45 protein-coding genes, 1 tRNA gene and 3 rRNA genes (1 of these 49 cut by a window edge) are annotated in these 57,671 nt (G+C 53.2%); 19 read left to right on the plus strand and 30 right to left on the minus strand.

Annotated elements, in window-relative coordinates:
• From pstA to ravA, 21 genes are all read right to left on the minus strand, one after another.
• Positions 1-214, minus strand: the 5' portion of a protein-coding gene (gene pstA / locus LH22_RS02275; RefSeq protein WP_038643964.1) for a phosphate ABC transporter permease PstA. 674 nt of this gene lie to the left of the window's left edge; the window shows 214 of its 888 coding nt (coding positions 1-214); it begins with the start codon at positions 212-214; the stop codon falls past the left edge of the window.
• A complete protein-coding gene (pstC, locus tag LH22_RS02280; protein WP_038643966.1) occupies positions 211-1,173 on the minus strand; it encodes a phosphate ABC transporter permease PstC in 963 nt (320 codons plus the stop codon). Before pstC ends, pstA begins: the two co-directional genes overlap by 4 nt.
• A 90-nt stretch (positions 1,174-1,263) precedes the next feature.
• Complete coding sequence (gene pstS / locus LH22_RS02285; protein ID WP_038643967.1) at positions 1,264-2,307, minus strand: phosphate ABC transporter substrate-binding protein PstS; 1,044 nt, start codon at positions 2,305-2,307, stop codon at positions 1,264-1,266.
• Between the two features lie 177 nt (positions 2,308-2,484).
• Complete coding sequence (gene glmS / locus LH22_RS02290; protein WP_038643969.1) at positions 2,485-4,314, minus strand: glutamine--fructose-6-phosphate transaminase (isomerizing); 1,830 nt, start codon at positions 4,312-4,314, stop codon at positions 2,485-2,487.
• 242 nt (positions 4,315-4,556) lie between these two features.
• On the minus strand, positions 4,557-5,927 hold the full coding sequence (glmU, locus tag LH22_RS02295; RefSeq protein ID WP_038643970.1) for a bifunctional UDP-N-acetylglucosamine diphosphorylase/glucosamine-1-phosphate N-acetyltransferase GlmU: 1,371 nt from the start codon (positions 5,925-5,927) through the stop codon (positions 4,557-4,559).
• A 267-nt stretch (positions 5,928-6,194) separates the two neighbouring features.
• Complete coding sequence (locus LH22_RS02300; RefSeq protein WP_034830038.1) at positions 6,195-6,614, minus strand: F0F1 ATP synthase subunit epsilon; 420 nt, start codon at positions 6,612-6,614, stop codon at positions 6,195-6,197.
• 24 nt (positions 6,615-6,638) lie between these two features.
• Entirely contained in the window at positions 6,639-8,036 is a 1,398-nt protein-coding gene (atpD, locus tag LH22_RS02305) for a F0F1 ATP synthase subunit beta (RefSeq protein ID WP_034830039.1), read from the minus strand.
• Positions 8,037-8,099: 63 nt separating this feature from the next.
• Positions 8,100-8,966 carry a F0F1 ATP synthase subunit gamma gene (gene atpG / locus LH22_RS02310; RefSeq protein WP_038643972.1) on the minus strand — a complete coding sequence of 289 codons (867 nt, stop codon included), beginning with the start codon at positions 8,964-8,966 and terminating at the stop codon, positions 8,100-8,102.
• A gap of 52 nt (positions 8,967-9,018) precedes the next feature.
• Positions 9,019-10,560, minus strand: coding sequence for a F0F1 ATP synthase subunit alpha (atpA, locus tag LH22_RS02315; protein WP_038643973.1), 1,542 nt, complete (start codon positions 10,558-10,560; stop codon positions 9,019-9,021).
• A 14-nt stretch (positions 10,561-10,574) separates the two neighbouring features.
• Positions 10,575-11,108: a F0F1 ATP synthase subunit delta gene (gene atpH, locus LH22_RS02320; protein ID WP_034830043.1), complete on the minus strand. Its 534-nt coding sequence runs from the start codon at positions 11,106-11,108 to the stop codon at positions 10,575-10,577.
• Between the two features lie 14 nt (positions 11,109-11,122).
• The gene (gene atpF / locus LH22_RS02325; RefSeq protein WP_034830044.1) at positions 11,123-11,593 is read right to left on the minus strand and encodes a F0F1 ATP synthase subunit B; all 471 of its coding nucleotides are present in this window, start codon (positions 11,591-11,593) and stop codon (positions 11,123-11,125) included.
• Between the two features lie 107 nt (positions 11,594-11,700).
• Positions 11,701-11,940: a F0F1 ATP synthase subunit C gene (gene atpE, locus LH22_RS02330; RefSeq protein ID WP_003849523.1), complete on the minus strand. Its 240-nt coding sequence runs from the start codon at positions 11,938-11,940 to the stop codon at positions 11,701-11,703.
• Positions 11,941-11,990: 50 nt separating this feature from the next.
• The gene (atpB, locus tag LH22_RS02335; RefSeq protein ID WP_038643975.1) at positions 11,991-12,809 is read right to left on the minus strand and encodes a F0F1 ATP synthase subunit A; all 819 of its coding nucleotides are present in this window, start codon (positions 12,807-12,809) and stop codon (positions 11,991-11,993) included.
• An 8-nt stretch (positions 12,810-12,817) separates the two neighbouring features.
• Entirely contained in the window at positions 12,818-13,198 is a 381-nt protein-coding gene (atpI, locus tag LH22_RS02340) for a F0F1 ATP synthase subunit I (protein WP_034830047.1), read from the minus strand.
• Between the two features lie 713 nt (positions 13,199-13,911).
• A complete protein-coding gene (gene rsmG / locus LH22_RS02345) occupies positions 13,912-14,529 on the minus strand; it encodes a 16S rRNA (guanine(527)-N(7))-methyltransferase RsmG (RefSeq protein ID WP_038643976.1) in 618 nt (205 codons plus the stop codon).
• Between the two features lie 47 nt (positions 14,530-14,576).
• Positions 14,577-16,466, minus strand: a complete 1,890-nt coding sequence (gene mnmG / locus LH22_RS02350) for a tRNA uridine-5-carboxymethylaminomethyl(34) synthesis enzyme MnmG (protein WP_038643977.1) — start codon at positions 16,464-16,466, stop codon at positions 14,577-14,579.
• Between the two features lie 441 nt (positions 16,467-16,907).
• Positions 16,908-17,348, minus strand: coding sequence for an FMN-binding protein MioC (gene mioC / locus LH22_RS02355; protein WP_038643978.1), 441 nt, complete (start codon positions 17,346-17,348; stop codon positions 16,908-16,910).
• A gap of 155 nt (positions 17,349-17,503) precedes the next feature.
• Positions 17,504-17,965, minus strand: a complete 462-nt coding sequence (asnC, locus tag LH22_RS02360; RefSeq protein ID WP_034830053.1) for a transcriptional regulator AsnC — start codon at positions 17,963-17,965, stop codon at positions 17,504-17,506.
• A gap of 108 nt (positions 17,966-18,073) precedes the next feature.
• The gene (ovoA, locus tag LH22_RS02365; protein WP_038643980.1) at positions 18,074-20,200 is read right to left on the minus strand and encodes a 5-histidylcysteine sulfoxide synthase; all 2,127 of its coding nucleotides are present in this window, start codon (positions 20,198-20,200) and stop codon (positions 18,074-18,076) included.
• Positions 20,201-20,266: 66 nt separating this feature from the next.
• Positions 20,267-21,727 carry an ATPase RavA stimulator ViaA gene (gene viaA, locus LH22_RS02370; protein ID WP_038643981.1) on the minus strand — a complete coding sequence of 487 codons (1,461 nt, stop codon included), beginning with the start codon at positions 21,725-21,727 and terminating at the stop codon, positions 20,267-20,269.
• Complete coding sequence (gene ravA, locus LH22_RS02375; RefSeq protein ID WP_038643982.1) at positions 21,724-23,220, minus strand: ATPase RavA; 1,497 nt, start codon at positions 23,218-23,220, stop codon at positions 21,724-21,726. The genes viaA and ravA overlap by 4 nt, the downstream gene beginning before the upstream one ends.
• Positions 23,221-23,519: 299 nt before the next feature.
• Here ravA and kup point away from each other — a divergent pair, with 299 nt between their 5' ends.
• Positions 23,520-25,388: a low affinity potassium transporter Kup gene (gene kup, locus LH22_RS02380; protein WP_038643983.1), complete on the plus strand. Its 1,869-nt coding sequence runs from the start codon at positions 23,520-23,522 to the stop codon at positions 25,386-25,388.
• A 12-nt stretch (positions 25,389-25,400) separates the two neighbouring features.
• Here kup and qseC read toward each other — a convergent pair whose 3' ends face one another.
• Both qseC and qseB read right to left on the minus strand, forming a co-directional pair.
• Positions 25,401-26,732 (minus strand): quorum sensing histidine kinase QseC, encoded by a 1,332-nt coding sequence (qseC, locus tag LH22_RS02385; RefSeq protein WP_038643985.1) that lies wholly within the window; start codon positions 26,730-26,732, stop codon positions 25,401-25,403.
• Positions 26,729-27,391, minus strand: a complete 663-nt coding sequence (gene qseB / locus LH22_RS02390) for a quorum sensing response regulator transcription factor QseB (RefSeq protein ID WP_038643986.1) — start codon at positions 27,389-27,391, stop codon at positions 26,729-26,731. The genes qseC and qseB overlap by 4 nt, the downstream gene beginning before the upstream one ends.
• A 171-nt stretch (positions 27,392-27,562) precedes the next feature.
• On the opposite strand from qseB, the gene LH22_RS02395 reads away from it, so the two are divergent.
• The 7 genes from LH22_RS02395 to rbsR all read left to right on the plus strand — a co-directional run bounded on the left by LH22_RS02395 (position 27,563) and on the right by rbsR (position 33,924).
• Entirely contained in the window at positions 27,563-27,958 is a 396-nt protein-coding gene (locus LH22_RS02395) for a YgiW/YdeI family stress tolerance OB fold protein (RefSeq protein ID WP_038643988.1), read from the plus strand.
• 168 nt (positions 27,959-28,126) lie between these two features.
• Positions 28,127-28,546, plus strand: coding sequence for a D-ribose pyranase (gene rbsD / locus LH22_RS02400; RefSeq protein WP_038643989.1), 420 nt, complete (start codon positions 28,127-28,129; stop codon positions 28,544-28,546).
• A 7-nt stretch (positions 28,547-28,553) separates the two neighbouring features.
• Positions 28,554-30,062 carry a ribose ABC transporter ATP-binding protein RbsA gene (gene rbsA / locus LH22_RS02405; RefSeq protein ID WP_038643991.1) on the plus strand — a complete coding sequence of 503 codons (1,509 nt, stop codon included), beginning with the start codon at positions 28,554-28,556 and terminating at the stop codon, positions 30,060-30,062.
• Positions 30,059-31,030 (plus strand): ribose ABC transporter permease, encoded by a 972-nt coding sequence (rbsC, locus tag LH22_RS02410; protein ID WP_034830072.1) that lies wholly within the window; start codon positions 30,059-30,061, stop codon positions 31,028-31,030. Before rbsA ends, rbsC begins: the two co-directional genes overlap by 4 nt.
• A gap of 27 nt (positions 31,031-31,057) precedes the next feature.
• Positions 31,058-31,933, plus strand: a complete 876-nt coding sequence (gene rbsB, locus LH22_RS02415; RefSeq protein WP_034830075.1) for a ribose ABC transporter substrate-binding protein RbsB — start codon at positions 31,058-31,060, stop codon at positions 31,931-31,933.
• A gap of 64 nt (positions 31,934-31,997) precedes the next feature.
• A complete protein-coding gene (gene rbsK / locus LH22_RS02420) occupies positions 31,998-32,927 on the plus strand; it encodes a ribokinase (RefSeq protein WP_038643993.1) in 930 nt (309 codons plus the stop codon).
• 13 nt (positions 32,928-32,940) lie between these two features.
• Positions 32,941-33,924, plus strand: a complete 984-nt coding sequence (gene rbsR / locus LH22_RS02425; protein ID WP_038649771.1) for a ribose operon transcriptional repressor RbsR — start codon at positions 32,941-32,943, stop codon at positions 33,922-33,924.
• Here the strand turns inward: rbsR and mdtD are convergent.
• The gene (mdtD, locus tag LH22_RS02430) at positions 33,921-35,324 is read right to left on the minus strand and encodes a multidrug transporter subunit MdtD (protein ID WP_034830079.1); all 1,404 of its coding nucleotides are present in this window, start codon (positions 35,322-35,324) and stop codon (positions 33,921-33,923) included. The genes rbsR and mdtD overlap by 4 nt on opposite strands.
• Before the next feature lie 554 nt (positions 35,325-35,878).
• On the opposite strand from mdtD, the gene LH22_RS02435 reads away from it, so the two are divergent.
• The 4 genes from LH22_RS02435 (at position 35,879) to rrf (ending at position 41,047) form a co-directional block, all read left to right on the plus strand.
• Positions 35,879-37,419, plus strand: a 16S ribosomal RNA gene (locus LH22_RS02435).
• A gap of 89 nt (positions 37,420-37,508) precedes the next feature.
• Positions 37,509-37,583 (plus strand) — tRNA-Glu (locus LH22_RS02440).
• Positions 37,584-37,797: 214 nt separating this feature from the next.
• Positions 37,798-40,705 (plus strand): 23S ribosomal RNA (locus tag LH22_RS02445).
• A 226-nt stretch (positions 40,706-40,931) separates the two neighbouring features.
• Positions 40,932-41,047 (plus strand): 5S ribosomal RNA (gene rrf, locus LH22_RS02450).
• Together the 16S, 23S and 5S rRNA genes with 1 tRNA gene alongside form the textbook arrangement of a ribosomal RNA operon.
• 141 nt (positions 41,048-41,188) lie before the next feature.
• Here rrf and mobB read toward each other — a convergent pair.
• A complete protein-coding gene (gene mobB, locus LH22_RS02455; protein ID WP_038643994.1) occupies positions 41,189-41,695 on the minus strand; it encodes a molybdopterin-guanine dinucleotide biosynthesis protein MobB in 507 nt (168 codons plus the stop codon).
• Positions 41,695-42,267: a molybdenum cofactor guanylyltransferase MobA gene (mobA, locus tag LH22_RS02460; protein WP_038643996.1), complete on the minus strand. Its 573-nt coding sequence runs from the start codon at positions 42,265-42,267 to the stop codon at positions 41,695-41,697. The genes mobB and mobA overlap by 1 nt, the downstream gene beginning before the upstream one ends.
• A gap of 70 nt (positions 42,268-42,337) precedes the next feature.
• Here mobA and LH22_RS02465 point away from each other — a divergent pair, with 70 nt between their 5' ends.
• The 4 genes from LH22_RS02465 to polA all read left to right on the plus strand — a co-directional run bounded on the left by LH22_RS02465 (position 42,338) and on the right by polA (position 47,458).
• Entirely contained in the window at positions 42,338-42,613 is a 276-nt protein-coding gene (locus LH22_RS02465) for a YihD family protein (protein WP_038643998.1), read from the plus strand.
• Between the two features lie 46 nt (positions 42,614-42,659).
• Entirely contained in the window at positions 42,660-43,646 is a 987-nt protein-coding gene (locus tag LH22_RS02470; RefSeq protein ID WP_038643999.1) for a serine/threonine protein kinase, read from the plus strand.
• 26 nt (positions 43,647-43,672) lie between these two features.
• Positions 43,673-44,302, plus strand: coding sequence for a thiol:disulfide interchange protein DsbA (gene dsbA / locus LH22_RS02475; RefSeq protein WP_038644001.1), 630 nt, complete (start codon positions 43,673-43,675; stop codon positions 44,300-44,302).
• Positions 44,303-44,668: 366 nt separating this feature from the next.
• On the plus strand, positions 44,669-47,458 hold the full coding sequence (gene polA, locus LH22_RS02480; protein WP_038644002.1) for a DNA polymerase I: 2,790 nt from the start codon (positions 44,669-44,671) through the stop codon (positions 47,456-47,458).
• A 408-nt stretch (positions 47,459-47,866) separates the two neighbouring features.
• Here the strand turns inward: polA and yihA are convergent, their stop codons facing one another.
• Positions 47,867-48,505 carry a ribosome biogenesis GTP-binding protein YihA/YsxC gene (gene yihA / locus LH22_RS02485; RefSeq protein WP_038644003.1) on the minus strand — a complete coding sequence of 213 codons (639 nt, stop codon included), beginning with the start codon at positions 48,503-48,505 and terminating at the stop codon, positions 47,867-47,869.
• Positions 48,506-49,055: 550 nt separating this feature from the next.
• Here yihA and yihI point away from each other — a divergent pair.
• Together yihI and hemN are read left to right on the plus strand one after the other, a co-directional pair.
• The gene (gene yihI / locus LH22_RS02490) at positions 49,056-49,577 is read left to right on the plus strand and encodes a Der GTPase-activating protein YihI (RefSeq protein ID WP_038644005.1); all 522 of its coding nucleotides are present in this window, start codon (positions 49,056-49,058) and stop codon (positions 49,575-49,577) included.
• 235 nt (positions 49,578-49,812) lie between these two features.
• Entirely contained in the window at positions 49,813-51,186 is a 1,374-nt protein-coding gene (gene hemN, locus LH22_RS02495; protein ID WP_038644006.1) for an oxygen-independent coproporphyrinogen III oxidase, read from the plus strand.
• Between the two features lie 35 nt (positions 51,187-51,221).
• On the opposite strand, the gene glnG is transcribed toward hemN, so the two are convergent.
• The 3 genes from glnG to glnA all read right to left on the minus strand — a co-directional run bounded on the left by glnG (position 51,222) and on the right by glnA (position 55,284).
• Positions 51,222-52,631 carry a nitrogen regulation protein NR(I) gene (gene glnG, locus LH22_RS02500; RefSeq protein ID WP_034823905.1) on the minus strand — a complete coding sequence of 470 codons (1,410 nt, stop codon included), beginning with the start codon at positions 52,629-52,631 and terminating at the stop codon, positions 51,222-51,224.
• Positions 52,632-52,638: 7 nt separating this feature from the next.
• A complete protein-coding gene (gene glnL / locus LH22_RS02505; RefSeq protein WP_034823903.1) occupies positions 52,639-53,688 on the minus strand; it encodes a nitrogen regulation protein NR(II) in 1,050 nt (349 codons plus the stop codon).
• Positions 53,689-53,874: 186 nt separating this feature from the next.
• The gene (gene glnA, locus LH22_RS02510; RefSeq protein WP_034823901.1) at positions 53,875-55,284 is read right to left on the minus strand and encodes a glutamate--ammonia ligase; all 1,410 of its coding nucleotides are present in this window, start codon (positions 55,282-55,284) and stop codon (positions 53,875-53,877) included.
• A 440-nt stretch (positions 55,285-55,724) separates the two neighbouring features.
• Here glnA and typA point away from each other — a divergent pair, with 440 nt between their 5' ends.
• Positions 55,725-57,545 carry a ribosome-dependent GTPase TypA gene (gene typA / locus LH22_RS02515; protein ID WP_034823899.1) on the plus strand — a complete coding sequence of 607 codons (1,821 nt, stop codon included), beginning with the start codon at positions 55,725-55,727 and terminating at the stop codon, positions 57,543-57,545.
• Positions 57,546-57,671: the final 126 nt, after the last annotated feature.

The following is a 57,671-nucleotide window of genomic DNA, read 5'->3' on the forward strand; positions in this document are numbered from 1 at the left end:
GTGGCGGGGTTGATTCGGTGAACAGTGACCAGCTCAGGCCATCGATGCCTTTGGTGACGGTAGTGAACAGAATCCACACCAGCCAGAACAGGCCAAAGGCCATGGTCAGCATCGACAAGGTCAGCGCGATTTTGTTTTTGGTACTGCGCCACGCCTGCATTTTGCGGCGAGACGCTTCCAGCTCAGCGCGAGCCTGCATTTCAATAGCTGTCATGAACGGGCTCCTTCACTCTTCGCCAGACGCAGGATCATCAGTTTAGAGATCGCCAGCACGATAAAGGTAATCACGAACAGGATCAGACCCAGTTCCATCAGCGCGGCCACGTGCACACCCGACTCGGCTTCAGCGAATTCGTTCGCCAGCGCAGAGGTGATGCTGTTGCCCGGCATAAACAGCGAGGCGCTGTCGAGCTGGTAGGTGTTACCGATGATAAAGGTCACCGCCATGGTTTCACCCAAAGCACGACCCAGACCGAGCATCACGCCACCGATTACACCGTTTTTGGTGAACGGCAGCACGATGCGCCAGATCACTTCCCACGTGGTGCAACCAATGCCGTAAGCGGACTCTTTCATCATTACTGGCGTCTGCTCAAACACATCACGCATCACCGAAGCAATGTACGGGATGATCATGATGGCGAGAATGACACCTGCCGCCAGAATACCGATACCGAACGCCGGGCCAGAGAACAGGGTGCCCACAATCGGAATGTTCGACATCACGTTGCCGACCGGCGTCTGGAAGTATTCGGCGAATAGCGGGGCGAAGATGAACAGGCCCCACATGCCGTAAACGATACTCGGGATCGCAGCCAGCAACTCAATCGCGGTACCCAGCGGGCGACGCAACCAATTTGGCGCCAGTTCCGTCAGGAACAGCGCAATGCCAAAGCTCACCGGCACAGCGATGATTAAGGCAATGATCGAGGTGACGAGGGTGCCGTAAATCGGTACCAGCGCACCAAATTGTTCGTTTGGCGCATCCCAGGTTTTGGTCCATAAGAAGGAAAAACCAAATTTTTGGATGCTTGGCCAGGAGGAGAAAATCAGGGAGACGATAATGCCACCCATCAACAACAACACGATAAGCGCGGAAAGTTTCACCAGCGCGCCGAAAATCATGTCACCTTGTTTACCTGGGGCTTTGAACGTCGGCTTAGTGGCAGCCATAAGTTTCTCGGTTCTCAGAGGAAGTTCAGGGCGGCATACCATGCCGCCCATCGGGTTGGTCAGTCAGGGGAGACTGGCCGGGTCATTCACTTACTTGTAAATCGCTTTGCCGGCGCTGTCTTTGATGTTCGCTTTCCAGGCAGTACGAATCTGGTTAGCGACGCTTTCTGGCAGCGCGGCGTAATCCAGTGAGGTTGCAGTTTTGCTGCCGCCTTTGTAAGCCCAGTCGAAGAACTTCAGCACTTCAGCACCTTTCTCAGCATTCGCCTGGTCTTTGTAGATCAGGATGAAAGTGGTTGAGGTGATCGGCCATGCATCGTTGCCTTTCTGGAAGGTCAGGTCTTGAGCGAAAGACTCGCTCCAGTTTGCGCCTTTGGCTGCGTTAGCAAAGCTGGCTTCGCTTGGTGCAACAGATTTACCGTCAGCATCAACCAGTTTGGTGTAGGTCAGGTTGTTCTGCTTAGCGTACGCATATTCAACGTAGCCAATTGACCCCGGCAGACGCTGTACGAATGCAGCTACGCCGTCGTTACCTTTACCACCCAGACCGGTTGGCCAGTTAACGGTGTTACCTTTACCAATTTTGCTGTTCCAGTCTGCGTTGACTTTAGACAGGTAGCTGGTGAACACGAAAGAAGTACCTGAACCATCAGCACGGCGAACCACGTTGATGTTGGTGTCTGGCAGTTTCACGCCTGGGTTCAGCTTAGTGATCGCCGGGTCGTTCCACTTTTTGATGTTGCCCAGGTAGATATCGCCAACGGTTTTGCCGTCCAGCGTCAGTTCGCCTGATTTCACGCCTGGGATGTTAACGGCCAGCACCACACCACCGATTACGGTAGGGAACTGGAACAGACCATTTTTTTCCAAATCGGCATCAGCCATCGGCGCATCTGACGCACCGAAATCAACGGTTTTAGCGATGATCTGCTTAACGCCGCCTGAAGAACCAATACCCTGATAGTTGATTTTGCTACCGGTGGCTTGCTGGTATTCTGCTGCCCACTTGGCATAAACCGGTGCCGGGAATGTACCGCCAGCGCCAGTCAGGTCGGTGGCTGCAAAAGCAGATACCGCGCTTACTGCGAAGGTGGCGGCGAGGATTCGGGCTACGGATGTACGCATCAGTGTCATGTTCCCTCCAGGGGATTTAAAAAAAATCAGGCTCAATGCCTTTTTAGTAGGAGTCAGTGATTGCTGCTGGAGGGAAAATAGGACAGTTTGATGACAGTGAAATGTACGAAATATGACAGTTATATGACACCGATTAAATTACAAGCGGGCCCCTTGCAGGCCCGCCATTTTTACTGATTATTCAACGGTAACCGATTTTGCCAGGTTACGTGGCTGGTCAACATCTGTCCCTTTAATCAGCGCAACGTGATACGAAAGCAGCTGCAGCGGCACGGTGTAGAAGATCGGTGCAATCACCTCTTCAACGTGTGGCAGTGAGATGATTTTCATGCCCTCGCTGTCGCTGAAACCCGCATCCTGGTCGGCAAACACATACAGCAGACCACCGCGTGCACGCACCTCTTCGATGTTGGATTTCAGCTTCTCCAGCAGCTCGTTATTCGGCGCGACGACGATGACCGGCATATCAGCATTAATCAGCGCCAGCGGGCCGTGTTTCAGCTCTCCGGCGGCGTAGGCTTCAGCATGGATATAGGAGATCTCTTTCAGCTTCAGCGCCCCTTCCATCGCGATCGGATACTGATCGCCACGACCCAGGAACAAAGCATGATGCTTGTCCGAGAAACCTTCGGCCAGGCTTTCAATCACTTTATCCTGCGCCAGCATTTGCTCGATGCGGCTTGGCAGTGCTTGCAGCGCATGCACGATCTCATGCTCTGTTTCCGGCTTCATACCGTGCAGACGGCCCAGTTTCGCCACCAGCATCAGCAACACCGCTAGCTGGGTGGTGAAGGCTTTGGTTGAGGCCACACCAATTTCGGTGCCGGCTTTGGTCATCAGCGCCAGATCGGATTCACGCACCAGCGAAGAGCCGGCAACGTTACAAATGGCCAGCGACCCAAGATAACCCAGTTCTTTTGACAGACGCAGTGCGGCCAGCGTATCGGCGGTTTCACCCGATTGCGACAGGGTGATTAGCAGGCTGTTTTTACGCACAGCGGATTTGCGATAGCGGAATTCGGAGGCGATTTCCACATCGCAAGGAATGTTGGCCAGCGACTCAAACCAGTAGCGCGACACCATCCCGGAGTTATACGAGGTACCGCAGGCGATAATCTGGATGTGCTCAACCTTGCTCAGCAAGGCTTCGGCATTGGCACCCAGTTCGCTGAGATCGATTTGCCCATGATTAAAACGACCGGTAATGGTGTTTTTAATCGCGTTCGGCTGCTCGTAGATCTCTTTCTGCATGTAGTGACGATAGGCACCTTTATCACCGGCATCGTACTGCGCAGTGGATTCGATTTCCGCGCGTTTGGCTGGCTTGCCATCACGATCGATGATGGTGACTTCACGGCGCGTAATCTCAGCGATATCGCCCTCTTCCAGGTACATAAAGCGGCGGGTCACCGGCAGCAGCGCCAGTTGGTCAGAAGCAATGAAGTTTTCACCCACGCCACGGCCAATCACCAGCGGGCTACCGGAACGCGCAGCCACCAGCACGGAGGGATCGCGGCTGTCCATGATCACCATGCCATAAGCACCGCGCAGTTGCGGGATCACGCGCAGTACCACTTCGCGCAATGTGCCGCCCTGCTTCTGCTCCCAGTGCACCAGATGTGCCACCACTTCGGTGTCGGTTTCGGAGGCAAATTGGTAACCGCGTTCGATCATCTGCGCACGCAATGGCTCATGGTTCTCAATGATACCGTTATGCACAATGATAATGTGCTCAGAGACATGCGGATGCGCATTGGCTTCTGATGGCTCACCGTGTGTTGCCCAGCGCGTATGAGCAATACCTGTACCACCAATCAGCGGTTGCTGCTCTGCGGCTTCGGCCAGATTAGCCACTTTGCCAAGACGACGCAGACGCGTCATATGTCCCTGGCGATCGACAACGGCCAGACCCGCAGAGTCATAACCGCGATACTCAAGACGACGCAGACCTTCCAGCAGAATTTCTGCGATGTCACGCTGCGCTACTGCACCAACAATTCCACACATAATAGTTTCCTGACTTCATGGCTTTCGGCCATTGCGTTGTCTTCTGACCTGATTTCCCCGAGCCTTGTAGAGAGTGGGGGATCTACCTTTCATAATTCAAATTTCAGGTGCGTTGGCCAGGCGCATTCACCTCAGTCACTGACTGAAGTCAGTGACTGAGGATTCGCGCTTACCACCTTTCTGAAACTCGAATGATTTCGAGTAGTTTTTCCTACGAGCCGATCTTTGCCGACCCTTAAAATTTATTTTTTCTTAACCGGACGCTGCCAGCCAGACTTCTGGTTCTGTTCTTTACGGTTGTAGACCAAATCGGCTGCGGTGACATCTTTCATTACCGTAGTACCTGCTGCGATGGTCGCGCCAGCCGCGACGGTGACCGGAGCCACCAGCTGGGTATCGGAGCCGACAAACACGTTGTCGCCGATAATGGTCTTCGATTTATTCGCGCCATCGTAGTTACAGGTAATGGTGCCGGCACCGATGTTCACGCCCGCGCCAATTTCCGCGTCACCGAGATAAGAGAGATGGCCAGCTTTAGAGCCTTTGCCCAGGGTGGCTTTTTTCATCTCAACGAAATTGCCAACGTGCGCCTCTTCTGCCAACTCGCTGCCAGGGCGCAGACGCGCGAACGGGCCAACGGTGCAGGCAGCGGCTAGGGTGGCATCTTCGATGACTGAATAAGGGCTGATTTCGCAATCATCGCCAATCACGCTGTTTTTGATGATGCACCCAGCGCCTATCCTGACGCGGTTGCCCAATGCCACCGAGCCTTCAATGATAACGTTGGTATCGATCTCGACGTCACGTCCATGTTGCAGCGTTCCGCGCAGGTCGAAACGAGCAGGATCGCGCAGCATGACGCCCGCCAGCAGCAGTTGTTCTGCTCGCTCGCTCTGATATGCGCGCTCAAGCGTGGCCAGCTGCAGACGATTGTTCACGCCATCGGTTTCACTGATACGGGCCGGGTGCACCGCATTGATCACGCGGCCTTCATGATGCGCCATGGCAATGATATCGGTGATATAGAATTCACCCTGCGCATTGTTGTTATTCAGCTGTGCTAACCAGCGTTTTAAGTCCCCGCCGTTAGCAATCAGAATGCCGGTGTTAATCTCAGGGATTTTCAGCTGTTCGGCTGAGGCATCTTTCTGCTCAACAATGCCTGTCACCGTGCCATTTTCACGCACAATGCGCCCATAACCGGTTGGATTATCCAGCACCACCGTCAGCAAACCGATGCCGCCTTCAGGTTTGGCATCACGCAGGCGTTGCAATGTCGGTTGGGAGATCAGCGGTACATCGCCGTACAGCATCAAAATATCTTCGTCATCAGCAAAGAATTGTGCCGCCTGCTGCATCGCATGGCCGGTACCCAGCTGTTCAGCCTGCAATACCCAGTTCAAGGTGTTGTGGGCCAGTTTCTCTTGCAGTAAATCGCCGCCGTGACCGTACACCAGATGCACCTGCTGGGCACCGAGGCCGGTCGCGGCATCGATCACATGCTGAACCATCGGTTTACCTGCCAGGGTATGCAGAACTTTCGGCAGATCGGAATACATTCGGGTGCCTTTGCCAGCGGCCAGGATCACCACACTCATCGCGCTTGTAGACATAACTATCCAGACTCAATTTAACTTTCGAAAGTGTAAGGTTTACCCCTGAGATTACTACATTTTTCTCGGGGCGAAATTAGCGGATAAAGATGAAAGGATGATCGGGGATAAAACCAGTTCCGGCCTGGACATCACACGATGCATTTTGCCGATGCAATCGGTCGGCTGAGCACGACAACATCGCACTCACCCAAAGCGGGGCGATTTATCGCACGCAAAAAAAATGCCAACCCAATGGGCTGGCATTTCGTGACGCATAAAGCCTGATTACATCGCTTTCTTGGTCAGCTCGATTACACGCAGTTTCGCGATAGCTTTCGCCAGCTCTGCAGAGGCCTGAGCATAGTCCACGTCACCGTGGCTGCTGTTCATGTGCTCTTCTGCTTTACGTTTCGCTTCCAGCGCGCGCGCTTCGTCGAGGTCTTCACCGCGAATCGCGGTGTCGGCCAGAACGGTCGTGCTGCCCGGCTGTACTTCCAGCACGCCGCCAGAGAGGTAGATATACTCCTCTTCGCCGTGCTGCTTCACGATGCGAATCATACCAGGCTTGATGGCTGTCAGCAGCGGGGCGTGGCCAGGGTAAATACCTAGCTCACCTTCGCTACCTGACACCTGGATGCGCTCAACCAGACCGGAGAACATTTGCTGCTCCGCGCTGACAACGTCCAGATGATAAGTCATAGCCATACTATTCCTCCTGGGAAACCGTTATTACAGTTTCTTCGCTTTTTCTACAGCTTCTTCGATAGCGCCGACCATGTAGAACGCCTGCTCTGGCAGGTGGTCGAATTCGCCTTCCATGATGCCTTTGAAGCCACGAATAGTGTCTTTCAGGGTCACGTACTTACCTGGAGAACCGGTGAAGACTTCAGCAACGAAGAACGGCTGAGACAGGAAGCGCTGAATCTTACGCGCACGTGCCACCAACAGTTTGTCTTCTTCAGACAGCTCGTCCATACCGAGGATGGCGATGATGTCTTTCAGTTCCTGGTAACGCTGCAGCAGAGACTGCACGCCACGCGCAACGTCGTAGTGCTCCTGACCCACGATCAGTGGATCCAGCTGACGGCTGGTAGAATCCAGCGGGTCAACGGCTGGGTAGATACCCAGAGAGGCGATCTGACGGCTCAGCGTAACGGTTGAGTCTAAGTGAGCAAAGGTGGTTGCTGGTGACGGGTCAGTCAAGTCATCCGCAGGAACGTAAACGGCCTGTACAGAGGTGATTGAACCGGTCTTAGTGGAGGTAATACGCTCCTGCAACACACCCATCTCTTCTGCCAGCGTTGGCTGGTAGCCTACCGCAGATGGCATACGACCCAGCAGTGCTGATACTTCAGTACCGGCCAGGGTGTAACGGTAGATGTTGTCGATGAACAGCAGAACGTCACGGCCTTCATCACGGAATTTCTCCGCCATGGTCAGACCGGTCAGTGCTACGCGCAGACGGTTACCCGGCGGCTCGTTCATCTGGCCATACACCAGCGCTACTTTATCGATAACGTTGGAGTCAGTCATTTCGTGGTAGAAGTCGTTACCCTCACGAGTACGCTCACCCACACCAGCAAATACCGAGTAACCTGAGTGCTCAGCCGCGATGTTACGGATCAGCTCCATCATGTTTACGGTTTTACCTACACCCGCACCACCGAACAGACCGACTTTACCGCCCTTAGCGAACGGACACATCAGGTCGATAACCTTGATGCCGGTTTCCAGCAGCTCTTGCGAGTTAGACTGATCTTCATAAGAAGGCGCAGCACGGTGAATAGAGGAAACCTCTACGGTGGTGCCGTCATCATTCTGCAGGTCGCCTTTCATGTCGATTGGTTCGCCCAATACGTTCATGATACGGCCGAGGGTTGCTTTACCAACCGGTACCTGGATCGGTTTTTTGAGGTCGGTAACTTGCAGACCGCGCTTCAGGCCGTCAGAAGTACCCATGGCGATGGTACGAACCACGCCACCACCCAGCTGCTGCTGAACTTCCAGCACCAGACGAGCGTCACCATTTTGAACCTCAAGCGCGCTATATACCTGCGGTACCGCGTCCTGAGGGAATTCGACGTCAACTACGGCGCCGATAATCTGGACAATCTTTCCAGCTGCCATCTTGAATCCTCTACCTAATACGAGAATATCCGGCCGCGCTCGCGCGACAGGATATATGCCTGGTTAAACCGCGGAGGCTCCCGAGACGATCTCGGTAAGTTCCTGGGTGATGCTGGCCTGACGAGCTTTGTTGTAAACCAACTGCAGCTCTTTGATCAGGTTTCCGCCGTTATCGGTTGCAGCTTTCATTGCCACCATACGTGCAGCCTGCTCACTGGCCAGGTTTTCCACCACACCCTGATAAACCTGCGATTCGACATAACGGCGCAGCAGGGTATCCAGCAGCGCTTTCGGATCGGGTTCGTACAGGTAATCCCAGGTCTTCGCCTTCATCTCTTCTTCACCTTCCGCTGGCGGTAACGGCAGCAGTTGGGTAATGGTCGGAGTCTGAGACATGGTGTTATTAAACTTGTTGCCGACGATATACAGCTTGTCGATGCGGCCTTCATCATAAGCCTGCAACATCACTTTTACTGGGCCGATAAGATCAGACAGTGCAGGCTTGTCGCCCATACCAGTGACCTGTGCCACGATGTTGCCACCGACAGAGCCGAAGAATGAATTGCCTTTAGAACCGATAATGGCCAGATCGCTCTGCACACCTTTATCAGCCCAGCTCTTCATATCTGCCAGCAATTTTTTGAACAGGTTAATGTTCAAACCACCACAAAGCCCGCGGTCAGTCGAAACGACCAGGTAGCCGACGCGCTTAACGTCACGCTCATCCAGGTAAGGGTGCTTGTATTCCAGATTACCGAGAGCAAGGTGACCAATCACTTTGCGCATGGTATCTGCATACGGACGGCTGGCCGCCATGCGTTCCTGCGTTTTACGCATTTTGGAGGCGGCGACCATTTCCATCGCTTTGGTGATCTTCTGCGTATTTTTTACGCTTCCAATCTTGGTACGTATTTCTTTTGCACCGGCCATTAGCTTCTCCTCAAAGCCTTGCGGCCTGCCTTTTCAGACAAGCCGCCAGACATTACCAGGACTGGGTTGCTTTAAACGTTTCGAGCAGGCCTTTCAGCTTCGCTTCGATGTCGTTGTTAAAGTTGCCCGCTTGGTTGATTTCAGCCATCAGCTCAGCGTGGTCGCGATCCGCGAACGCCAGCAGGGCGGCTTCGAAGCTACCGATTTTCGCCAGTTCAACGTCGTTCAGGAAGCCGCGCTCAGCAGCAAACAGCACCAGACCCTGTTGCGCGACAGACATCGGCGCATACTGTTTCTGTTTCAGCAGCTCGGTCACTTTCTGACCGTGGCTCAGCTGTTTACGGGTTGCATCATCCAGATCAGATGCGAACTGAGAGAACGCAGCCAGTTCACGATACTGTGCCAGCGCGGTACGGATACCACCGGACAGTTTCTTGATGATCTTGGTCTGTGCAGCACCACCAACACGGGATACAGAGATACCCGGGTTAACGGCTGGACGAATACCGGAGTTAAACAGGTTTGATTCCAGGAAGATCTGACCATCAGTAATCGAGATTACGTTGGTCGGAACGAACGCAGAAACGTCACCCGCCTGAGTTTCGATGATTGGCAGCGCGGTCAGAGAACCGGTCTGGCCTTTCACTTCACCGTTGGTGAAGCGCTCAACGTAGTCAGCGCTAACGCGTGATGCACGCTCCAGCAGACGAGAGTGGAGATAGAACACGTCGCCTGGGAATGCTTCACGACCTGGTGGACGGCGCAGCAGCAGTGAAATCTGACGGTAAGCAACAGCCTGCTTAGACAGGTCATCGTATACGATCAGCGCGTCTTCACCGCGGTCACGGAAGTACTCACCCATCGCACAACCGGCGTAAGGTGACAGATACTGCAGTGCTGCAGACTCAGAAGCAGAAGCCACAACCACGATGGTGTTAGCCAACGCGCCGTGTTCTTCCAGCTTACGTACCACGTTAGAAATGGTTGACGCTTTCTGGCCAATCGCAACGTAGACACACTTGATGCCTGAATCGCGCTGGTTGATGATGGCGTCGATTGCCATTGCGGTTTTACCGGTCTGACGGTCACCGATGATCAGCTCACGCTGGCCACGGCCGATTGGAATCATCGCATCGACAGATTTGTAACCGGTCTGAACAGGCTGGTCTACTGACTGACGGTCGATAACGCCCGGTGCAATCACTTCAACAGGCGAGAAGCCGTCGTTTTCGATTGCGCCTTTACCGTCGATCGGTGCACCCAGGGTGTTCACCACACGGCCCAGCAGGCCACGGCCAACTGGAACTTCAAGAATACGGCCAGTACATTTAACCTTCATGCCTTCGGCGAGGTCAGCGTACGGGCCCATCACTACTGCACCAACCGAGTCACGCTCGAGGTTCAGTGCGATAGCGTAACGGTTGCCCGGCAGGGCAATCATCTCACCCTGCATCACATCGGCCAGGCCGTGTACGCGGATGATACCGTCACTTACAGAAACAATAGTACCTTCGTTGTGAGCTTCGCTCACCACATTGAACTGAGCAATGCGCTGCTTGATCAGTTCGCTGATTTCGGTGGAATTCAGTTGCATATGCTCCAGTCCCCTTAAGACTGCAAGACGTCTGCCAGACGATCAAGACGGCCGCGTACGCTACCATCAATGACCAGGTCACCCGCACGGATAACCACACCTGCCATTACAGACTTGTCAATTTTGCAATTCAGCTTAACTTTGCGTGACAGACGTTTTTCCATCGCGGCGCTGATTTTACTCAGCTGGCTGTCACTCAGGGTACTGGCAGAAATCACATCCACTTCGGCGGTCGCTTCATAAGCGTCGCGCAGTTGGATGTACTGTTCCAGTACCGCTGGAAGTGCTGTCAAACGTCCGTTTTCCGCCATTACCTTAATCAGGTTCTGAGCGGGTTCATCAAGTTGATCGCCACATACCGCGTTGAAAGAAGCAGACAAAGCTTCCGGCGCGAGCGCACCGGAAAGAAGATCTGCCATCTGTTCGTTGCGAGCCACTTCAGCGGCAAACGCCAGCATAGTCTGCCAGCGATCGATACTTTGATGCTCAACAGCAAAGTCAAAAGCTGCTTTGGCGTAGGGGCGAGCTACAGTAATCAGATCAGACATCAGCCCCTCCCTCCTTACAGTTCAGCGACCAGTTTATCAACGATGTCGCTGTTAGCAGCTTCATCCACGGAACGTTCGATGATTTTCTCGGCGCCAGCTAATGCCAGCAACGCGACTTGCTTACGCAGCTCTTCACGGGCACGTGAACGCTCGGCTTCGATTTCTGCCTGCGCTTGTGCCACGATGCGGTTACGTTCAGTCTCAGCTTCGGTTTTCGCTTCGTCCAGAATCTGTGCACGGCGTTTGTTCGCCTGCTCGATAATGACCTGAGCGTCTTCTTTCGCTTTTTTCAGCTGGTCGGTCGCATTGGCCTGCGCGAGATCTAAATCTTTCTTCGCGCGCTCAGCAGAAGCAAGGCCATCAGCAATTTCTTTCTGGCGCTTTTCGATGGCAGCCATGATCGGCGGCCATACATACTTCATGCAGAACGCGACAAACAGAATGAACGCGATGGCCTGGCCGAGGATTGTTGCATTAATGTTCACAGCACAATGCCTCTTATTAAGTTAACTTGCTCTGCCGCTATCAGCGATAAACGGCAGAATCCGTTCCTCATCACACCGGGTGCCATGAGTGAACAAGGCTACCAGGTTTAGGCGACCGCAAACATCACGTAGAGACCCAGACCTACAGCGATCATTGGGATTGCATCCACCAGACCCATTACAACAAAGAACTGCGTACGCAGCAGAGGAATCAGATCCGGTTGACGCGCAGCGCCTTCCAGGAATTTGCCTCCGAGGATGCCGATACCGATCGCAGCACCGATTGCCGCCAGGCCCATCATCACAGCGGCAGCCATGTACAGCAGATCCATATTCAGGTTTTCCATGACAGTCTCCAGTTTGTTTCAGTTAAAAGCTTAGTGTTGAGATAAAAAAATCAATGTTCTTCAGATGCCATCGACAGATAGACAATCGTGAGGACCATGAAAATGAAAGCCTGCAGCGAAATGATCAGGATGTGGAAAATGGCCCATGGCACATTCAACAACCACTGCGACCACCACGGCAGCAAGCCGGCAATCAGGATAAAGATCAGTTCACCCGCATACATGTTGCCGAACAGTCGCAGACCGAGTGAAACCGGTTTAGACAGCAGGCTAACACCTTCAAGAATCAGGTTGATTGGGATGAAGATCGGGTGATTAAAAGGCTGCAGCGTCAGTTCTTTGGTGAAGCCGCCAATGCCTTTCATTTTGATGCTGTAGAACAGAATCAAAATAAAGACGCCCAACGCCATAGACAGCGTGATGTTCACATCTGCAGACGGCACAACGCGCAGCGCTGGCAGGCCAAGATAGTGCTCACCGATAAACGGCAGCAAATCGATAGGCAGCAGATCCATGAAGTTCATCAGGAAGACCCAGACAAAAATTGTCAGAGCCAGCGGGGCGATAAGTTTGCTTTTACCGTGGTACATGTCGCGAACGTTGTTATCAACGAAACCGACAACCAGTTCGATAGCCGCTTGAAGTTTCCCTGGCACACCGCTGGTGGCGCTTTTTGCCACTTTACGGAACAACACCAGGAAAAGCAGTCCCAGTACCACAGAGAAAAACATGGAATCGATATTTAATACCCAGAACGTCGCAGGAGCGTCGTGCGGATTCACCAACTCGAAAGTACGCAGGTCCAGCTGAAGGTTATTCAGGTGGTGACCTATGTATTCTTGCGGAGTAGAGATTTCTCCAGCAGCCATGATGCCTCTTACCCTTTGTTGTTAATTACAGCCGGCGCGACGATCTGCACCACCAGCACCGATAACCAAGTGATTGCGAGTGGCCAGAAGACCGCTCCAAACACACCCAACGCCACCATGAGAAGAATGACTGTCGTGAAGACCTTCAACACTTCACCGAGGGCGAAGCTCCAGGCCACACGACCTTTGGCAGGCGTTTGATCCTGCAGGCGCCAGGCTAAAAACATAAACAACACATTCGGCAGCCAGGCTGCCGCTCCACCCGCGATGGCGGAGGCGCCCCAGATAACATCTTTCAGAGTAAAGAGTGCACCGATGATGACAAACGTCACCAGCTGGATCACCAGCACGGTCCGGGCTAATTTCACACTGTAAAGAGACACTGACATGGCGTTGAACTCTCCTGCCCCGAACGGGGTATGTCGCGTGTCGTATAAGACTGCCTTTACTCATTTGAGTCAAGCAGCAAAAGCCGTGCAAATTATACGGGCGCCACCTGCGATTTCAATCGGTAAGTAGCGAAAAGGTGAACAATTATTTAAATTTCTTTCTGGAGGGCTATTTTTCAAAACATCATCTTCCACTATGACTCAGCTAAATCGCTGAAATTGCCTTGTTGGCTTGCTTTTAAAGCGTGCTTCAGATCACATAATAGGCAATGCGCTGGCGAATGAATTTGTTTTAAGCATGAATTTTAAGATTTCAAAAGTGATGAAAGCTGTTTTTTATCATAACGATAGAATTACACATCCGACATCAGGTCATGATTTTCGATAAAAACACTCTATTGACATCGTACATCGCAATAAAAACGTAAAACTGATATTACGCACGCCGATTTATTGCAGAGTTATATTTTCTGACGTGACTATTTGCGCAGGTAAATACAGCCAATAAAGTGATCTAAGTGATAATGAAATGTGAAATGTTCGTTAAATGTAACAGAGCTTTTCGGATAATTTCCGTGGCGCTTGTTAACCGTCTCACCCTGCCCTGCCGAATAAAAGCTTTTGACTAAAAGTGTTCAACTGCTGTTTTTTTATTCAGGACGTTTTCACTGACTAAAGGTGCGGCGGGTGTTAAATCCGCACCTTTTTTATGGCTATTGGCGAGACAGCACCACTAAATGACGTTCACCATCCAGTTCTGGCACATGCAGAGATTCAATCTTCTCCACCACAAAGCCCGCAGGCAAGGCTGAAATTTCATCATCCGGACGCACCCCCTTCAGTGCGTAGAAGCGGCCTGAGGTGCCCGGCAAATGATGGCACCAGTTCAGCATGTCTTCCAGCGAAGCAAAGGCACGGCTGATAACGCCATCAAACGGTGGCTCTGCAGGGAACTCTTCCACACGACTTTGTACCGGGGTGATGTTAGTGAGCCCTAACTCATGTTGCACCTGACGCAGGAAACGGATGCGTTTTCCCAGGCTATCCAGTAGCGTGAAATGCGCCTGTGGACGGACAATGGCTAACGGAATCCCTGGCAGACCCGGCCCGGTGCCCACATCAATAAAGCGCTCGCCTTGTAAATGCGGTTCGACGACCACGCTGTCGAGAATATGGCGCACCAGCATCTGCTGCGGATCGCGTACCGATGTCAGGTTGTACGCCTTGTTCCACTTATGCAGCAATTCTACATAGCCGACGAGCTGCTGTTTTTGTTGATCGGTAAGAGAAATATTTGCCGCATCGAGCAGCTGGGAGAGTTTGTTAATCACAAGGAACGTTCCATAAACGGGGGCGAGTGACCTCGCCCCAGGGTCGATCAGGCACTTTTACGCAGCAGGCCCTGTTTTTTCAGGTAAATCAGCAAAATGGAGATCGCTGCTGGTGTAATACCTGAAATACGCGAGGCCTGCCCAATGGAGGTAGGTTTGTGATCGTTGAGTTTGGCGATCACTTCATTCGACAAGCCATTAACCTGACGATAGTCGAGATCGCCAGGCAGCAAGGTGTTTTCGTTGCGTTGCTGGCGGTCAATTTCTTCCTGCTGGCGTGCAATGTACCCTTCATACTTCACCTGAATCTCAACCTGCTCTGCAGATTGCTCGTCAGATAATGCCGGGCCATAACTCGGTAAGGTCATCAGCAGCTCGTAGGTCATTTCCGGGCGACGCAACAGATCTTCACCGCTGGCTTCTTTTGTCAGTGGCGCACTGATTACGCTATTCACTTCGCCCACATTGTCTGATTTCGGATGTACCCACAGATCGCGCAGACGCTGGCGCTCTTGCTCAATCAATTCCAGCTTCTGGTTATAACGCGCCCAACGAGCATCATCGACCAGACCCAACTCGCGGCCTTTTTCTGTCAGACGCAGATCGGCGTTGTCTTCACGCAGCATCAAACGATATTCCGCGCGCGAGGTAAACATGCGGTACGGCTCTTTGGTGCCGAGCGTGCAGAGATCGTCAACCAGCACACCGAGATAAGCCTGATCGCGACGTGGCGCCCAGCCCTCTTTGTCTGCTGAAGCACGTGCAGCGTTCAAACCGGCCAGCAAGCCCTGCGCCGCAGCTTCTTCATAACCGGTGGTGCCGTTGATCTGTCCGGCAAAGAACAGGCCGTGGATAAATTTACTTTCCAGCGTCGGCTTCAGATCGCGCGGATCGAAGAAATCGTACTCGATGGCATAGCCTGGGCGCACAATCTTCGCGTTCTCCAGACCTTTCATTGAGCGGACGATCTGCATCTGCACATCAAATGGCAAGCTGGTGGAGATACCGTTCGGGTAGATCTCGTTGCTGGTGAGCCCTTCCGGTTCAAGGAAGATCTGATGCGCATTACGATCGGCAAAGCGCATCACTTTGTCTTCGATCGATGGGCAGTAACGTGGTCCGATCCCTTCGATGATCCCGGCATACATTGGGCTGCGATCAAGGTTATTGCGGATCACATCGTGCGTTTGTTCGTTGGTATGGGTGATCCAGCACGGCACTTGTTGCGGGTGCTGTGAAACATTGCCCATGAACGAGAACACTGGCATTGGCGTATCGCCATGCTGCGGTGTCAGCACCGAAAAATCGATGGTGCGTGCGTCAATACGCGGCGGCGTACCGGTTTTCAGACGATTTACGCGCAGCGGCAAAGCACGCAGGCGTTTCGCCAGAGGAATGGATGGCGGATCGCCTGCACGGCCACCGCTGTAGTTATCCAGACCAATATGGATTTTGCCATCGAGGAATGTCCCAACCGTCAGCACCACACTTTTGGCACGGAATTTCAGGCCCATCTGCGTGACAGCACCGACGACGCGATCGTTCTCCACAATCAGATCGTCAACGGCCTGCTGGAAGATCATCAGGTTCGGCTGGTTCTCCAACGCCGTACGCACGGCCTGGCGATAGAGCACGCGGTCTGCCTGAGCGCGGGTTGCCCGCACGGCAGGACCTTTGCTCGCGTTTAGTATCCTAAACTGAATGCCGGCCTGGTCAATTGCCGTCGCCATCAAACCGCCTAAGGCATCCACTTCCTTCACCAGGTGTCCTTTCCCAATGCCACCAATCGCCGGGTTGCAGGACATTTGTCCAAGCGTATCAATGTTATGGGTGAGTAACAGCGTTTGCTGACCCATTCGGGCAGCGGCCATCGCGGCTTCTGTGCCCGCATGACCACCACCGATTACGATGACGTCAAAAGGATCTGGATAAAACATGAAGTGGGTCCTCGTTAATGTTCGGACAGGGATCGTTGCCCTGGGCGGTGGATTCTACTGAAATTCTGTCGACTGCGAAAGCCGCGGGATCCTGCGGTTTAAAAGAAAGGATCTTTATTCTTTTATATGATCTCTCTGTTAGATCTCTTATTAGGATCGCCCTGGTCTGTTGATAACCCGGAAAAGCAAAGTATTAACAGAGGATTAGAGAGGATCGTTTGCTGTGAATGATCGGTGATCCTGATCCGTATAAGCTGGGATCTAAATGGTCACTTATACACAGCTGAAAAAAGCAGCATGGGTTGTTATTGGGATAACTACCGGTTATACGCAAGATTAAGGCTATGTTATCCACAGAGAACGGCGTAAAAAAAACAATAAAACAGCGAAATAAACTGGGGATCGTTCACTTTTCCCGATCCCCCACCATGCTGGATCGTCTTAAATCTGCGTTTTCCAGGTCTCAACCCACACTTCAGCCGGATCTTCAGGAATCTCATGTTCGAGAACATCGATCTCCAGGCGATCGCCAATACGTTTGGCGCCTAATTGGTTGAGTTGCTCTTCCAGCAGCTTAATGGCCCCGCAGAAAAGGTCGTATTCATGGTTACCGATACCCACTGCGCCATAACGTACGGCAGAAAGGTCCGGCTGCGTCTCCTGCAATGCTTCATATAAAGGAAGCAAATTGTCAGGCAGTTCGCCCGCACCGTGCGTGGACGTTACAATCAGCCAGATCCCATCCTGAGGCAGCTCATCCAGCTCTGGCCCGTGCAGCACCTCGGTTGAAAAGCCCGCTTCCTGCAGTTTTGCTTCCAGATGTTCAGCGACATATTCGGCGCTGCCAAGGGTACTGCCACTGATTAAGGTAATATCGGCCATGATGTTCTCCCGCACTAAAGGCGAGCATTGTACGCTGTGATCAAGCCGTGATCCACCTGTGGAAAACAGGGTTAATAACAGAAAGCATCAGGCGACAAGGCGCATCACGCAAGTGATCCGCCAGGGAAAAGGTTGTGCACAGGAAAGAGAGGGAATTACGGCTTGATGGTACGCATGATCGGGTTTTGCAACGAGATCAGGGTTTCGGTGGACTGGATTTCGTCTATGGTCTGGATCTTATTGATCAACACCTGCTGCAGTGCATCGATGGATCGGCACATCACCTTAATAAAGATGCTGTAGTGGCCGGTGGTGTACCAGGCTTCTACCACTTCATCCAACGCCTCCAGCTTGCTGAGTGCTGCGGGATAATCGCGGGCGCTTTTCAGAATGATGCCGATAAAACAGCACACATCAAAACCCAACTGACGAGGATCGATTTCTACGCGAGTGCCCAGGATAATGCCTGCCTGGCGCATTTTTTCTACGCGTACGTGAATGGTGCCGGGGCTGACATTGAACTGTTTGGCCAGCTCGGCATATGCGGTGCGCGCGTTTTCCAGCAGCGCATTGAGAATGCCGCGATCAAGGTTATCCAGTTGCAGTTGTTCTGCCATCATCCATCCTCTTTAAATTCTTCTTCTATGAACAGTGGAGAATGTGCAGCAAATTAGCAGTACAGGCAAGGTGCAGACCGCGTGGTAGCCGCCGTCTGCACGCTTTTTTTATCGCTTACGCCAGATTGTGAGCTGCGCTTCGGTATGTTGATACTTGCGCGCCGTCTCGCGGATCACAAATGGCACATCCTGCGGCGGCACCACTTCTTCAAAGGCATCACGCAGCAAACGCTGCAATGCCTGATAGGTCGTCAAAGCTTCACCGTTCTCACGCACGCCGCCCAGCCAGTTCTCCTTCGGCGTGAATTCCTCCAGCCAGGTATATGGCGATGAAAGCACCAAAAGCCCGCCAGAGCGGATCATTGGGATGACGTCCTGCAGGAAACGTTTTGGTTGACGCAGACGATCGATCAGGTTTGAAGCCAACACCAGATCGTAACGATCCGGCTGCGGTTTAAGATTACAGGCGTCGCCCTGCACAAACTGAATGCGCGCCGCTTGCTCGTCACTAACATTGACGTCCTTCAGGCGCACCTGGCGATATTCCACCAGCTCGCCCTCTTCCGGGACCACATAGCGGAAGTCCTCTCCGGAGGTCAGCTGCAGCGCTACATCAATAAAGCGCGCGGAATAATCCATGCCTGTGACCGTCGCGAAATGGCGTGCCAGTTCAAAACTGGCACGGCCGGTAGCGCAGCCGAGATCCAGTGCCACACCACGTTGTTTGCAGTGCGGCAGCAGTTTTTCCACCAGCGCCACGGCGTAATTCGGCACGTTGTAGTAGCCCGGTCCGTACTGGAAATCGAGATACTGCGACACCATGCTGTCCGTTTCATACGGATTGAGTGCCATGGTCTCTTCATGTGAGGAGACCACATAGCGGAAACCGGCGTGCTGGAAGAAATGACGGCGGAAGGCATAACGAGCCGATTTCAACGCCTCGTTGCCAGTGGAAATCCAGCTGCCGCCTTTGATCAGCGCGTGTTTGCCATCAAAGGTCGGCGTCGAGAAATCGTCATACAGCGGATGGACCTTGAAACCCTCGAAGCCGTTGGTCGGCGTCGTGGTCCACTGCCAGACGTTGCCAACAATGTCGAAAAACTCGCCCTGCGCAAAGCGATCCACCGGACTGGATGAAGCCCAATAGGCCAGATTGATATTGCCGGGCGCGTCGATCCAGTCGGGCTGATCGCCGCTCACCTGCTCGCGTAACTGCATCCATTCGGCTTCACAAGGGAGTTGAATAGATTTGCCCGTCTCTTCCGCCAGCCAGCGACAAAACGCGGCGGCTTCAAGCTGATTCACTTCCGCTGGCCAGTCCCACGGCAAAGCGACTTCTTCGGTCATTAAGCGCAGTTTCAGCTGATCGGGTTGCGTAATCTCGCCGACCCAGAAGGTGGGCATTTGCGCGCCAGAAAATTCACGCCAGCCCCAGCCTTCCTCATCCCACCAGCGTTGATCCTGATAGCCGTTAGCAGCGATAAAGCGATAAAACTCAGCGTTGCTGACCAGCATTTTACTGGCCTTAAACGGTTTAAGCTCGGTTAGCTGACTGCCGTATTCGTTATCCCAGCCGTAGGTGTCATCCGTTTTTCCTTGCTGCACGCGACCGCCAGGCATCGCAATCAGCGAGTTATCCGGAACCGATGCGCGATCGTGGCGCGCCTGCGGACAAACCGGCCAATGCGCTTGCGGTTTTACCCATTCGATCGGTAGCTGGCGGATCAGCACGCTGGAGGTTTCCAGATGGATACGCTCATGTTCAATGCCCATCAATACCACCCACGCCGGGCTTTCCCAGGTGATCGGCAGTTCCAGTGGCATCGTACGGATAAACTCACTGACCAGATTTTTGACTTTGCCGCGGTAGTCGCGCACCTCTTCGACCGTCGGCCAGGCGTAATGGCTGTCGTTGAGATCGTCCCAGCTCATCTCGTCCACGCCGATTGCCATCATGGCTTCGATGCGATCGTCCACGCGATCATCCAGATAGCGGCCTGCCATTAGCTTATTCATGTAGAACGTAGCGGTGTGGCCAAAGTAGAATATCAGCGGATGGCGCAACGAGATCGCTTTGTTGAAATACGCGCGTTCGTCGGCAAGGCAATCAAACAGGCTTTCGTACAGCTCCCAGGTTTGGGTGAAATAGGCCAGCAGCTCGCTCCGTTTTTGTTCGGCGTTCTGGCCGGAGAGCTGCAAAGTGCGGGTCGGTGCAGGAAATTGGGCGGTGTTCACAAGATGCTCCAGATGCTCAGTGTGCGAACTATTCACTATAGCAAATAAGCATTTCTGTCAGATGAATTAGCGTTTCCAGCGGCGTAGCAGGCGGCTTTTCAGGCCGGTGTCGAAGCGCCAGATATGATCGAAGATACGCAAAATGCCAGGTTTGCCGTGGAGCGACATCGCCACCGCGTGGAAACGTTGTTGATGCTGGCGTTGACGTTGCTTGATGGCATTGATGGTGTCATCCGGCAACCGCTGGGCGATGAAGTCCGAGACGATCACCGCATCGGCCTCATCCCAGATACTCCCTTCCATACGTTTAACCACCGCAGCAAGACAAGCAGCCAAATCGGTGCCGCCGCGAAAACGCTGGCTAAGGAAACGGATAGCCTGTTCGATACCGCTATCGGCAGTCAGTTCGTAACCAATCACTTCGTGGGCGAACAACATGATGTAGCAACGACGTTTATCGGCTAATGCCACCTTTAACAGCGCAAGGCAGAAGGCTTTGGCGCAGCGTTCGTTGAATCCTCCCATTGAACCCGAAGTATCGACGCAGACGATAAATGGCCCGCGCGGTTGCTCTTCATGCTGCTGATGGCTCACCGGGCGCAGTGTGACTTTCTCGTGCCACGCATCGCCTTGTAACTGGTAAGTCAGCAGGCGCTTTTCCACCAGACGGCGATAAAACTCCAGCTCCAGCTCACTGATGCTCAGCGCCGCCAGCTCCGGCGGCAACAAACGCAGTACGTCATCGCTCTGATGAATGCCGCTGACCTCTTCCGGCACATGATCGGGCTCGCGCACCAGTTGGTGGAATGCTTCCAGCGGTGCATCCTGCGACGGCACCGATTTGGCTTCGCGGCTGCGGCCCAACTGCTGCGCCAGTTTCATTAATTCCGGCTGCTGTGCGAGGAAATCGCCATATTGCACAATCAGCTCATAATCACCGTGCTGAAGTGACGCTTTGCTCATATCCCACAAACGTCCGGCTGCGGCTTCATCATCGTCGGTAAGGATTGGCGCCAGCTGGCCACTGATTGCCATCCGTTGCTGCAGCTCGGCCATCAGACGTTCGCGCTGCTCATCAAGAAGGGTTTCGTTGAGCGTGAGCGTTTGCAGCGTCAGGCTGAGTCGCCAGCGTTGCAAAAACAGTGTGTGCTGGGCATTGCTCAGTTGTTCTATTTCGTTGTGCAGCAGCAGTTTGCTGGCTTCTTCGAGAAATGGCGACGGCAGGCCTTTTAGCTGCGACATGATGTGGGGAAGCTGGTGGCTGAAATCCTGCGTGCTGATCAATTGCATTTGCTGAAACAGCTGAAACTCCTGCGCCAGCGCTTCCGGCACCGGGGTGGTTTTCATCTGTTCAGCGATCTCGGTACGCCAGCGAGGTAAATCGCGCATCAACGCTTGTTTCATGCGCGGAAACTTTTCAAAAAACAGCGCCAGCTGTGGCGACGCGAGCAGTGCCAGAATCAACTCTTCGATTAACTCCGTTTCGCCAATCGATAGCAGCGTGCTCAGCGTCTCCAGTGAGATCATTTACGCGCCTGTTTCAGCTGTTCCGCCACGTCCTGCAGGCTGGTTTCAATACGTGCCAGCCAGTCATCGCTAATAAACAGGCAGCGCTGATGCTGGCTAAACAGCGTGCGCTGGGCGCGCAGCTGGGTATCCAGCGCATCATACTCATCCAGAATTTCCTGCGGCATGTCGCTGCTGCTAGTGGCTCCGGGAAGGGTTAAGCGCGTGGATTGCAGGCTGACATCGCGCAGCGTCAGGCAATGATGCGCGTCCACCAGCAGATCGAGCGTCTGGCCAAAACCGATACCGTTCAACTTTCCGCGGATTTCACCGCCTTTCAGCAACCATTGATTAAGCGCCTCATGGCCAATCAGCACATGCGTCACCTGCATATCGTGCAACGTCAGCGGCTGTTGCAGCATCAAAGTCAGTTGTTCGTCGGTGATGGCAGCAGGCAGTTCGTAATGCGGTTTGCGGCTAAACATGCCGCTGTGTTTTTCCAAAGTCAGCGCTTGAGCCACGCTCTGCTGCTGTTGCAGTGCCAGACGACGGGCTTTGATTTGCTGCAGCTTATGCAGCAGTGGCTGCTGCTGCCAGGCGTGTTGCGTCATCAGCACATCGATTTCACGATCTAACAGCTTCATCGAGGCGACGTCGTGCCACAGGCAATCTTTCAACAAGATGATATCGATGGGCGCAATGGTCACGCGACCGCTGTAAAAGGCGCTGGCTTGCAGCAGGTGTATGGCTTTTTTCCAGCGACGATCGGAGATGTAAGGCGCGTCAGGCAGCGTTTCCAGCTGCTGGCGCAGCTGATAAATCAGCTCAAACACATGATCGGGCAAACTCACCTGGCTGATGCCTTTCTGCCACTGGTGATACTCTTCATCACTGATGCGCAGTGCTTCCGTCACCGGATTATCGTTTTCATCTTGCTGGTGGGTGAGCATGCTGCGGAAGTTCTGCTTCTCATGCACGTTATCCAGCCATAGGCGAATCAACATGCGATCATACAAGGCTTCCAGCCCGCTATCGGCTTCTGGCAATTCGTTGGAAGCGGTCACCAGCAGGCGCATCGGAATCTTTTCTTCGCTGTCGCCATTGCGAAAGCGGCGTTCGTTGATGGCGGTGAGTAAGGTGTTCAAAATAGCCGGGCCGGCTTTCCAGATTTCATCAAGGAAGACGATTTCGGCATCCGGCAGATAGCCTTTGGTTAATCGCTGATAACGACCTTCATCTTTTAACGCCTGAATCGACAGCGGGCCAAACACTTCTTCAGGGGTGGAAAAACGGGTCATCAGGTATTCAAAGGCGCGGGCGTGTTGGAAGGCGTATTTCAGGCGGCGGGCAATTAAGCTCTTGGCAATGCCGGGCGGCCCCAGCAAAAACACGCTCTCGCCACTCAGTGCAGCTAATAAGCACAGGCGGATCGCATGATGCCGTTCATACAGCCCTTTCTCCAGGGCGTTACTCAGGCGAGAAATTCTTTCTGCCAAAAGATGGGGTTGAGCCATAATCACATCATTGTCCTTCTGATCCTGGAGCCGTCATATTCTGGCGAGCGCAATACTCTACTGGTTATCATGCTTGATTGCGTTGATAGCCGTCAGCTTTTTTGTTTCAGAAGGTTGAGGCGAGAGAACTCGCTGCTTCAGGCGGTTTTTCGCGCCTAATTTCGGCGAAAAACCGCCTCGCTGACGTCATGATGACATGTTGTAAGAGTAGGTTTTTTTGGGAATATGTGCATACTGTGCGCTTTTTGATGGCCTGAGCGGTAGGCAAGTGCCTCATCGGCTCCAACAAAAGACAACTTATGAGCTCGGATAAGAAGCAGTCCCTTGGCGCAGTCACACTCGCCGCGATTGGCGTAGTGTATGGCGATATCGGTACCAGCCCGCTCTATACTTTACGTGAATGTCTCTCCGGTCAGTTCGGCTTTGGCGTAGAACGCGAAGCGGTGTTTGGCTTTCTCTCGCTGATCTTCTGGTTGCTGATTTTAGTGGTGTCACTGAAGTACATCAGTTACGTGATGCGTGCCGATAACGCCGGTGAAGGCGGTATCCTGACCTTGATGTCACTGGCCGGGCGCAATACCGGTGCACGCGCGACGGCGATTCTTGTCATCATGGGGCTGATTGGTGGCAGCTTCTTCTATGGTGAAGTGGTGATCACGCCCGCTGTCTCGGTATTGTCGGCGATTGAAGGGCTGGAGATTGCGGCACCGAGCCTGGATGCGTATATCGTTCCGCTTGCGATTGCAGTGCTGACGCTGCTGTTTGTGATCCAGAAGCACGGTACCGGCATCGTGGGTAAGCTGTTCGCGCCGGTGATGCTGGTGTGGTTTATCATTCTGGCCGTGCTGGGCGCGCGTAGCATCATCAGTAACCCTGATGTGCTGCATGCCATGAATCCTTACTGGGCGCTGCACTTCTTTATCCAGTACAAAACGGTGTCGTTCTTCGCGCTCGGCGCGGTGGTATTGGCCATTACCGGTGTGGAAGCGCTGTATGCGGATATGGGCCACTTCGGCAAATTCCCGATTCGTCTTGCCTGGTTTATCGTGGTGCTGCCCTCGCTGGTGCTGAACTACTTTGGTCAGGGCGCGCTGCTGCTTAAACATCCCGAAGCGATCAAAAACCCCTTCTTCCTGCTGGCGCCAGACTGGATGCTGATTCCCATGCTGATTCTGGCGACGCTGGCCACGGTTATCGCCTCGCAGGCGGTGATCTCTGGTGTGTTCTCCTTAACGCGTCAGGCGGTGCGTTTAGGCTATCTCCCGCCGATGCGCATCGTGCACACCTCGGAAGAAGAATCGGGGCAGATTTACATTCCGGTGATCAACTGGCTGCTCTACTTCTCCGTGGTGATCGTGATTGTCGGCTTTGAGCACTCCAGTAACCTGGCGGCGGCTTACGGCATCGCGGTAACCGGCACCATGGTACTGACCGCGATTCTCTGCTCCACGGTGGCAATTCAGAACTGGCACTGGAACCGTTATCTGGTGGTGCTGATTCTGATTGGCATGCTGTGTATTGACGTGTCCTTGTTCTCGGCCAACCTGGTTAAAGTGTTCTCCGGCGGTTGGTTGCCGCTAACCCTGGCGCTGATGATGTTTATCGTCATGACCACCTGGAAAAGCGAGCGCTTCCGCCTGTTGCGTCGTATGCATGAGCACGGCAATTCGCTTGAAGCGATGATCGCCTCGCTGGAGAAATCTCCGCCGGTGCGCGTGCCGGGCACCGCAGTCTATATGTCGCGTGCCCTGAACGTGATCCCCTTTGCCATGCTGCATAATCTCAAGCACAACAAAGTGCTGCATGAGCGTGTGGTACTGCTGACGCTACGTACCGAAGATGCGCCTTACGTGCATAACGTGCGTCGCGTTACCATCGAACAGCTATCGCCCACCTTCTGGCGCGTGGTGGCGAGTTACGGCTGGCGTGAAACCCCGAACGTGGAAGAAATTTTCCACCGCTGCGGGCTGGAAGGTCTCAACTGCCGCATGATGGAAACCTCATTCTTCATGTCCCATGAATCGCTGATTATTGGCGATCGCCCGTGGTATCTGCGTTTGCGCGGCAAACTGTTCCTTGCGCTGCAACGCAATGCGCTGCGTGCGCCGGATCAGTTTGAAATCCCGCCTAATCGCGTGATCGAGCTGGGCACGCAAGTCGAGATTTAAGGATTAAGCGCGTCACCAGCTTAAGGTGACGCACAAGCCTTGAGGCTGCACATGGCTGAATGCGATGCGAATACCGTGCAGTTGCGCAATGTTTTTCACAATCGATATTCCTAAACCGCTGCCCGTTTGCGTCTGCCCCGGTGGTCGCCAGAAACGCTCACCAAGGCGCGCAAGCTGCTCATCGCTAACGCCTGACCCGTTATCTTCAATAATTATCGCCCGCGCGTTTAACGTGAACTGAATCTGGCTGCCCGGCGGCGCATAGCGCAGCGCGTTATCCAGCAGGTTACGCATCAGCAAATTCAACAGCAGAGGATGACCGTTCATCACCGGTTCGGCCTGTGCATGCAGTTGTAGATCCATTTTCTGCGCTTCCGCCTGCGGGAAATGTTCCACCAGCAAATTTTGCAGCAGCGGTGCCAGTGGCACTGGCTGGAATTCGCTGCGCAGATCGTCTGCTTCTACTCTTGAAAGCGTTAAGAGCTGATCCACCAGCCGGGTGGCGCGCTGGATGCCGCTATCAAGCTGCTGCAATGCCCGTTTGCGCATTGCTTCGTCATCATCCGCCAGCTGAATCACTTCACTCTGCACGCGCAGTGCCGCTAACGGGCTGCGTAGTTCGTGCGCCGCATCGGAGGTAAAACGGCGCTCGCGCTGCAGGAGTTGCGCCATACGGTGAAACAGCCCGTTTAATGCCGCCACCAACGGCTGCACCTCTTTGGGCAAGCGTGCTTCTTCGAGCGGTGTGGCGTCATCGGGTGCTCGCAACCGGAGTGATGCCGTCAGGCGCTTCAGCGGGCGCAATTCGAACCACACCAATGCCAGCAGCATCAGCAGCATAAAGGGCATGGCGTAAAGCCACGGCATCAAACTCGCCAGTGCCAGATCGCGCGTCATATCGTCGCGGTATTCCCACTCCTGTCCCACTACCACGCGATATTGTTTATCAGCAGAAGTCAGCCAAAGCAGCCGCCAACTGTCATCGTCGCCGCGCAGACGACCCTCGCGAAAACCGTCACGCTTATCATCAAACTGCATATCGCGCCCGTTCTCGCCATCGTTAAGCAACGGCTGGCCGTCCGCACGGAAAATGGCAAACGCCAGTGCATCATCATCCTGATCGCCGCGGTGATGGCGCAAAATGGATTTGGTTCCTGGCAGAGAGGCGGCGTGCAAGCTGGTGGGATCGAGTGACAGCAGGCGTTTGGCAAACAGCATTTGCTGGGTATCGAATAGCTCATTAACGGTGTCGCGGGTCTGATGCCAGGCACTGTAACTGGCCACCCCGCCGCACAGCACAATCAGCAGCACAAAGCCGATGGCGAGTCGTAGAAACAGACTCATTCTGCCGTACCGAGGGTATAACCTACGCCGTGCACGGTACGAATAAACGCGGTGCCGAGCTTTTTGCGCAGATGATGAATATGCACTTCTACTGCGTTGCTGGAGACATCGTCATCCCAGCTGTAGAGTTTTTCCTCCAGCTGGCTGCGGGTTAGCACGCGACCCGGATTGCGCATAAACAGCTCCAGCAGCGCCAGCTCCCGGCTCTTCAGGCTGATGGCTTCACCATCAATCCAGACGCTGTGGCTGCCAGGCGACATCACCACCTTGCCGTGTTTCAACTCGGGCTGTAGTTGTCCATGACGGCGGCGAATCAGCGCCTGTAAACGCGCGGCGACTTCAGCGAGCGCGAAGGGCTTACACAAATAGTCGTCAGCGCCTGACTGTAATCCTTGTACGCGCTGATCGAGTGCATCACGTGCGGTGAGGATCAGCACGGGTACATCTGCGCCCTGCTCACGCCATTGACGCAGGATCTCCAGCCCATCGCGCCCGGGCAGCGAAAGATCCAGTACCACGGCATCCCACGGTGCGGCCGATAGAGCCTGAAATCCCGCTTCGCCTGACACGAACCAGTCAACGCTGAAGCCGAGTTTCGTTAGCCCGACTTTCAGACCATCGCCAATCAGCGTGTCGTCCTCGATCAATAATATGCGCATGCGTTTCTCCTTAAGTGCAAGAGTCGTTATACGAAGCAAAAGTCGGCTTGTACAGCGTCAATCGCCGCAGATTGGCTATTTTTCGTGTTTTTTTACCCCTTAAGATCCTGTTAAGAACCCTATGCTGTAATAACCTCCGTATCCCACACATTCATGGAACAGAGGTGAAAAATGAAAAAGAGTGCAGCGCTAATCGCAATTGTGATGTTGGCCTCCACGCCGGTTCTGGCCGCACAACAGGGTGGCTTTGTTGACCCGAATGCGCCCAAGGCTCAGGTTCACGCAGGTGGCTTCCAGGCAGATAACACCAGTGTTGTGACTGTGAAGCAGGCAGAAGAGATGAAGGATGATAGCTGGATTACTGTGCGCGGTTATCTGGATAAGCAAATCGGTGATGAGGATTATCTGTTCCGCGACAGCAGTGGCAACATGAAAGTGGAAATCGACCATAAGCGTTGGCATGGACAGACCATCACGCCGAAGGATCAGGTTGAACTGACCGGCGAGCTGGATAAGGATTTTAATTCCATCGAGCTGGACGTTAAGCAGGTCCGCAAGCTGCCATAACACTCTTCAGAGCCGCTCAGGCGGCTCGCATCCCCCCAAACTCAAATTATCCCCGGCACAAGCGAAACGTTTCGATGGCGATCACATTTCCGTGATGACGTCATTGAGTTGACGCGCACATTTAATACACTCCCGCTCAGCGAAACGTTTCGCTGTGGAGTGGAAGAAATGAAAAAAGGTCGCTTGTTAAACGCTGAACTCTCTCATGTGATTGCCCGCCTGGGGCACACCGATACGCTGACGATTGCGGATGCGGGCTTGCCGATTCCGGCCGGACCACAGCGAATCGATCTGGCGTTGACGCCGGGAACGCCCGAATTTTTACAGGTGGTTGATGTTGTCACTCAGGAGATGCAAGTCGAAAGCGCCCTGATGGCGGAGGAGATCAAGCAACACAATCCGCAACTCCACAGCGCACTGCTCGCCGTGCTCGATGCCTTGCAACGGCACCAGGGGAATGTCATCACCATCCGTTACACCAGCCATGAACAGTTCAAACAAGAAACGCAGCGTAGTCAGGCAGTCATTCGCAGCGGAGAGTGTTCTCCGTATGCGAATGTCATCCTGAGCGCTGGCGTAACCTTCTGAGGTCGTTATGCAACCGTTATTGCAACTCAAAGGGATTGAAAAGTCGTTTCCCGGCGTAAAAGCGCTGAATGGCGCTTCACTGGCTGTTTATCCGGGGCGCGTGATGGCGCTGGTGGGTGAAAACGGCGCGGGGAAATCCACCATGATGAAAGTGCTAACTGGCATTTACAGCATGGATGCGGGCTCACTGCAGTGGCTGGGCAAGGATGTGGCTTTTTCTGGACCGAAAGCGTCGCAGGAAGCGGGCATTGGCATTATTCATCAGGAACTTAACCTGATTCCGCAATTGACCGTTGCGGAGAATATTTTCCTCGGTCGCGAATTTGTTAACCGCTTTGGCCGCATCGAATGGAACCGGATGTACGCCGAGGCGGATGCCTTATTACATCGTCTGAACCTGCGCTTCAACAGCCATAAGCTGGTGGGCGATTTATCGATTGGCGATCAGCAGATGGTTGAGATTGCCAAAGTACTTAGCTTCGAGTCGAAGGTCATCATTATGGATGAACCGACCGATGCGCTGACCGATACCGAAACCCTGTCGTTGTTCCGCGTGATCAATGAACTGAAAGCGCAGGGCTGCGGCATTGTTTATATCTCTCACCGCATGAAAGAGATCTTCGAGATTTGCGATGACGTCACCGTGTTTCGTGACGGGCAATTTATTGCCGAGCGCGCGGTGAGCGATCTCAGCGAAGAGAGTCTGATCGAGATGATGGTGGGTCGTAAGCTGGAAGATCAATACCCGCATATCGATCAGGCGCCAGGCGATATTCGTTTAACTGTTGAAAATCTCAGCGGGCCGGGCGTGGATAACGTTAGCTTTACTCTGCGCAAAGGGGAAATCCTTGGTATTTCCGGTTTGATGGGCGCGGGACGCACCGAATTGATGAAAGTGCTGTACGGCGCACTGCCGCGCAGCAAAGGCACGGTGACACTTAATGGCCGCGAAATCATCACCCGATCACCTCAGGATGGCCTCGCCAACGGCATTGTTTACATCTCCGAAGACCGTAAGCGCGATGGCCTGGTGCTCGGCATGTCAGTGAAAGAGAACATGTCGCTGACCGCATTGCGTTACTTCAGCCATACCACCGGTAATCTCAAACACAGCGAAGAGCAGTTAGCCGTCGGTGACTTCATCCGTTTGTTCAACGTTAAAACCCCTTCTATGGAGCAGCCGATTGGCCTGCTGTCTGGCGGTAACCAGCAGAAAGTGGCGATTGCGCGTGGCTTAATGACGCGCCCGAACGTACTGATTCTGGATGAGCCGACGCGTGGCGTGGACGTGGGTGCGAAAAAAGAGATTTATCAGTTAATTAACCAGTTTAAAGCCGAAGGGCTGAGCATCATTTTGGTGTCATCGGAAATGCCGGAAGTGCTGGGCATGAGCGATCGCATCCTGGTGATGCATGAAGGCCATCTGAGTGGCGAATTTTCCCGTGAGCAGGCTACCCAGGAATCCCTGATGGCGGCGGCAGTCGGTAAGCAACACAGCGAGGAGTTAGTTGTATGAGCACCCAAACCTTACCCGCCAGCCGTCGCTGGTTTAGCAAAGCCTGGCTGCTGGAGCAGAAATCGCTGATTGCGCTGATCGTGCTGATTGCCGTGGTGGCGAGCCAAAGCCCGAACTTCTTCACCGTTGCCAACATGTTCAACATTCTGCAGCAGACCTCGGTTAACGCCATTATGGCCGTCGGCATGACGCTGGTGATTCTGACTTCGGGTATTGATCTGTCGGTGGGCTCGCTGCTGGCACTCACTGGTGCGGTCGCAGCTTCGATTGTCGGTTTGGAAGTGAATGCGCTGGTGGCAGTAGCGGCTTCGCTGGCACTGGGTGCGGCAATTGGCGGTATTACCGGCGTGATTGTGGCGCGCGGCAAGGTACAGGCGTTTATCGCCACGCTGGTCATGATGCTGCTGCTGCGCGGCGTCACCATGGTGTACACCAACGGCAGCCCGATCAATACCGGTTTTAGTGATAACGCCGATCTGTTTGGCTGGTTTGGTATTGGTCGTCCGCTGGGCATCCCAACGCCGGTGTGGCTGATGGCAGTGGTGTTCGCGCTGGCGTGGTACATGCTGCATCACACGCGCCTCGGTCGTTACATCTATGCGTTAGGCGGCAATGAAGCGGCGACACGTCTGTCAGGTATCAACGTTAACCGCGTCAAAATCATCGTCTATTCGCTGTGTGGTCTGTTGGCGGCGCTGGCGGGCACCATCGAAGTCGCGCGTCTTTCCTCTGCGCAACCGACGGCAGGCACCGGTTATGAACTGGATGCGATTGCGGCGGTGGTATTAGGCGGAACCAGCCTGGCGGGCGGCAAAGGTCGCATTATGGGCACGCTGATTGGCGCGCTGATCCTGGGTTTCCTGAACAACGGCCTGAATCTGATGGGCGTATCTTCTTACTACCAAATGATTGTTAAAGCCGTTGTCATTCTGCTGGCGGTGCTGGTGGATAACAAAAGCAGCAAATAACTCTGACCTTCACACAGGACTCTATAAATGAAAAAGTTAACTGCATTGGCCGTCATCCTTGGCGCCACCCTCAGTGCTGGCGCGATGGCTAAGGACACCATTGCGCTGGTTGTATCAACGCTGAATAATCCGTTCTTTGTGTCTCTGAAAGATGGCGCACAGAAAGAAGCCGACAAACTGGGTTATAACCTGGTGGTGCTGGATTCGCAGAATAACCCGGCGAAAGAGCTGGCGAACGTACAGGACCTGACTGTGCGTGGCACCAAGCTGATGCTGATTAACCCAACGGATTCTGATGCCGTGGGTAATGCCGTGAAGATGGCCAACCAGGCTAACATTCCGGTGATCACCCTGGACCGCGTGGCGGCACAGGGCACCGTGGTGAGCCACGTGGCTTCTGACAACCGCTTCGGCGGTAAAATGGCCGGTGACTTCATTGCGAAGAAACTGGGCGATGGCGCAAAAATCATTGAGCTGCAGGGTATTGCCGGGACTTCCGCAGCGCGCGAGCGTGGCGAAGGCTTCAAGCAGGCTGCTGATGCGCACAAATTTAATATCCTGGCGAGCCAGCCAGCAGATTTCGACCGTACTAAAGGTCTGAACGTGATGCAGAACCTGCTGCAGGCGCATCCGGATGTACAGGCGGTATTTGCTCAGAACGACGAAATGGCGCTGGGCGCACTGCGTGCGCTGCAGACTGCCGGTAAAACCGATGTGCTGGTGGTGGGCTTTGACGGTACCGCTGACGGTGTGAAAGCGGTAGAAGCCGGTAAACTGACCGCCACAGTGGCGCAGATGCCTGATAAAATTGGCGTGATTGGTGTGGACACTGCCGATAAAGTGCTGAAAGGCGAAAAAGTACAGTCGGTTAATCCAGTTGACCTGAAGCTGGTCACCAAATAAAAAACAAAGAAAAGCATGGCAACGCGCCACCGTCCTGGTGGCGCAACTTTCTGGATCACTCCCTATGAACACAAGCGCAAAACTGGCGGTACTTGGCAGCATCAATGCCGACCACATTCTGAACCTCACCCATTTTCCGCGTCCGGGCGAAACGGTGATCGGCAAACAGTATCAGATTGCCTTTGGTGGCAAAGGGGCTAACCAGGCCGTGGCGGCCGGTCGTGCTGGCGCGGATATCGCTTTTATTGCCTGTGTAGGTGAAGATGACATTGGCGAACGTATCCGCCAGCAGCTGCAGCAGGACCGTATTGATACTGCTCCGGTAGAAATCGTGGCAGACGAAGCCACCGGCGTGGCGATGATCTTCGTGAATGGCGAAGGTGAAAATAATATCGGCATTTATTCCGGTGCTAACGCGGCGCTGACGCCAGCTTGTGTCGATCGCCATCAGCAAGTGATTGCTGATGCTGAGGCCTTGCTGATGCAGTTGGAATCGCCGCTGGAAAGCGTGTTGGCGGCAGCGAAGATTGCGCATGCCAATGCCACGCAAGTGATTCTGAATCCAGCGCCTGCCACTCATTTGTCTGATGAGCTGCTGGCCTTAATCGATATCATCACACCGAACGAAACCGAAGCCGAAATTCTGACCGGCATCGCGGTGAAAAGTGATGAAGATGCGGCACGTGCGGCGCAGGCGTTGCATGATAAAGGCATCTCTACCGTTTTGATTACCTTAGGTCGTCGTGGTGTGTGGTTGAGCGAGCAGGGCGCAGGCGTGCGTATTCCGGGCTTCACCGTGCAGGCTATCGACACCATCGCAGCAGGCGATACTTTTAACGGTGCCTTTATTACCGCGCGTCTGGAAGGTGTCGCAATGCATGATGCCGTGCGTTTTGCCCATGCCGCCGCCGCGATTGCGGTGACGCGTCCGGGGGCGCAGCCCTCAGTGCCGTGGCGCACTGAGATCGATAATTTCCTGCAGCAACAGGGTTAAGCCTTTGGCGACCATGAAAGATGTCGCCCGCCTGGCGGGCGTCTCAACATCGACCGTTTCCCACGTCATCAATAACAATCGCTTTGTTAGCGAGCAGGTGCGGGAAAAGGTTGAGCAAGCGATTCGTGAGCTGAACTACGCACCTTCCGCTTTGGCGCGCAGTTTGAAGATTAATCAGACGCGTACCATCGGTATGCTGCTGACGGCCAGCAGTAACCCGTTCTATTCCGAAGTGGTGCGCGGCGTAGAAAATAGCTGCTATGAGCGCGGCTACAGCCTGATTCTGTGCAATACCGAAGGCGATGAAGAGCGCATGAATCGCAGCCTCGAAACGCTGATGCAAAAGCGTGTCGATGGCTTATTAATGATGTGCACCGAGACGCACCTTCCCTCTGCGGAGATCCTCAATCGTTATCCGTCCGTACCCATGGTGATGATGGACTGGGCGCCGTTTGAAGGGCGTGGCGACATCATTCAGGATAATGCGCTGCTAGGCGGCGAACTGGCAACGCAGCATCTGATCGATCGCGGATACACGCGTATTGCCTGTATTGCCGGTCCGCAGGATAAAACTCCGGCGCGTTTGCGTCTGGAAGGTTTCCATAAAGCCATGAGCAACAGTGGATTACCGGTGTTGCCCGGCTATGTGGTTGACGGTGATTTCGAATTTCAGGGTGGGTTTAACGCGATGAACCAGCTACTGACCCTTGAGTTGCTACCCGAAGCGGTTTTCACCAGTAATGATGCGATGGCGGTGGGCGTTTATCACGCGCTATTCCAGGCTGGTTTACGCGTGCCGCAAGATATTGCAGTGATGGGCTATGACAATATCGAACTGGCGCGTTATCTCACGCCGCCGCTCAGCACTGTCCATCAGCCTAAAGATGAATTGGGTGAACTGGCGATTGATACGCTGATTCACCGTATGAGCGATCCCGACGCCAGTCAGCAAACGCTGGTGCTGACGCCGGAGCTGGTGGAACGGGGTTCGGTTTAAGCGGTTTTCTTCTTTTTCTCACGATTGGCGATTAGATTGCGGCCATCGCCGGGACGCAACATCAGGAAAGCAAACGCGGACAGCACGGTAATCACGCCCATCGTCAGGAAGGTGGCGTGGAATTGCTGCACGGTTGTGCTCTCGAAATCCTGATAAAAACGCAGTACCGCCGCACTGACGGCCACGCCAAAGCTGATCGATACCTGCTGCGTTACCGCCAGCACGCTGTTACCACCGCTGGCATTCTCATCATTCAAATCGGCCAGGGTGATGGTATTCATCGCGGTGAATTGTGTCGACATCGCCATACCTAATACAAACAGTGCGGCTAACAGCATCAATACACTTTCACCCGGTGTCTGCAGTGAGAAGCTGGCGACAAGAATGCCGATGATGATGGTGATACCGACCAGCGTTTTACGATAACCGAAGCGACGTAGCACTTGTGTCACGGTGGATTTGGCCAGCAGCGAGCCAATTGCCGTTGGCCCCATCATGCAACCCGCTATCAGCGCGGGATAACCAAAGCCCACCTGTAACATCAATGGCATCAGGAACGGAATACAACCCGTGCCCAGACGTGCCGCGATATTACCAATGATGCCGACCGAGAAGGTTCGGGTCTTAAACATCGGTAAGTTGATCAGCGGTGCAGGATGGCGGCGTGCATGCACTATATATAGAAGCAATAGCGCGACACCGGCTAACAGCACCAGCACCGCCTGCCACGGCGACACGATGCGCTCTCCGAACAGTTCGATACCGACGGATATCAGCACCAGACCTAAGCCAAACAGAATGAAGCCGCCAAAATCAAAGCGGCGCTTAGGCGTGGTGAAGTCCGGCATATATTTACGTGCATAGAAGATGCCCGCGATGCCGATGGGAATGTTGATCAGGAATATCCAGTGCCAGCTGGCGTAGGTGACCAGCAGGCCACCGAGCATCGGCCCCAGAATTGGTCCGACTAATCCCGGCATGGTCACAAAGTTAAGTACCGGCAGCAATTCACTGCGTGGATAAGCGCGCAACAATGCCAGGCGCGCGACCGGCATCATCATCGCGCCGCCAACACCCTGAATAATGCGCGAGATAACCAGCATGCTCAGCGAGCCCGAAAGTGCACAAGCTAAAGACCCCAACGTAAACAGTGAAACGGCCACGATAAAGACTTTGCGCGTGCCGAAGCGATCGGCCAGCCAGCCGCTGACCGGGATCAGCATGGCGACAGTGAGCGTATAACTGATCACAGCAGATTGCATGGCAAGAGGGGAACGGTCGAGACTGGTGGCGATAGCAGGAAGCGCAGTATTGAGGATGGTGGCATCGAGGGCTTGCATGAAAAACGCCATTGCGGCGATCCAGGGCAAGCCGGCCATACTGCGCGCGGAGCGAATCATTGAAAGTCCTTCTTTAATAATTGTTCAGTCTGCAACAAAGAAAACGGCGTTGGACTAACAGAATAGCATTGGTGCTTATACGCGTGACGCTGATTTGTGCCGCTTAACGGGGGCTTTTGACTGATTATTGATCGAGAAATGTCTGTTTTTAGCCTGTTCGGTTAAAAAAGGAGCGCTCAGTCAATTTTTTGCAATAAATCCTTGTCAGCTCCGAATAACTCCCTATAATGCGCCACCACTGAGACGGCAAAGCGGCAACGCAGACGGCTCAGCAGGGAGTGAAGAAATTCATCCCGCCGGAGAAAAACGCTGAAAAAAACGTTTGACTCTGAAAGAGGAAAGCGTAATATACGCCACCTCGCAACAGCAGCTTAAGGCGTTGATTGCACCGCTCTTTAACAATTTATCAGACAATCTGTGTGGGCACTCGCAGGATTGATATCAGCGTCTCCGGACGTAAAAAATATCAAGTCTCACGAGTGAACACATAATGAAATTCATTATGACGTTTTACAGATGAGCATCGCTGCACTTGTTGCAGCAAATCAAACTTTAAATTGAAGAGTTTGATCATGGCTCAGATTGAACGCTGGCGGCAGGCCTAACACATGCAAGTCGAACGGTAGCACAGAGAGCTTGCTCTTGGGTGACGAGTGGCGGACGGGTGAGTAATGTCTGGGAAACTGCCCGATGGAGGGGGATAACTACTGGAAACGGTAGCTAATACCGCATAACGTCTTCGGACCAAAGTGGGGGACCTTCGGGCCTCACACCATCGGATGTGCCCAGATGGGATTAGCTAGTAGGTGGGGTAATGGCTCACCTAGGCGACGATCCCTAGCTGGTCTGAGAGGATGACCAGCCACACTGGAACTGAGACACGGTCCAGACTCCTACGGGAGGCAGCAGTGGGGAATATTGCACAATGGGCGCAAGCCTGATGCAGCCATGCCGCGTGTATGAAGAAGGCCTTCGGGTTGTAAAGTACTTTCAGCGGGGAGGAAGGCGTTAAGGTTAATAACCTTGGCGATTGACGTTACCCGCAGAAGAAGCACCGGCTAACTCCGTGCCAGCAGCCGCGGTAATACGGAGGGTGCAAGCGTTAATCGGAATTACTGGGCGTAAAGCGCACGCAGGCGGTCTGTCAAGTCGGATGTGAAATCCCCGGGCTTAACCTGGGAACTGCATTCGAAACTGGCAGGCTAGAGTCTTGTAGAGGGGGGTAGAATTCCAGGTGTAGCGGTGAAATGCGTAGAGATCTGGAGGAATACCGGTGGCGAAGGCGGCCCCCTGGACAAAGACTGACGCTCAGGTGCGAAAGCGTGGGGAGCAAACAGGATTAGATACCCTGGTAGTCCACGCCGTAAACGATGTCGACTTGGAGGTTGTGCCCTTGAGGCGTGGCTTCCGGAGCTAACGCGTTAAGTCGACCGCCTGGGGAGTACGGCCGCAAGGTTAAAACTCAAATGAATTGACGGGGGCCCGCACAAGCGGTGGAGCATGTGGTTTAATTCGATGCAACGCGAAGAACCTTACCTACTCTTGACATCCAGCGAATTCGGTAGAGATACCTTAGTGCCTTCGGGAACGCTGAGACAGGTGCTGCATGGCTGTCGTCAGCTCGTGTTGTGAAATGTTGGGTTAAGTCCCGCAACGAGCGCAACCCTTATCCTTTGTTGCCAACGGGTTATGCCGGGAACTCAAAGGAGACTGCCAGTGATAAACTGGAGGAAGGTGGGGATGACGTCAAGTCATCATGGCCCTTACGAGTAGGGCTACACACGTGCTACAATGGCGCATACAAAGAGAAGCGACCTCGCGAGAGCAAGCGGACCTCATAAAATGCGTCGTAGTCCGGATTGGAGTCTGCAACTCGACTCCATGAAGTCGGAATCGCTAGTAATCGTAGATCAGAATGCTACGGTGAATACGTTCCCGGGCCTTGTACACACCGCCCGTCACACCATGGGAGTGGGTTGCAAAAGAAGTAGGTAGCTTAACCTTCGGGAGGGCGCTTACCACTTTGTGATTCATGACTGGGGTGAAGTCGTAACAAGGTAACCGTAGGGGAACCTGCGGTTGGATCACCTCCTTACCTGAAGATACCTTCCCGCGCAGTGCTCACACAGATTGTCTGATAGAAAAGTAATGAGCAAGACGGCTGCGAAGTCGTGACACTATCGTGTCCCCTTCGTCTAGCGGTTAGGACTCCGCCCTTTCACGGCGGCAACAGGGGTTCGAATCCCCTAGGGGACGCCACTTGCTTGGTGACAGGTGAAAGGTGTCTCCACGGTATCTCAAAACCAGCTTACGAGCTGCGTTTGAGATATTTGCTCTTTAACAATCCGGAACAAGCTGAAAATTGAAACGACACGTCGCGTTCATTCTCCGTAATAAGAATGAATAAACGATGTGTTCGAGTCTCTCAAATGCTTGCAGTCTGCATGCGTTGTAAAACGCCTGTGGGTTGTGAGGTTAAGCGACTAAGCGTACACGGTGGATGCCCTGGCAGTCAGAGGCGATGAAGGACGTGCTAATCTGCGTAAAGCGTCGGTAAGGTGATATGAACCGCTACAGCCGACGATGTCCGAATGGGGAAACCCGGTGCACTCTGTGCATCATCGCAACATGAATACATAGTGTTGCGAGGCGAACCTGGGGAACTGAAACATCTAAGTACCCAGAGGAAAAGAAATCAACCGAGATTCCCCCAGTAGCGGCGAGCGAACGGGGAACAGCCCAGAACCTGAATCAGTTTGTGCATTAGTGGAAGCGTCTGGAAAGTCGCAGGGTACAGGGTGATACTCCCGTACACAAAAATGCACATACTGTGAGTTCGAAGAGTAGGGCGGGACACGTGGTATCCTGTCTGAATATGGGGGGACCATCCTCCAAGGCTAAATACTCCTGACTGACCGATAGTGAACCAGTACCGTGAGGGAAAGGCGAAAAGAACCCCGGCGAGGGGAGTGAAACAGAACCTGAAACCGTGTACGTACAAGCAGTGGGAGCCTGATTTGTCAGGTGACTGCGTACCTTTTGTATAATGGGTCAGCGACTTATATTCTGTAGCAAGGTTAACCGTATAGGGGAGCCGCAGGGAAACCGAGTCTTAACTGGGCGTTAAGTTGCAGGGTATAGACCCGAAACCCGGTGATCTAGCCATGGGCAGGTTGAAGGTTGGGTAACACTAACTGGAGGACCGAACCGACTAATGTTGAAAAATTAGCGGATGACTTGTGGCTGGGGGTGAAAGGCCAATCAAACCGGGAGATAGCTGGTTCTCCCCGAAAGCTATTTAGGTAGCGCCTCGTGAACTCATCTTCGGGGGTAGAGCACTGTTTCGGCTAGGGGGCCATCCCGGCTTACCAACCCGATGCAAACTGCGAATACCGGAGAATGTTATCACGGGAGACACACGGCGGGTGCTAACGTCCGTCGTGAAGAGGGAAACAACCCAGACCGCCAGCTAAGGTCCCAAAGTCATGGTTAAGTGGGAAACGATGTGGGAAGGCACAGACAGCCAGGATGTTGGCTTAGAAGCAGCCATCATTTAAAGAAAGCGTAATAGCTCACTGGTCGAGTCGGCCTGCGCGGAAGATGTAACGGGGCTAAACCATGCACCGAAGCTGCGGCAGCGACGCTTAGGCGTTGTTGGGTAGGGGAGCGTTCTGTAAGCCGTTGAAGGTGTGCTGTGAGGCATGCTGGAGGTATCAGAAGTGCGAATGCTGACATAAGTAACGATAAAGCGGGTGAAAAGCCCGCTCGCCGGAAGACCAAGGGTTCCTGTTCAACGTTAATCGGAGCAGGGTGAGTCGACCCCTAAGGCGAGGCTGAAAAGCGTAGTCGATGGGAAGCAGGTTAATATTCCTGCACTTGGTGTTACTGCGAAGGGGGGACGGAGAAGGCTAGGTTATCCGGGCGACGGTTGTCCCGGTTTAAGCATGTAGGCGGAGAGTTTAGGTAAATCCGGACTCTTTTTAACGCTGAGGTGTGATGACGAGTCACTACGGTGGTGAAGTAACTGATGCCCTGCTTCCAGGAAAAGCCTCTAAGCTCCAGGTAACACGAAATCGTACCCCAAACCGACACAGGTGGTCAGGTAGAGAATACCAAGGCGCTTGAGAGAACTCGGGTGAAGGAACTAGGCAAAATGGTGCCGTAACTTCGGGAGAAGGCACGCTGGCGCGTAGGTGAAGGGACTTGCTCCCCGAGCTGAAGCCAGTCGAAGATACCAGCTGGCTGCAACTGTTTATTAAAAACACAGCACTGTGCAAACACGAAAGTGGACGTATACGGTGTGACGCCTGCCCGGTGCCGGAAGGTTAATTGATGGGGTTATCCGCAAGGAGAAGCTCTTGATCGAAGCCCCGGTAAACGGCGGCCGTAACTATAACGGTCCTAAGGTAGCGAAATTCCTTGTCGGGTAAGTTCCGACCTGCACGAATGGCGTAATGATGGCCAGGCTGTCTCCACCCGAGACTCAGTGAAATTGAAATCGCTGTGAAGATGCAGTGTACCCGCGGCAAGACGGAAAGACCCCGTGAACCTTTACTATAGCTTGACACTGAACATTGAGCCTTGATGTGTAGGATAGGTGGGAGGCTTTGAAGCGTGGACGCCAGTCTGCGTGGAGCCAACCTTGAAATACCACCCTTTAATGTTTGATGTTCTAACGTAGGCCCGTGATCCGGGCTGCGGACAGTGTCTGGTGGGTAGTTTGACTGGGGCGGTCTCCTCCCAAAGAGTAACGGAGGAGCACGAAGGTTGGCTAATCCTGGTCGGACATCAGGAGGTTAGTGCAATGGCATAAGCCAGCTTGACTGCGAGAGTGACGGCTCGAGCAGGTGCGAAAGCAGGTCATAGTGATCCGGTGGTTCTGAATGGAAGGGCCATCGCTCAACGGATAAAAGGTACTCCGGGGATAACAGGCTGATACCGCCCAAGAGTTCATATCGACGGCGGTGTTTGGCACCTCGATGTCGGCTCATCACATCCTGGGGCTGAAGTAGGTCCCAAGGGTACGGCTGTTCGCCGTTTAAAGTGGTACGCGAGCTGGGTTTAGAACGTCGTGAGACAGTTCGGTCCCTATCTGCCGTGGGCGCTGGAGAATTGAGGGGGGTTGCTCCTAGTACGAGAGGACCGGAGTGAACGCACCACTGGTGTTCGGGTTGTCATGCCAATGGCATTGCCCGGTAGCTAAGTGCGGAAAAGATAAGTGCTGAAAGCATCTAAGCACGAAACTTGCCCCGAGATGAGTTCTCCCTGACCCCTTGAGGGTCCTGAAGGGACGTTGAAGACGACGACGTTGATAGGCCGGATGTGTAAGTGCAGCGATGCATTGAGCTAACCGGTACTAATGACCCGTGAGGCTTAACCTTACAACGCCAGAGGCGTTTTTTGAGAGACGCAACAGATTTTCAGCTTGATTCATCCGGATAAAAGAATTAGCGATGTCCTGCGGACTTAAGTCCGAAGGATTTTGCGCTGAGGCAAGGCGCCGACCGAGACGGAACGAAGGAGCATACTGAAGTATGTGACTGAGTTACGCGAGGGAGAGCAACGCAGCATCAGCACAAAAGACACAGGACATGGCACCAAGATTTGCCTGGCGGCTGTAGCGCGGTGGTCCCACCTGACCCCATGCCGAACTCAGAAGTGAAACGCCGTAGCGCCGATGGTAGTGTGGGGTCTCCCCATGCGAGAGTAGGGAACTGCCAGGCATCAATTAAGTGAAGAAACCCTGAACGCAAGTTCAGGGTTTTTTTACGTCTGTAGCCAGGGGATAGTCCATGTTTTTCTTACGTCTGTAGCCAGGAGATTTTACGTCTGAAATTCAGCCAGTCCCGCAAAAATCCTCCCGCTTACTGACCCGTTCTTAGCCAGTTTTCGATAAAATCAGCCACGCTAAGCGGATGATTAATATCAAGAAGAGGGTAGTCGATCGCCAGTTTCTTATCGCTGGCCAGCGCAATCACATATCCATCCAGTAAATCAGCTACTTCACCTTTGACACCACGCCGCCACAGCGCGATTTTGGCTACAGGTTCATCTTTAAAGCCTTCAACCAGCACAAGATCCAGCGCAGAATGATCCATCCGCGCGGTCAGTTCCGTCAGACCCAACGGCTTATCTGGGGTCTCGCACATCAGCGCCCAGCGCTGATCGCTGGCAACAATCACCTGATCGGCACCCGCTTTTCGCAGCAGATAGCTATCTTTTCCCGGCGTATCGATGTCCATTCGATGATGGGTATGTTTAATTAATCCAGTACGGATGCCACGCGCCTTGAGTAGAGGAATCACCTGCTGCAGCAAGGTGGTTTTACCGGTGCCGCTCCACGCGACAATAGCCAGTAATGGCACACCCATCAGTGCTTCTCCTCATCAACCAAATCGTCCGGCGTATTAATATTGCGAAACGCAGATTCAGGATCCGCGAACGTCACCGCATGCCCACCGTGTTCATGTAAGAACTGCATTAAACGCCGCTCACCCCGCAGCAGCCAGGCTTCAAGATCTTCCGCTAATGATCGATTCACCAGCGCCAGGGCAGGATGATCGCGCAGAATTGATCTTACCCAAACCGCAGGCGCATCGCCGCGCTGCTGCCATAAACGTGCAACGAAGTCCTCCGGTAACCAGGGCGTATCACAGGCACAAAAGGCGACCCACTCGGTCTTACTGTGCTGCAAGCCACTTAACATGCCTGCCAACGGACCGGGGTAATCTGGCATCGAATCAGTAACGACCTGACAACCGCTAGCCTGATAACGATCAATGTTACGGTTGGCGCTTATCAACACAATATTGACCTGTGGCATCAAACGCTGCAGAACGTGCTGATAAAGCGGTTTGCCCTGCAACTCCAGCAGCCCTTTATCCTGGCCGCCCATACGACTGCCTTGCCCACCTGCGAGGATCACGCCGGTAAATGCGGTCATTTTCGTCTCCTTGATCAAACTGGACGATACTTGCATAACGGCAGCCTACCACTGCATAGAGGAATCAATGATGAAATATCACCGACTTAATGAATTGTTTGAACTCCTGCAACCGGCCTGGCAAAAGGAGTCAGACCTTAACCTGCTGGCATTTTTACAGAAACTGGCGCAGGAATCAGGCTTCAGTGGCCCATTAAGTGAATTAACCGATGACATATTGATTTACCATCTCAAAATGCGTGACGCTGGCTGCGATGCGGAAATTCCCGGACTGAAAAAGGATTATGAAGTGGACTTCAAAACCGCGCTATTACGTGCACGCGGTGTGATTAAGGATGATGAGTAGTGTTATCCTTGCGCATTCCTTGCAACGGTAACACACAGGCAAAATGATGAGCGAAGCCGCCTTTAATTTCCAGACGCTGGACCCCGATGTCATCCTGGATGCACTTTGGGATGCGGGTCTGCGTGTCGAATCAGGCTTAACCGCCCTCAATAGCTACGAAAACCGTGTCTATCAGTTTAGTGATGACGACAAACGTCGCTATGTGGCTAAGTTCTATCGGCCACAACGCTGGAGTGCGCAACAAATTCTGGAAGAGCATCAGTTCACGCATGATCTGCTGGCCGATGAAGTACCTGTTGCTGCACCACTGGCATTGCAGGGCAGTACGCTTAACCACCATGCCGGTTTTATGTTTGCCGTTTTCCCAAGCCTGGGTGGGCGACAGTATGAAACCGATAATGAAGAACAGATGGAGTGGGTGGGCCGATTTCTCGGGCGTATCCATCAAACGGGTCGCCAAAGCCTGTTTCAACAGCGGCCAACGTTCGGCCTGGAAGAGTATGTCTTACAACCTCGCCAGGAGCTGGAGCAAAGCACGCTGGTACCGGCTGCCCTGAAGGATGCGCTGCTGAACGCCGTTGATAAACTTATCGGCACCTTACAGCAGCGCTGGCATGATAAATGGCAGCCGCTCAGGCTGCATGGCGACTGCCATCCAGGTAATATCCTGTGGCGCGATGGACCGATGTTTGTCGATCTTGACGATGCGCGCAACGGGCCTGCAGTGCAGGATCTGTGGATGCTGGTAAACGGCGATCGTCAGGAACAGCTGATTCAGTGGGATATTCTGCTGGAAGCTTATAATGAATTCAGTGACTTTGATTTACATGAATTGTCACTGATTGAGCCTTTACGCGCTATGCGCATGGTTTATTATTTGGCCTGGGTGGTTCGCCGCTGGCAGGACCCGGCTTTTCCGCGCGCCTTTCCCTGGATGACCGATGAGGATTTCTGGCGCCGACAGATTGCACTATTTATCGAGCAGGAGAGGCTGTTACATCAACCCCCGTTGCAGCTTAGCCCGCAATTTTAATGAAGTACTCAGGAGATTTTTTCACGATGAAAAAGATTATGTTTGCGCTGGTAGGTTTAATGCTGGCATTTGGCGCCTCAGCGGCACAGTTTAATGACGGCAAACAATTCGTCACACTGCCAAAGCCGGTTGCTGGTGAGCCACAGGTACTGGAGTTCTTCTCCTTCTTCTGCCCGCACTGCTACCAGTTCGAACGCGTCTATCACGTGAGTGATGCCGTGAAAAAGAACCTGCCAGCAGACACTAAAGTGACTAAATATCACGTTGATTTCCTCGGCGGAGACTTTGGTCCTGTTGTGACTCAAGCCTGGGCGGTAGCGATGGCGCTGGGCGTGGAAAGCAAAGTCACTGCACCGATTTTCGACGGTATTCAGAAAACCCAAACCATCACCGATGCGGCTAGCCTGAAAGCCACCTTCATCCAGGCGGCGGGTATCTCGTCAGAAGATTATGATGCAGCGTGGAATAGCTTTGCGGTGAAAGCATTGGTTGCACAGCAGCAGAAAGCGGCGTCCGATCTTAATCTTCAGGGCGTGCCAGCCATCTTCGTGAACGGCAAATATATGGTGAACAACGGCGGTCTGGATACCAGCTCTATGGACAATTTCGTTGCCGATTACGCCAACGTAGTGAAATTCCTGGTTGAGAAGAAGTAATTAAGCGCGAATAAACGCCGGCGATGTCGGCGTTTTACGCCCTTACTGATGACGTAATCATGATATCCCTGTTAACCCTCCGCTTAATATCCACATGGACGATCACCTTTTCAAAAAGGCGCACTTCATCACGGTAAGTTAATAACAAATTGAAAAACAATAACTTTTATCTGTAAAATGATTGCAATAAGCGTAAATAACAATACGTTATGAATTTTACGCACAAAGTTATCCACAGACCGATCCTTGCGATCCACTCCGCGTAACGACGAAAAAGATCCTGACAACCCTGCTCTGATTCAACATTCCTCTCTGGTTGTGGCATCCTTATAGCCCTCATTATCGCAACGAAGAAAATACGAACCTATGGCGCAAATTGCAGAAAATCCCCTGATTCTGGTAGACGGATCCTCTTATCTCTACCGGGCGTATCATGCCTTTCCGCCGCTGACCAACAGTGCAGGCGAGCCCACGGGCGCGATGTACGGTGTGCTCAACATGCTGAAAAGTTTGCTGATGCAGTATCAGCCGAGCCATGTGGCCGTGGTCTTCGATGCGAAAGGTAAAACTTTCCGCGATGAATTATTCGAGCACTACAAATCGCATCGTCCGCCAATGCCCGACGATCTGCGTGCACAGATCGAGCCGCTGCACGAGATGGTCAAAGCGATGGGATTACCGCTGCTGGCGGTGACTGGCGTTGAGGCTGATGATGTGATTGGTACTCTGGCACTGGAAGCAGAAAAGCAGGGCCGTGCGGTGCTGATCAGCACTGGCGATAAAGATATGGCGCAGCTGGTCACGCCGGGCATTACGCTGATTAACACCATGACTAATACCGTATTGGGCCCGGAAGAGGTCGAGCAGAAATATGGTGTGCCACCTTCACTGATTATCGATTTCCTCGCCATGATGGGTGACAGCTCGGATAACATTCCGGGTGTGCCTGGCGTGGGTGAGAAGACTGCACAGGCGCTGCTGCAGGGCTTAGGCGGTATGCAGTCAATTTATGACAACCTGGATAAAGTGGCGGACCTCTCGTTCCGTGGCGCGAAGACCATGGCAGCGAAGCTGGAGCAGAACCGCGAGGTCGCATTCCTGTCCTATCAGCTGGCGACCATTAAGACTGACGTAGAACTGGAACTGGGTTGTGAGCAACTCACCGTCAACGAGCCGGACGTTGAAAAACTGCAGAATCTCTTCGGCCGCTATGAATTTAAACGTTGGATCAGCGATTTACAGGACGGTAGCTGGCTGCAAGGCAAAAAGAGCAATGTGCAGGCACAGAAATCACTGGCTACTGAATCTGCGGTTGAGGCTGTTGAAACAGCCAGCGTGCTGTCATCTGACGGCTACGTCACTATTCTCGATGAGGCAACCTTCGACGAGTGGCTGCAAAAATTGAAAAAAGCAGAACTTTTTGCCTTCGATCTGGAAACCGATTCTCTGGATAGCTGGAGTGCCAACATTGTCGGCCTCTCCTTTGCGGTTGCGCCGGGTGAAGCGGCTTATCTTCCGGTGGCTCATGATTATCTTGATGCGCCAGCCCAACTGGATCGCAATGACGTGTTGAAGCAGCTAAAACCGTTACTGGAAGACGCTAAATCTGCAAAAGTCGGCCAGAACCTCAAATACGATCGTGGCGTGCTGAAGAACTACGATATTGAGCTGAACGGCATTAAATTCGACACCATGCTGGAATCCTATTGCCTGAGCAGCGTCGGCGGTAAACATGATATGGATAGCCTGGCTTCGCGCTGGCTGAACCATAAAACCGTCACCTTCGAAGAGATTGCCGGTAAAGGAAAAAATCAGCTGACCTTCAACCAGATTGCTATTGAGCAGGCCGCTCATTACGCAGCAGAAGACGCAGACGTCACGTTGCAGCTGCATCTTAAAATGTGGCCGAAGCTGGAGCAGGAAGCGGGTCCCAAACAGGTCTTCACTGATATCGAAATGCCGCTGGTGACTGTGATTTCACGCATTGAGCGCAACGGCGTGTTGATCGATCAAAACATTCTGGCCAAACACTCGCAGGAGCTGACCACGCGTCTGGCGGAACTGGAGTTGAAAGCGCATGAGCTGGCAGGTGAGCCGTTTAATCTCTCCTCCACCAAGCAGCTGCAGACCATTCTGTTTGAAAAGCAGGGCATCAAGCCTACCAAGAAAACCCCTGGCGGCGCACCGTCTACCAGCGAAGAAGTGCTGGCTGAACTGGCGCTCGACTATCCGCTGCCCAAAGTGATTCTGGAACATCGTGGCCTGTCTAAGCTGAAGTCGACCTATACCGACAAACTGCCTTTGATGATCAATCCGATGACTGGCCGCGTGCATACCTCCTATCATCAGGCGGTCACGGCTACCGGGCGTCTCTCATCTACCGATCCCAACCTGCAAAACATCCCAGTGCGTAACGATGAAGGTCGTCGTATTCGTCAGGCCTTTATTGCGGGTAAAGATAATCGCATCGTCGCGGCTGACTACTCGCAAATTGAGCTGCGCATCATGGCGCATCTGTCGCAGGATAAAGGCCTGCTGGATGCGTTTGCGCAGGGTGAAGACATTCACCGTGCAACGGCGTCAGAAGTCTTTGGAGTCGCGCTGAGCAAGGTATCAGGTGAGCAACGCCGAAGTGCCAAGGCAATTAACTTTGGCTTGATTTACGGCATGAGCGCCTTCGGTCTGTCGCGCCAGCTCAACATCGGCGCAGGCGAAGCGAAAAAGTATATGGATCTCTATTTTGAGCGTTATCCGGGCGTACTGCGTTACATGGAAGAGACGCGCACTCAGGCGGCAGAGAAGGGTTATGTGGAGACACTGGATGGTCGCCGCCTGTGGTTACCGGATATCAGCTCCAGTAACGCTATTCGCCGTAAGGCAGCAGAGCGCGCGGCGATTAACGCCCCGATGCAGGGCACCGCAGCGGACATTATCAAACGCGCGATGATCGCCGTGGATGGCTGGTTACTGCAACAGCAGGATGATGCCGTGAAAATGATCATGCAGGTACACGATGAACTGGTGTTTGAGATCCATAAGGATGCGGTAGAGAGTGCCAGTGCGACGATCCGTCAGCTGATGGAGGGCAGCATGAAGCTGGATGTTCCACTGCAGGTTGAAGTCGGAACGGGCGATAATTGGGATCAGGCGCACTAAGAAAACATTGTCGGCGGTATATCCATGCCGCTGACATCGTCATAAGAAAAAAGTTTACTTAATCGGTTCAGCAACGATGTAAAGCCGCTTGTTAAATGCGCATTTTGTAACTGCCTATCGGCTAAGCATTTTTTTAGTAATTAAACTACACGCCTTAAGCCAAAGTGTGACGAACCCGGTAAAAAAGATGTGGAATCCTGAAACTTAACAACAAAAAACCCTTTGTTGGTCAGGAAAAATCAGGTAAAGTTCATCGCGTAGGGTACAGAGGTAAGATGTTCTATCTTTCAGACCTTTTACTTCACGTAATCGGATTTGGCTGAATATTTAGCCGCCCCAGTCATTTATGACTGGGGCGTTTTTTATTGGGCTTTTTCTGAAAAGCGGGTCGTAAACCCGCGCTTCACATTACGCAGAAGGGGCTTCTTCATCTTCTTGCGCCGGTTCCAGTTCACTGAACCAGCTATCCAGTTTCTGACGAACAATATCAACGCCGATCTTCTTGAGTGATGAGAACATCTCAACCTGCACATCACCCATAAAGCCTAATGCTGCCTCACGCACCAGTTTGAGCTGCGCTTTACGTGCGCCAGATGCCAGCTTATCTGCCTTGGTTAACAGCACCAGTACAGGGATGCCGCTCTGGACTGCCCACTCAATCATATTCTGGTCGAGATCTTTCAGCGGATGGCGAATATCCATCAGCACCACCAGGCCTTTCAGTGCCTGGCGCTTCTGCAAATATTCAGACAACGCACGCTGCCATTTACGTTTCATCTCTTCCGGGACTTCGGCGTAGCCATAACCCGGTAAGTCGACCAGGGTTTTCCCCTCGACGACCTGAAACAGGTTGATGAGCTGAGTACGACCTGGCGTTTTACTGGTACGCGCAAGGCTTTTCTGGTTGGTGATGGTATTCAGCGCGCTGGATTTGCCTGCGTTAGAGCGTCCGGCAAACGCGACCTCAATGCCCGCATCTGCCGGTAAATGGCGAATATCCGGGGCGCTGAGCACGAAGTGGGTCATGTGATAATTCAAAGCAGACAAAGTAAAGCTCCAGCAAAGTGATTCGGTCAATTGGGCTGATTATACCTGTTATGGCGCAAAAGTGCCCGATAGCGTCTTAACGCGCCATTTTGTAAGAGATCGACGATAATTACTGCCAGCCATTACCGATTAATAGAATATTCACATGTTAGATAGTGTAATATTTTCAATAAGATAAATAGGTATTGAAAATTACCGCTCTAAATTAAAGACATGTCTCACTTGTTCATTTTACTGATTGGTCTACATTTGGTGTCAGTGCACGGCAGCACCCATCAGGATGATGCGCTCAGGAGTGTCGGGGATGACCAGGAGCATGGCAGGATGTGATTCAGGTATGAGTCGGACAAGGAAAAGGATTACTCGCAGGAGCGATGAGGCGAAGGAGCAACCGGGACGTTGAGAGCTGTAAAGGATTTATACCGTTATTCCTTCATTAGAAGGTGCGAAATAAGGCGATAGCATAGGCTATCGCCTTTTTTCTTTGTCATCTTTCTGCTAGATTTCGCCGCAATTCTATACTGAAGAAAAATCGCCGAGACCGGACACCATGAAGCAACCTGCACCAGCCCAGCGTGGCAAACCTGCTGCTAAAGCTAAACGCAAATCGCGTGAAGAACTGAACCAGGAAGCACGCGATCGTAAACGCGATAAAAAGCACAGCGGCCATAAAGCGGGCAGCCGTGCGAACCCGGAAACCAAAGGCGCTGGCAAAGGCCAGGGTCAGAAAAATGCCGATCCACGTACCGGCAGTAAAAATCCGGTTGCGCTGGTGGCCGATGGTAAAACCGTACCGGAGAAAAAGCCGGTAGCGAAAGCCAAGCCGAAAGCGGAAAAAGTTCGTCTGACGCCGGAAGAAGAGCTGGCGAAGCTGGAAAATGATGAACGTCTGGACACCTTACTGGATCGTCTGGAAAGTGGTGAGACACTCAGCGCTGAAGATCAGGCATGGCTCGATCAGACGTTGGATCGCATTGACGAACTGATGGAAACCCTCGGTATCGCGTTGGATGACGGTGCTGAAGATGAACAAGCCGAAGTCGATATGATGCGCTTGTTAAAAGGCAACTAAGTCATTTTTGATCGGCGTGCGCTTTTGCGCATGCCGCGCTAAACAGGTATTCGCTGATGCTTTGGCCTGGATCAATTTTAGCGCTGCTGCTGACATGTTATCTCCTGTGGTTATTGTTTAAACTTCGTCGCCTGTCGCGTCTGAAGTCGCGTTTACGCCGGCGTACGGCTCACCGCTATCTCTCCTCTTCTGCAACGCGACCCTCTCTCAAACGACGTCACCGTAAGGAGTGAGCATGTCATCGCAGCAGATTGAATGGGACCAGCGGCTGATTGAAAAATACAATTACGCGGGTCCGCGTTACACCTCATACCCCACTGCGCTGGAGTTCAATGAGAACTTTGGCGAGGCCAGCTTCCAGTCTGCGGTTGAACGCTATCCTCAACGCTCCCTGTCGCTGTATGTCCATATTCCGTTCTGCCATCGCCTCTGCTACTTCTGCGGCTGCAATAAGATTGTGACGCGCCAGCTGCACAAGGCCGATCGCTATCTGGATGTGCTGGAGCAGGAAATTCGCCAGCGTGCGCCGCTGTTTGCCGGACGCCGCGTCACGCACTTGCACTGGGGCGGTGGTACGCCAACCTTTCTCAATCAAGCTCAGGTCAGCCGGCTGGTGGCGCTGCTGCGTGGCCATTTTGATATTGCTGATGATGTTGAGATGTCTATCGAGGTCGATCCACGCGAAATTGAGCTGGAGATGATCGATCATCTGCGTGCTGAAGGTTTCAATCGCCTGAGTATGGGTGTGCAGGACTTTAATAAAGCGGTGCAGGAGCGCGTCAACCGCGTGCAGGATGAAGAGACTATCTTTGGGCTGGTTGAACGTGCGCGTGCGCGAGGGTTCCGCTCAGTGAGCCTGGATCTGATTTACGGCCTGCCGCTGCAGACGCCCGAAAGCTTTGCCTTCACTTTACAGCGAGTCATCGCGCTTAATCCCGATCGTCTCAGCGTATTCAATTACGCGCACATGCCGACGCTGTTTGCTGCACAACGCAAAATCAAAGATGAAGAGCTACCTGGTGCGGAACAGAAGCTGAAAATCCTGCAGCAAACCATTGGCACCTTGACCGATGCAGGCTATCAGTTCATCGGGATGGACCACTTTGCTAAACCGAATGATGAGCTGGCCATCGCGCAGCGTGCGGGTGAACTGCACCGCAATTTTCAGGGGTACACCACGCAAGGCGAAACCGAGCTGGTGGGATTCGGTGTCTCGGCGATCAGTATGCTGGGAGACAGTTATGCGCAGAACCAAAAAGAGCTAAAGGCTTACTATGCTAGCGTAGAGCAGAGTGGGAACGCGCTATGGCGTGGTTTGACACTGAGTGACGATGACTGCCTGCGCCGTGATGTCATCAAGACGTTGATCTGCAATTTCTCATTAGATTTTGCGGCAATTGAAGCGCAATGGCCCATCACTTTTGAAGCCTATTTTGCGGAAGATTTAGCGTTACTGGCGCCATTGATGGCAGATGGCTTGCTGGAACAGCGTGGTCGTCGCCTGCAGGTCACAGGAATTGGGCGTTTACTGATTCGCAATATTTGCATGTGCTTTGATCGCTATCTGCGTCAAAAGGCTCGCATGCAGCAGTTCTCGCGGGTGATATAAAAACCAGGGGAGCATCGCGCTCCCCTGGTTCTCACTTATTCCATTCCCAGCTCTTTCAGTTTACGCGTCAGAGTATTACGACCCCAACCCAGTAAACGTGCGGCTTCCTGCTTGTGACCCTGAGTGTGACGCAGAGCGGTGGTGAGCAGTGTGCGCTCCATCTCCGGCTGCGCTTCAGAGAGCAGGTTTTGATGACCGGAACGCAGCGCGCGGTCCGCCCATTGTGCCAGCAGGGTGGCCCAGCTGTCCGGCAGCGACTGCACCGGATTGTCCGGCGTGCTTGACTCAAACAGCTCTGGTGGCAGATCCTGAATCAACACTTCCTGGCCTGCAGCCATCACGGTTAGCCAGCGGCAGGTATTCTCCAGCTGGCGCACGTTACCGGACCAATGCAGACGCGTCAGCGCTGTTTCCGTCTCCGGATGCAGAATCTTCGCTTCAACACCCAACTCACGCGCGGCGACTTGCAGGAAGTAACGCGCCAGACGTGGGATATCCTCGCGACGTTCGCGCAATGGCGGCAAGTGCACACGAATCACGTTCAGGCGATGGAATAAATCCTCACGGAACTTGCCTTCCTGCACGCGCAGTTCGAGATTTTGGTGGGTTGCCGCGATAATACGCACATCCACTTTCACCGGTGCATAGCCGCCCACGCGATAGAACTGGCCATCGGCCAACACGCGCAGCAATCGGGTTTGCACGTCGAGCGGCATGTCACCTATTTCATCAAGAAACAGTGTACCCCCATCGGCCTGTTCAAAACGGCCCTGACGGATCTGATTCGCCCCGGTAAAGGCCCCTTTCTCATGCCCGAACAATTCGGATTCGATCAGGTCTTTCGGGATCGCCGCCATATTCAGCGCGATAAACGGTGATTTGGCACGCGGGCTGTGGCGATGCAGTGCATGCGCCACTAACTCTTTACCGGTACCCGATTCACCATTAATCAGCACGCTGATGGAAGATCGCGACAAACGGCCAATGATGCGAAACACATCCTGCATCGCCGGCGCTTCGCCGATGATGTCCGTAGTCGGGCCGCTCACCGGTTGATTACGCGGCTGCTGCTGCTCCTGATAATGGCTGATCGCACGTTCAACCAGTGCGACCGCTTCATCAATATCAAACGGCTTTGGCAGGTAATCGAACGCGCCTTGTTGATAAGCGCTGACGGCGGCATCAAGATCCGAATGCGCCGTCATAATGATGACCGGCAGCATCGGGTGACGCTGTTTAATCTGTTTCAGCAGCGCCAGCCCATCCATGCCTGGCATGCGAATATCTGATAACAATACATCTGGGGTTTTACTTGAGAGTGCATCCAGCACCTCATTGCCGCTGTCAAATGTCGCGCAGCTCAAACCGGCTCCAGTGAGCGCACGTTCAAGCACCCAGCGGATGGAGCTATCGTCATCGACGATCCAGACTATCCCTCGTTGCATAGAAACCTCACTGGCGAATAGGCAGGTAAACCGAGAATTCGGTGTGTCCTGGCCAACTGTTAAATTCTATTTTTCCTGAATGCTGATCGATCAGGCTGCGGGCGATGGAGAGACCTAAACCGGTTCCTCCTTCACGACCACTCACCATCGGATAGAACAGCGTGTCCTGTAGCTGAGCAGGAATCCCAGGGCCATCATCTTCAATATCGATACGCGCCACCAGCCGATAACGGGTGCCGTGCAGCGTCAGCTGAAACGCGGTACGGGTACGGATCACGATAGTGCCGCCTTCGTCACCCAGCGCCTGCAGTGCATTACGCACCACGTTGAGCAGCACCTGCTCAATCTGATCGGGATCGTGTGGCAGCTCGGGCAGGCTCGGGTCGTAATCACGCACCAGCGAGACATTGTCCGGTAACTCCATCGACACCAGATTGACCACGCGCTCCGCCACCTGATGAATGCTTTGTGTGACGTGCATACCGGGCTGTTGGGGCCCCAGTAAACGATCAACCAGATTACGCAGGCGGTCCGCCTGTTCGATAATAATCCGGGTGTATTCATGCAGCGAAGGATCGGGCAGAGCACGCGTTAATAACTGCGCGGCGCCGCGTAAACCTCCGAGCGGGTTTTTAATTTCATGCGCCAGTCCGCGCACTAAATCACGTGCGGCGACCTGCTGAGCATGTTGCAGCTGTTCCTGGCTGAGACGGCGTTGATTATCCATCGGCGCCATTTCCAGCAGGATAAGGCCATCGGGTAGACGCTGTGCGGTCAGCGACATAATGTGCGCGCGGCCATCGACCACTAGCGTCACTTCGCTGTCGGTAAAGCCCTGGCCTGCTCCAAGACTCTCGCTCATCACCTCAATATTCAGCGAAAAATAGCCGGTTAATTCCGGTAATGGCGTGCCGAACAATTTGCGTGAGCTTTGTGCCAGTAATTGCTGCGCTGCCGGATTGGCATAATGGATAACCAGATCGTTATCGACCAGCAAAATACTGTTGATTAGAGAGTTAAGAATCTGCCCCGCGTCGGGCAATGTGCCAGTTGCCATACAGCGTTCCTCTGCACTAAATTAGTGCATTATAGCCTTTTGGGACTGAAAACTATCATTCGAACGAAGAATTCGCGGTGAAAAAAGCCCATCCGGAGATGGGCTAAAGTTTCCACGGCAACAAAAAAACGTTCAGGTTATTTACGCCGCCAATAAGCGGCGTGAAATGCGCTGAAATTTTTTAAATTAAACGCTGTAGTACAGTTCGAACTCAACGGGGTGCGGAGTCATGCGCACGCGGTCAACTTCTGGCTTACGCAGTTCGATGTACGCGTCGATTGCGTCATCAGTGAACACGCCGCCACGGGTCAGGAACTCGCGGTCTTCGTTCAGTGCGTTCAGTGCTTCTTCCAGAGAGCCTGCAACTTTTGGAATCTCAGCTTCTTCTTCCGGAGGCAGGTCATACAGGTTTTTGTCCATCGCATCGCCAGGGTGGATTTTGTTGATAACACCATCAAGACCCGCCATCAGCAGCGCGGTGAAGGCCAGGTACGGGTTAGCCGCTGGATCCGGGAAGCGTGCTTCGATACGACGTGCTTTCGGGCTCGCAACCACTGGGATACGAATTGAAGCTGAACGGTTACGTGCTGAGTAAGCCAGCATAACAGGTGCTTCGTAACCCGGGACCAGACGCTTGTACGAGTTGGTGGTTGGGTTAGCCAGGGCGTTGATCGCTTTAGCGTGCTTGATGATACCGCCGATGTAGAACAGAGCAGTTTCAGACAGGCCGCCGTACTTGTCGCCAGAGAACAGGTTCACGCCGCCTTTTGACAGGGACATGTGGCAGTGCATACCAGAACCGTTATCGCCGAACATTGGCTTAGGCATGAAGGTTGCTGTTTTGCCGTACGCGTGAGCAACGTTGTGCACCACGTATTTGTAGATCTGAATTTCGTCAGCTTTTTTGGTCATGGTGTTGAAGCGGGTAGCCACTTCGTTCTGACCTGCTGTTGCAACTTCGTGGTGGTGAGCTTCAACCACCAGACCCATCTGCTCCATGGTCAGACACATAGCAGAACGGATGTCCTGAGCTGAGTCGACTGGTGGAACCGGGAAGTAACCGCCTTTCAGACCTGGACGGTGACCTTTGTTTCCGCCTTCGTATTCTTTACCGGTGTTCCATGCGGCTTCGATATCATCGATAGCGACGTGTGAACCTGAAGTAGAAGAACCGAAACGGATGTCATCGAACAGGAAGAACTCTGGCTCAGGTCCAAACAGCACGGTATCCGCGATGCCTGAAGAACGCAGGAACTCTTCTGCACGTTTAGCAATGGAGCGTGGGTCACGGTCGTAGCCCTGCAGCGTGCCTGGCTCGAGGATGTCACAACGGATGATCAGCGTTGGATCTTCGAAGAACGGATCCATAACCGCAGTGGTCGCATCCGGCATCAGCACCATGTCTGATTCGTTAATGCCTTTCCAGCCACCGATGGATGAGCCATCGAACATTTTGCCTTCTTCGAAGAAGTCAGCGTTAACCTGGTGAGCAGGGATAGTAACGTGCTGTTCTTTACCTTTGGTATCGGTAAAACGCAGGTCAACAAACTTAACTTCGTGCTCGTTCATCATCGAGAGGACGTGTTCAGCGGACATACTTAAACTCTCCTGGAAATGGTCATAATCGTCATGGTGAGAGAACTTCGTTGCCTGGAATGTGTCACGCTTACTGACCACCCCTAACCAAGATCTCGGCAAGCTCTTTTCAACCGTTGTATAACTGTCGTTTTCGCTTGAAAGATATAAAGCGAATTCTGTGCCAACTTTATTACAATGGTAAAAATGGCGCTGTGACGCGCTCTTTCGTGAGTCGGTCACTGCACCAGTATGGATGATTCGCACTAATTTGGTGCTTCACAGATCAATTATCGCCCCAAAAAGGTGCAAAATCCCATCGCAGTGCAGATTAATGCACCGTTATTGGTGCTAAAAAACAGCACTAAGAGAAACTTTAAGGGAATACTGTGATCATGTTCAGTCTTTCGCTTAATCCGTGTACAATACCGCGTTATTTCTATAATGCCTGAGGCAAAGCTGTGATCGAAAATTTGCGTAACATCGCCATCATCGCGCACGTTGACCATGGTAAGACCACCCTGGTTGACAAGCTGTTACAACAGTCCGGTACTTTTGATGCTCGTACCGAAGCGACTGAGCGCGTAATGGACTCCAACGATTTGGAGAAAGAGCGTGGGATTACCATCCTCGCAAAAAACACCGCCATCAAATGGAACGACTACCGTATCAACATCGTTGATACCCCAGGACACGCCGATTTCGGTGGTGAAGTGGAACGTGTTATGTCCATGGTGGACTCGGTGCTTCTGGTTGTAGATGCGATGGATGGCCCTATGCCGCAAACCCGCTTCGTAACCAAAAAAGCCTTTGCTCATGGTTTGAAGCCGATTGTAGTCATCAACAAAGTTGACCGTCCGGGCGCGCGTCCTGATTGGGTTGTTGATCAGGTGTTTGACCTGTTCGTTAACCTCGACGCGACTGACGAGCAGCTGGACTTCCCTATCATTTATGCGTCAGCGCTGAATGGTATCGCCGGTCTGGATCACAACGACATGGCAGACGACATGACCCCGCTGTACCAGGCGATTGTGGATCGTGTTTCTCCACCACAGGTTGAAGTTGAAGCCCCACTGCAGATGCAGATCTCGCAGCTGGACTACAACAACTACCTGGGCGTTATCGGCATTGGCCGCATCAAGCGCGGTAAAATCAAGCCGAACCAGCAAGTCACTATCATAGATAGCGAAGGCAAAACCCGTAACGGTAAAGTCGGTAAAGTACTGGGCCATCTGGGTCTGGAACGTATCGAGAGCGCCGAGGCTGAAGCAGGCGATATCATCGCTGTGACCGGTCTGGGCGAGCTGAACATCTCTGACACCATCTGCGACACGCAGAAGGTTGAAGCGCTGCCAGCCCTGAGCGTCGATGAACCAACCGTTACCATGTTCTTTAACGTCAACACTTCACCTTTCTGCGGTAAAGAAGGTAAGTATGTGACTTCGCGCCAGATCCTGGAGCGTTTGAACAAAGAGCTGGTACACAACGTGGCACTGCGCGTTGAAGAAACCGAAGATTCAGACGCATTCCGTGTGTCTGGTCGTGGTGAGCTGCACTTGTCTGTTCTGATCGAGAACATGCGTCGTGAAGGTTTCGAGCTGGCGGTATCCCGTCCGAAAGTTATCTTCCGCGAATTCGAAGGCCGTAAACAAGAGCCATTCGAAAACGTGACCCTCGACATCGAAGAAACCCACCAGGGTTCAGTGATGCAGGCGATGGGTGAGCGTAAAGGCGATCTGAAAAACATGGATCCAGATGGCAAAGGCCGTGTACGTCTCGACTACATGATCCCAAGCCGTGGCCTGATCGGCTTCCGTAACGAATTCATGACCATGACTTCAGGTACCGGTCTGCTGTACTCCACCTTCAGCCACTATGACGATGTGCGTCCAGGCGAAGTGGGCCAGCGTCAGAACGGTGTACTGATCTCTAACGGCCAGGGTAAAGCAGTCGCATTCGCACTGTTCAGCCTGCAGGATCGCGGTAAGCTGTTCCTGGGTCACGGTGCTGAGGTTTATGAAGGCCAGATCATCGGTATTCACAGCCGTTCTAACGACCTGACAGTTAACTGCCTGACCGGTAAGAAACTGACCAACATGCGTGCGTCAGGTACTGACGAAGCGACCACTCTGGTTCCACCGCAGAAAATGACGCTGGAGCAGGCTATCGAGTTCATCGATGATGACGAACTGGTAGAAGTGACTCCGCAGTCAGTCCGTATTCGTAAACGTCACCTGACCGAGAACGACCGTAAGCGTGCGTCTCGCGGCGGTAAAGAGTAAGCGAAACAGTCTGATATTTAAGCCCCGCATCGCGGGGCTTTTTTGTGCCTGCAACCCGCTGCAACGCTCGCTTTGTGAAAGTTGTCCCCGATTCCAGAACGCTTATTTCCTCCTCATCGTACCTGT

Origin of the sequence: Pantoea rwandensis (genome assembly GCF_000759475.1) — a bacterium.
GTDB lineage: Bacteria > Pseudomonadota > Gammaproteobacteria > Enterobacterales > Enterobacteriaceae > Pantoea > Pantoea rwandensis_B.

Coding starts and splice junctions, on each gene's coding strand:
- glnG (WP_034823905.1), bottom strand. CDS start 52,631: ATGCAACGAGGGATAGTCTGGATCGTCGATGACGATAGCTCCATCCGC.
- asnC (WP_034830053.1), bottom strand. CDS start 17,965: ATGGCAGAACAACTGCAACTGGATAACCTTGATCGCGGCATTCTCAAT.
- dsbA (WP_038644001.1), top strand. CDS start 43,673: ATGAAAAAGATTATGTTTGCGCTGGTAGGTTTAATGCTGGCATTTGGC.
- viaA (WP_038643981.1), bottom strand. CDS start 21,727: ATGATCTCACTGGAGACGCTGAGCACGCTGCTATCGATTGGCGAAACG.
- rbsD (WP_038643989.1), top strand. CDS start 28,127: ATGAAAAAAGGTCGCTTGTTAAACGCTGAACTCTCTCATGTGATTGCC.
- atpB (WP_038643975.1), bottom strand. CDS start 12,809: ATGGCTGCTGGAGAAATCTCTACTCCGCAAGAATACATAGGTCACCAC.
- qseB (WP_038643986.1), bottom strand. CDS start 27,391: ATGCGCATATTATTGATCGAGGACGACACGCTGATTGGCGATGGTCTG.
- rbsR (WP_038649771.1), top strand. CDS start 32,941: ATGAAAGATGTCGCCCGCCTGGCGGGCGTCTCAACATCGACCGTTTCC.
- rbsC (WP_034830072.1), top strand. CDS start 30,059: ATGAGCACCCAAACCTTACCCGCCAGCCGTCGCTGGTTTAGCAAAGCC.
- glnL (WP_034823903.1), bottom strand. CDS start 53,688: ATGGCAACTGGCACATTGCCCGACGCGGGGCAGATTCTTAACTCTCTA.
- ravA (WP_038643982.1), bottom strand. CDS start 23,220: ATGGCTCAACCCCATCTTTTGGCAGAAAGAATTTCTCGCCTGAGTAAC.
- yihI (WP_038644005.1), top strand. CDS start 49,056: ATGAAGCAACCTGCACCAGCCCAGCGTGGCAAACCTGCTGCTAAAGCT.
- pstS (WP_038643967.1), bottom strand. CDS start 2,307: ATGACACTGATGCGTACATCCGTAGCCCGAATCCTCGCCGCCACCTTC.
- LH22_RS02470 (WP_038643999.1), top strand. CDS start 42,660: ATGAGCGAAGCCGCCTTTAATTTCCAGACGCTGGACCCCGATGTCATC.
- mioC (WP_038643978.1), bottom strand. CDS start 17,348: ATGGCCGATATTACCTTAATCAGTGGCAGTACCCTTGGCAGCGCCGAA.
- LH22_RS02395 (WP_038643988.1), top strand. CDS start 27,563: ATGAAAAAGAGTGCAGCGCTAATCGCAATTGTGATGTTGGCCTCCACG.
- mnmG (WP_038643977.1), bottom strand. CDS start 16,466: ATGTTTTATCCAGATCCTTTTGACGTCATCGTAATCGGTGGTGGTCAT.
- pstC (WP_038643966.1), bottom strand. CDS start 1,173: ATGGCTGCCACTAAGCCGACGTTCAAAGCCCCAGGTAAACAAGGTGAC.
- atpE (WP_003849523.1), bottom strand. CDS start 11,940: ATGGAAAACCTGAATATGGATCTGCTGTACATGGCTGCCGCTGTGATG.
- mdtD (WP_034830079.1), bottom strand. CDS start 35,324: ATGATTCGCTCCGCGCGCAGTATGGCCGGCTTGCCCTGGATCGCCGCA.
- rbsA (WP_038643991.1), top strand. CDS start 28,554: ATGCAACCGTTATTGCAACTCAAAGGGATTGAAAAGTCGTTTCCCGGC.
- glmS (WP_038643969.1), bottom strand. CDS start 4,314: ATGTGTGGAATTGTTGGTGCAGTAGCGCAGCGTGACATCGCAGAAATT.
- kup (WP_038643983.1), top strand. CDS start 23,520: ATGAGCTCGGATAAGAAGCAGTCCCTTGGCGCAGTCACACTCGCCGCG.
- glmU (WP_038643970.1), bottom strand. CDS start 5,927: ATGTCTACAAGCGCGATGAGTGTGGTGATCCTGGCCGCTGGCAAAGGC.
- atpD (WP_034830039.1), bottom strand. CDS start 8,036: ATGGCAGCTGGAAAGATTGTCCAGATTATCGGCGCCGTAGTTGACGTC.
- polA (WP_038644002.1), top strand. CDS start 44,669: ATGGCGCAAATTGCAGAAAATCCCCTGATTCTGGTAGACGGATCCTCT.
- LH22_RS02465 (WP_038643998.1), top strand. CDS start 42,338: ATGAAATATCACCGACTTAATGAATTGTTTGAACTCCTGCAACCGGCC.
- rbsB (WP_034830075.1), top strand. CDS start 31,058: ATGAAAAAGTTAACTGCATTGGCCGTCATCCTTGGCGCCACCCTCAGT.
- LH22_RS02300 (WP_034830038.1), bottom strand. CDS start 6,614: ATGGCTATGACTTATCATCTGGACGTTGTCAGCGCGGAGCAGCAAATG.
- atpA (WP_038643973.1), bottom strand. CDS start 10,560: ATGCAACTGAATTCCACCGAAATCAGCGAACTGATCAAGCAGCGCATT.
- mobB (WP_038643994.1), bottom strand. CDS start 41,695: ATGGGTGTGCCATTACTGGCTATTGTCGCGTGGAGCGGCACCGGTAAA.
- glnA (WP_034823901.1), bottom strand. CDS start 55,284: ATGTCCGCTGAACACGTCCTCTCGATGATGAACGAGCACGAAGTTAAG.
- hemN (WP_038644006.1), top strand. CDS start 49,813: ATGTCATCGCAGCAGATTGAATGGGACCAGCGGCTGATTGAAAAATAC.
- mobA (WP_038643996.1), bottom strand. CDS start 42,267: ATGACCGCATTTACCGGCGTGATCCTCGCAGGTGGGCAAGGCAGTCGT.
- atpG (WP_038643972.1), bottom strand. CDS start 8,966: ATGGCCGGTGCAAAAGAAATACGTACCAAGATTGGAAGCGTAAAAAAT.
- atpI (WP_034830047.1), bottom strand. CDS start 13,198: ATGTCAGTGTCTCTTTACAGTGTGAAATTAGCCCGGACCGTGCTGGTG.
- qseC (WP_038643985.1), bottom strand. CDS start 26,732: ATGAGTCTGTTTCTACGACTCGCCATCGGCTTTGTGCTGCTGATTGTG.
- atpH (WP_034830043.1), bottom strand. CDS start 11,108: ATGTCTGATCTGATTACTGTAGCTCGCCCCTACGCCAAAGCAGCTTTT.
- rbsK (WP_038643993.1), top strand. CDS start 31,998: ATGAACACAAGCGCAAAACTGGCGGTACTTGGCAGCATCAATGCCGAC.